Below are 54,863 nucleotides of genomic sequence, written 5' to 3'. Positions count from 1 at the left end.
GCAGGCCATGCACAAGGCCGCCGGGCTGTGCCGCCATGTGGCGGCCACGCCGCTGGTCGGCGAACACACCATCAGCGTCAGTTGTGGGGTCGTGCGGGTGCGAGCCGGCGACACCGCCGAAACCCTGCTGCAGCGCGCCGATGTAGCGCTGTATGCGGCCAAGCACGGCGGGCGCAACCGGGCCGAAGGGATGGATGACGGGCCGCCTGCGGCCTGAGCGCGCACTCAGCGGTCGACGCAGACGATGGAGGCCTGAATGCCACCATCCACCGCACCGGTGCCGAACCGGCGCGCGATCGCCTCGGCCGCGGCTGCGGTGGCATCGGCCAGGCCGGGATGTCCGCGCGCTTCGATTTCGCCGCGTAGCGGCGTCCCCTGGCAGTAGGCCAAGGCCGGCACCTCGGGACTGTCCGCACGGCTGCGCGCGGCCAGCGTGGCGAATGCGGGGCTGCCGGTAAAGCCTCCGGCGGCGAGATCCTGGGCGATGACGGGCCACGCGAAATAGCCGTGCGGCACGCGCACGGGAAAGCGCGGCGGATCGTCCGGAAAGACGCCGGCCAGCGCGGTGGTCACGGTGTCGGCGAATTCGTTGTCTTCGATGCGGTCCCAGACGTTGAAGAGCAATGTGCCCCCCGGGCGCAGCACGCGCCTGGCCTCGGCGAAGGCTTGCGCCTTGTCGGGAAAGAACATCACGCCGAATTGGCACACGACCACATCGAACGCAGCGTCGGGAAACGGCAGCTGCATGGCGTCGGCCTGGCGCCAGGTGATGGGCCGGCCGGTGACCGCCAATGCCGCCTGCTCGAGCATGGCCGGGCTCAGATCGGTGGCCACGATCGTGGCCTCGGGCGGCAGCAGCCGCGCCAGCTTGCGCGTGACGACACCCGTCCCGGCCGCGACCTCGAGCACCTGCGAAGGCCGGCGCTCTGCGACCCGCGCGGCCATGTCGACCGCGTAAGGCTCGAAGATCAGCGGCACCATGTACTTTTCATAGAGCTGCGGAACGGAACCCGCGAACACGGGCGCGTTGTCGGGAACGGACATGATCGTCTCCTTGCCTGACCCGGGAGCGATGTCCCGGCCCAGACCCCATTGTGGTCACGTTCCGGCGTGGCTACAAGCTGCGATTCAGTTCAATGCACCGGCTCGCAGCGGACGTCGGCAAGCACCGAATTCGCGATGAAACATTCCTCGTGCGCCAGTCGGTGCATGGCTGCAATATCGTCATCGCTCGGCAGCCTGTCACCGCAGAAACGCACCGCGGGCCGCAGCGTCACGAGGGAGAAGGCGAGCTTGCCTTTCGCGTTCGGGCGCATCACCCCCTCGGCCTGATCGACATAACTGTCGACACAGAACTTGCGCTCGGCCGCAATGCCGAGGAACCACAACATGTGGCAACTCGACAGCGAGGCGACGAAGGCCTCCTCCGGGTCCATGGCCGCCGGGTCGGAGAAAGGCACGCGTACCACCAGGGGCGACGACGAGGCCGGCACCTCGAGGCCGCCGTCGAGCCGGATCACATGCCGCCGGCTGTAGCGGTTGTCGATGAAGGCCTGGCCGGCGCGTTCCCAGGCGACCTGTGCCGTGTAGACATGGCGCATCGGTGCCCCTTCAAGCCGCCTTGCTGCGCAGCCTCAGCAGGCCCAGGCCGAGCAGCACGAAGGCGCCACCCGAGATGCGGTTGAACAGCCGCACGCGCCGCGCGTCGGCGAAACTGCGCTTGAGTCCGCGCGCCAGCAGCACGTAGAAGATGTGCGACAGCACCGTGCAGCCGGCGAAAGTGGCGGTGAGCACCAGGAACTGTTCGGTCGCTGGCGCATCGGCAACGAGGAACTGCGGGAACAGCGCGGTGAAGAACAGGATCGCCTTGGGATTGGTGACGGCCACGGTCACGCCGTTGAGGAACAGCTTCAGCGAACCGCGTACGCCCGCCGCTTGCGCCTGGTCGGCATCGGCGAAGCCGTTGGCGCCATTGCGCCATTGCTTGATGCCGAGATAGATCAGGTAAGCCGCACCCGCGAGCTTCAACGCCAGGAAGGCCGTGGCCGATGTGCTGAGCAACACCCCCAACCCGGCCATGGCGACGGCAGAGACAAGGAAAATGCCCAGTGCATTGCCCAGCGAGCCGAGCATGGCCCGGCCCGGGCCGACCGACACCGAATTCGATACGGCCAGCAGCACGGCCGGACCGGGCGTGAAGGCCATGAAGATCGAAACGCTTGCAAAGACGAGCCAGTTGGACCAGGTCATGGTGCGGTTCCTTGTTGAGTTCCGGATTGTAGTTTTGCCGCCGGGAACGGGCCGGCGCGGTGCCGTGGCCTCACAAGGTCAGGCAAAACCCGTCCACGATCGCCCCCGGCGCGGTCACGCTGCCGAGTTGCCGCGCGCCGTAGGTGGCCGCATCGGGCACGAGCTCCGCGGCGTCCGTCAGCGCCACCAGCCCCTCGCCGAACATGCGCAGCAGCGAGTCGTCGAAACGCATCACCTGGATGGGCGCGACGAGTCGGCCGTCCTCCACCCACCAGCAGGCGAAACGGGTCATGCCCGTGATGCGGCAAGCCTGGCGATCGCTGTAGTTGAGGTAGTGCAGGTTGCTGATCCATACGCCGGTGCCCAGGCGCTGCAGCACCTCGGTTGCGGGCAGATCGCCCGGGCCGAGCGCCAGGGCTTCGGGCGATTCGCCGCCGCCGCTGCCGTTCGTGGGCTGGCCATATTCCTGCGCCGAGCGCGGGGAGACCAGGGAGTCGGCCACCACGCCGGCGCGGACTAGCGGCACGGCGTCGGGCTTGACGAAGCCATCTCCCTGGAAACGCGGCGCGGTGCCCGTCGAGGTGGCTTCGAGCAGGTTCACGCCTGCATTCAGGCGCATGCCGTCGCGGTGCATCAGGATCAGGCTGGACACGCCGGTCTTGACCGCCTTCAGGCCGAAGCCGCCCCAACTCAGCGTGCCCAGCATCTCGGCGACCGCCACAGGCGAGAAATACACGCGGTAGGCGCCGGGCGACAGGACCCGCGCGGGCTGGGCCAGCAGCGCACTGCGGGCCGCCGAGTCGCGAATGCGCGCCGCCAGCTCATCACCCTGCCAGTCGGTGCCGGCATAGGCGGCCTTCACGGCCTTGTCGGCCGCCTGGTAGATGCACCATTCGAAGTTGAAGCTGCGCACACTGTGCCAGTTGCGCTGGCCGCGGCTGTCGGCAAACGCGCGCTGCACGCCGCCGCCCGCATAGAAGCCGACGAAGTCCACCCCGGCCGCATGCCGGGCCACGGCTTCGATCACCGAAACGGCGTTGGGGACATTGCCCTCCTCGGTGCGTTCGGTGTTGGTCACCACGCCGGGCAACAGCAGATAAGGGTCTTCGGGAATAAAAGGCAGTTGTTCGATGAGCGTGGCACGTTCGGCCAGCAGGCGCTGGATGTCGCGCTGCGGATCGCCGCAGAGGCTCAGGCTGCCGTCGGCGCGGCGCAGGCCGGCCACCACCGAAACCGTGGCATAGCGCTGATCGACCTGCGTGGCCTGGCGCACCTGGGCGTGGTTGAAACGGATGAAGTCGGACTGCTCGGCCGAGAAGTTCAACAGCACGCGGTCGATGCCACCCGGCAACGTGCACACGGCGTCCGCCAATTGCTGGAAATAGATCTGCATCAGTTCGCTCCGCCGAACACCGACACGCGGCTGAACTTGCAGGCCGGCGCCGCATGGCCCACGCGCACGACCTGGTTCGGCTCGCCCTTGCCGCAGAACGGCGTGCCCATGACCTCGAAGGTGGACGCATCGCCGACCATGGCCAGCGAACGCCAGAAGGTGGACGAGATGCCGCGGTAGCTGGGCTTCTTCACCACCTCGGCGAGTTGCCCCTCGCGGATGCGCTGGCCGTATTCGCAGCCGAACTGGAACTTGTTGCGCGAGTCGTCGATGCTCCACGAAGCATTGGTCTTCATCAGGATGCCGTCTTCCACGCTGGCGATCATGTCGGCCAGTGAAGAAGTGCCGGGCTCGATGTTGAGGTTGCTCATGCGGTCGATCGGCGCGCGGTTCCAGCTGCAGGCACGCGTCGTGGCGACGGCTTCGAAGTCCACCCCGAGCGCGTGCGCGCGCTGCTGCGACAGGCTGCCGCCGAGCGGGCGTTGGAGCAGGCCTTTCTCGATGATGAACTCGCGCCGGGCCGGCGTGCCTTCGTCGTCGAAGCCGAAACTGGCGAACTGCTCGCCGCGCGTCGGATCGAAGGTCACGTTCAGCAGGTCGCTGCCGTAGGCGTAGCTGCCGAACATGTCGAGCGTGACGAAACTGGTGCCGGCGAAGTTGCGCTCGTCGCCGAGGATGCGGTCGAGCTCCAGCGGATGGCCGATGCTCTCGTGGATCTGCAGCATCATCTGGTCGGGCATCAGCACCAGGTCCATCTCGCCCGTCGGACAGTTCGGCGCGCGTGCGAGTTCGATGGCTTCGCGGGCCACGCGCGGGCCGTCGTTCGCGAAGCCCGCGCGGTCCAGCACTTCCAGGCTGCCTTGCTGGCAGAAGCCGTTGTACTGCCCGGCGGCACTGCGCGTCTGCGTCTCGCCGCCCACGCTGGCCACGGCAAGGATGTTGGGCACGACGAAATCCCACGCCTGCGCAACATGGTCGCCGCGCGAAGTCACGAGCCGTTGTTCGGTGTGGGTCGTCCACAGCGATGCGCTCCAGTCGACGATCTCGCTGCCGAGCTTGAGGCTGTGGCTCACGCCCATGAGCAGATCGAAGCGCTCCTTCAGCGAAGACTGGCCGACCGGGCGCCGGTTCGGCGAACGGTAATGCGCGGCGGCCGGCGCGACATCTTCTGCAAGCGCTTTGCGATAGTCGAACACGCTGTGGCCCGCGGCGGCCTGGGCCATCATCATGGCCTGGCTGAACGCCTGCCGGATGCCGGGGCCGGAGACATCGCCGGTGGCCCCATAACCCATGGCGCCGCCGCTGACCACGCACACCATCACCCCTTCGTCGTGCGTGCGCACCGGCGACTCGGCGAGGTTCTGCCGCACGTTCAATTGCTCCGCACTTTCCACCACATGGCGCACCGACCAGAAGTCGGCCTCCGGCGCGGCCAGCCGGGCGGCCTCCTGGGCCCAGATTTCGAGTTTGTCCATATGTTGAAAGCCTTTTCGGTACGCGCCGAGTGAACGTCTTGCTGTGCCGTTTTAGCACACCCCACCCCTCCCCGCGGCCATCGGGGGCGCTGCCCGATCCGCCTAGAATGCACGCTGACGGAACGCTCCCGCGCTCCGAGCCGAGCCCAAGGCCCATTCGCGATGACTTCCTCCCCCTCCAGACCGACCCGCTCCCAGTACGAAGATTTCATGCGCCACGTCGACACCCATGGCGTGGCCAAGGGCGACCGCACCGGCACCGGCACGAAGAGCGTGTTCGGCTACCAGATGCGCTTCGACCTGAACGAAGGTTTTCCCCTGGTCACGACGAAGAAGGTGCACCTGCGTTCCATCATCCAGGAACTGCTGTGGTTCCTCACCGGATCGAGCAGCAACAACTGGCTGAAAGAGCGCGGCGTGACGATCTGGGACGAATGGGCGCGCGCCGATGGGGACCTGGGCCCGGTCTACGGCGTGCAGTGGCGCAGCTGGCCCACGCCCGACGGCGGCCACATCGACCAGATCGCCGAAGTCATCAAGACGCTGAAGGCCAATCCCGATTCGCGCCGCATCATCGTCAGCGCCTGGAACGTGGCCGATCTCGACAAGATGGCCCTCATGCCCTGCCATGCCTTCTTTCAATTCTACGTGGCGCCGGCACAGGCCCCCGGCGAACGCGGCAAGCTGAGCTGCCAGCTGTACCAGCGCAGTGCGGACATCTTCCTCGGCGTACCCTTCAACATCGCCAGCTATGCGCTGCTGACGCACATGGTGGCGCAGCAATGCGACCTGGACGTGGGCGACTTCATCTGGACCGGCGGCGACTGCCACATCTACAGCAACCATGCCGAGCAGGTGGCGCTGCAACTGAGCCGCGCGCCCTATCCTTACCCGACGCTGCACATCAAGCGCAAGCCGGATTCGATCTTCGACTACCAATTCGAGGATTTCGAGGTGCTCGACTACCAATGCCACGCCGCCATCAAGGCGCCGGTGGCGGTCTAGCCCAATGCCGATCCACTTGATCTTCGCGCGCGCGCGCAACGGCGTCATCGGCGCCAACAACACCCTGCCCTGGCACCTGCCCGAGGACCTGGCGCATTTCAAGCGCACCACCATGGGCGCGCCGGTCATCATGGGCCGCAAGACCTGGGACTCGCTGCCGCCACGGTTCCGCCCGCTGCCCGGACGCCAGAACGTGGTGCTCACGCGCCAGGCCGGCTGGCAGGCCGACGGCGCGGTGCGCGCCGGCTCGGTGGAAGAGGCGCGCGCGATGTTCCCCGCGGGCGTCGACGCCTGGGTGATCGGCGGTGCCGACATCTACGCGCAGGCGCTGCCGCTGGCGGACTCGGCGGTGGTGACGGAGATCGACGCCGACTTCGAAGGCGATGCCTTCGCGCCACTGTTGGCCCCGCCCTGGCGCGAGGTTTCGCGCGAGACGCACCGCGCCGCGAGCGGCCTGGGCTACAGCTTCGTGGTGTTCCGGCGCGAGCGGGCCGACGCCGGCCGCACCGGCGACACGTAGTCGGGGTGGAACGCCCTCTGCGGCCCCTCCTCGAAGGCCACAGTCACGGTTGACGCATCGGCTGCCACCACGCGGCCCCGGCCATAGCGCTTCACCTTCACCGCGTCATCCGGCTTGAACACCGGCCCGGTCGCCAGCGTCTGCACCGTCTCGACCGCACGCTCGGCGAGTTGGGCCTGCAGGCCGGCCCGGGCCTCGGCGATGCGGCGGCAGTTGTCGCAGCCTCCGCAATCCTCCGCGTCTTCCCGGCCCTGCAGGTGCGCCAGCAGCACCCGCCAGCGGCACTGGCCGGTCTGGGCATAGAAGACCATGCCTTCGAGCGCGTCCTGGTCGAGCTCGCGCTTGCCCCGGTAGGCCGTCATCAAGGCCAGCAGGCCAGCGTCGTCCAGGTGTTTCTTCAACAGATAGACGTGGCCACCCGTGTCGACGGCAGCGATGCGCTGGCGGCGCAGCAGGCTTGTGGCCACCCGCAGCTTGTTCAGCGGCCGGCGCAGCTTGTGCTGCAGTTGGGCCAGAGACCAGCCGTCCTGCGCATCCGGCGGCGTGCCCTGCAGCGCGCCATAGAGAGCCCGAACGTCGTCTTCGCCGGGATAACGTCCACCCATGAAAAATTGCTGTACGGCCTTGTCGCTGCGCAGGAACAGCAGCGTGCAGTCCGCGTCCAGCCCGTCGCGGCCCGCACGGCCCGATTCCTGGTAATACGCGTCGAGCCCGGCCGGCATCTGGTAGTGCAGCACGAACCGGATGTCGGGCTTGTCGATGCCCAAGCCGAAAGCGTTCGTCGCCACCATCACGCGCACGCGCCCGTCCATGAACGCTTCCTGCGCCGCGTGGCGGTCGGCCGCGGGCAACTTGCCGTGGTAGATCAGCGCCGAGGCACCGGCGGCCACCAGCGCGGCGTGCACGGCCTCGGCGGCCTTCACCGTGGCCGTGTAGACCAGCCCGCTGCCTTCGGCGCCTGCCACCAGGGCCAGCACCCGCGCGAGCTTGTCTTCCTCGCGCGCGACCTGTTCGACGCGATAGTGCAGGTTCGCGCGGTAGGCGCCAGTGTTGATCACGCCGCTCGCTGCAATGCCGAGTTGCGTGCGGATGTCTGCGGTGACGGCGTCGGTCGCGGTGGCGGTGAGCGCCAGCACTGTGGGTTTGCCGAGCTTTCGGAAGGCGGGCGCAATGTCAAGGAACGCGGGACGGAAGTCATGGCCCCACTGCGAGATGCAATGGGCCTCGTCCACGGCCAGCAGGCTCGTGGGCTGGCGCTGCAGCAAGGCCATGAACGCCGCATCGGCGAGCCGCTCGGGGGTGGTCAGCACAATGCGCGCGGTACCGTCGGCAATGGCCCGTTCAGCCGCGTGCAGGGTTTCGGCATCGATGGCGCTGTTGACCTGCACGGCCTGGATGCCGCGCTCGCACAGCGTTTCGCATTGGTCCTTCATCAGCGCGATCAGCGGCGAGACCACGACGGTCTTGCCGGGCAACAGCAGCGCGGGCAACTGGTAACACAGCGATTTGCCCGCACCGGTCGGCATCACCGCCAGCGTGTGGCGGCCATCGAGTACGCGCTCGATCACCTCGCGTTGGCCAGTGCGCATCCGCTGCAGGCCGAAGCCCCGCCGCAGGGCATCGCGGATGCGCCTGTCTCGCTGAGCAGGCGTCGCAGAGGCCTTGCGTTCAAGAGTGGATGGCTTGCCGCCGATGGCGGCTTCGGCCTGGACCGCGGTATCGGTATCGATCAGTCGCACGGAACACCTGCTCAGCCACGGTCCGGGCTGTCGGACTCGGCACCGCCTTCATCCTCGTCCTCTTCGTCGCCTTCCTCGTCGAGGGCGAGGTCGTCGACGGCGGCCTCGCTGTCGATGTCGATGGGTTCATCGGATGTCGCGTCACTTTCGCGTTCAACGTGATCGGGCAGGATGTCGCGGTCGGAGAGGTCCATGCCCTCGATGCTCGCGCGCTCGCCCGTACCCGCGGCATCGCTGTCGTTGGCCAGTTCGCCGTCCCCATAGGCGCCCTGCGCGTCGCTGCCGCTGTCGGAGTTGTCGCTGGGGCCCAGTGCGTCCGTGTCTTTGCCGGGGATGGGTTCGGGCATGTGTTCGCCGCCCAAAATGCTGCTGGTTGCCATGATGTTCCTTCGGTTCGTCTCGTTGGGAAAGGTTGTTCCATTGTGCGAAGCGAAGACCTGCCGGGCTGTGGGACGGACCGCGGCCCTGCTGTCAGCGAGCGCCCACGCCAAGGTCGATGCGATCGGCCGACCACGAAAAAACGGCCACACCCCTCACAGGATGCGGCCGTCGCCCAGGCGTCAAGCGCCAGGAATGGACTCAAGGATCAGGCGGGATAGCTGTCGGCCACACGTGCGGAGTAGTTGCCTTGCGATTGCGCGTCGCGCAATTCGGCCTTGACCTGCTCACGGGTCTTGCCACCGACGGTCTGGGCCGCCTGGTCGGCCGGGTAGTTGTCGTCCGCCTGGATCAGCGTACCGTCGCGACGCGCTTGCATCAGTTCCGCGCGGACCTGGGCGCGGGTCGTGTTGCTCACGGTGCTGGTCTGGACACCGGGATAGTCGTTGTCGCCCGCGAATGCGCTGGCGGCAGACAAGGAAGCAATGGCGATCAGGGCCGACGAAAGAATCTTGGTCGAAGTGTTCATGATGTAGTTTCCTCTGACAGTAAAAAATGGCCACTACATGAAAGGAGCCTCTTGCCGCGTGGCCACCGGGTTCGGTGGCCCTTGAAAAGAGGTTCTTTGCATGTACAGGGTTTGCAAGCTTGCGCCCTCTGTGATTGGCAGTTGGGTCCTGGCGTTCCGCTTCTGAAGAGCCCTAAATCGAATCACACTGTTTCCAAACCAGAGACTCTGCCTCAGAGTGGGGCACGCGTCTTACTTGGTGGCGGCGGGGTAGTTGTTGTTATTGATTTCGGGCGTCTGGCCTGCCGCCTCGGCCTTCTTCAATTCCGCCTTGACCTGGGCGCGGGTCTTGCCGGGACCGGTGGATTTCTGGGCCTTGGGATAGCTGTCGTCGTTCTTGAGAACGCCACCGCTCTTTTCGGCCTTCGCGGCGTCGGCCTCGACCTGCGCACGCGTGAGGGTGCTCTGGGTCTTGGGCTGCACGGGGTAGGCGTCGTTCGATTCCGCAAAGGCGCTGACAGCGGTCAGGGCCGCTACGGCGATCAAGGCGGAAGACAGGCGTTTCTTCGAGCTGTTCATGGTGTGGATTCCTCTCGGGTGAATGGTCCGTCCGGGATGGACGGTTTGCATGGTCTGCCCGGTCTGTGAATACCAAAATTCGCGATAAGTTCGCTCATAAACAGGTGACAGAAGTCACTTTATCAATGCCACATGTATACGTTCGTCACTCCGACGGCTCGGCCACGGTACCGAACTCATACGAAGCCATCGCCACGTTCATGGCCTGGTCGACGAAGAGACGGCGGCCCACATCGTCTCCCGCCGCGCCGGCCACCACCATCAACGGAATCAGATGGTCTTCCTGCGGATGGGCGAGCCGCGCGCCGGGCGCTGCCTCCCAATGCACCAGCCGCTCGTTGCGCACGGCAGCCGTCGGCGCGGTGATCGCGTCGTTGAGATAGGCCTCGAAGGCGCTGGCCACGGGCGTCGACGTGGGACGGCCGAAACCCCGCATGTTGTGGTAGGTGAGCCCGCTGCCGATGATCAACACGCCTTCGTCGCGCAGCGGCACGAGGGCCTGGCCGAGCCGGATGTGCTCGGCCGGGTCGTAGCTGGACTTCATCGACAGCATGACCACCGGGATGTCGGCCTCGGGGTACATCAGCGCCATCGGCACGAAGGTGCCGTGGTCGAAGCCGCGGCGTGGGTCTTCTGCGCTCTCCATGCCGGCCGCGCCGAGCAGTTCACGCACACGGGCGGCGAGTGCGGGAGCGCCTGGGGCACGGTACTGGATCCGGTAGGTGTGTTCTGGAAAGCCGTAGTAGTCGTATTCCATCGACGGGTGTTCGGCGGTAGACACGGTGAAGGCCTCCGCCTCCCAGTGCCCCGTGATCACCAGCACGGCCTTCGGCTTGGCCGGGAAGCGCTGTGGCATCTGGCGGAACGCCTGCTCCGTCCTGGCGAACTGCTCGCGCATGCCGTCGACCCAGGGCCAGGGGCCTCCGCCGTGCGAAACGAAATAGACCGGGAATCGGGTGGCTGAGTCGGCGTAGGAGTCGGTGGATGGGCGGGTCATGGCTTGCATGGTGTTTCTTTCTCAAATGATGTGGCGCGCCATGGCGCCATGCCATGAATGTACAGACGCCGTGTCGGCACCACTAGATGGCAAAGCCGGGAAACACTGTGCCGGATTTCAGGACGCACCGAGACACCACCCGTTTCTGGCGGCTTGGTGCTAGCATGGTCCGCATGAGCAAACACTGCACCCATACCGACAGCATTGCCCACGTGGTGCCGGGCACGCTGGGCTGTGCCGAATGCCTGAAGCTGGGCAGCATCTGGGTCCACCTGCGCCTGTGCCGCACCTGTGGCCACGTCGGCTGCTGCGACGATTCTCCGCACCGCCACGCCCGCGCGCATTTTCACGAGACCGGGCATCCGATCATCGAGGGCTACGATCCGCCCGAAGGCTGGGGCTGGTGTTTCGTCGACAAGGTCGAGGTCGATCTCGGCGACACCACGCCGCAGAACGGCCCGATCCCCCGCTACGTCTGAAGGCCAGGTTCGGGCGGATAAGGCCGCGCCCCTGGCAACGCCGCGCGCGGCAGCATCGCGTGGATGCCCTTGTTGCCGTCGACGAGTTGCGTCACGCGCAGGTCACAGGCCAGGCTGCACAGCGTGTAGGCGTCGGGCGCGGGCAGGCCGGTGAGTTCGCCGATCCAGCGGATCATCTCGCGCAGCGCCTGCCGGGCGGCGTCGTCCAGGTCGGCATCCAGGCCCATGGCGATGTAGTGCGTGGGCGTGAGCGCACGCGGGAAACGCAGGCCGGCGTGCTTGTGGAGCACGAACTCGAAGGTGCCCGACAGGCTGGTCTCCAGCGCCGTGAGGCACACCTCGCCATCCCCCTGCATGCCGTGACCATCGCCCGCGGAAAACAGCGCGCCTTCGGCCCACACGGGCAGCAGCAGCGTGGTGCCCGGCACCATTTCCTTGAGGTCGATGTTGCCGCCGTATTCGCGCGGCTCGATCGAACTCTGCGCGCCATAGTGGGCCGGCGGCGCCACGCCCATGATGCCGAAGAACGGCGCCAGCGGTAGCTCGGTGCCCCAGGGCATGGTGGCGATGCGGCGCTGCCGGTCGATCGGGATGTGCATGCGGCGCAGTTGCGGGAAGTCTTCCGGCAGGGTGCCCAGCAGCGGGCGCTGGACGTTGTAGCCCCAGTCCTGGCGCAGGGCGACGTCGATCACCCGCACTTCGAGCATGTCGCCCGGCATGGCGCCCTGCACCGCCACCGGCCCGGTGAGGATGTGGCCGCGCATGCGCGGCTTGATGCGGTCGTGGATGGCGCGTAATTCGGGCAGCACCTCGAACGGTGGACCCGGCATGTCTTCCGGAGCGCCGGAGACGCAGTGCAACGTGACCCTGTCGCCGGAGGCGACCGTGAGCACGGGTGGCAATGCCGCATCGAAGAATCCCCAATGCACGGTATCGGGGGAGGAATGAAGTTCGTGATGGGTGGCCATGCGCGCCAGTGTAGGGGCCGCGGCGCCTCCTGAAACATCAAAGGGCTGCCGCCGATGCATTCGGCAACAGCCCCAAGCGCAGGTGGCGTCGCTTAGACGGAGCGTTTGCGGCGGCGCGTCAGACCGATGGCCGCGATGCCCAGGCCCAGCAAGGCCAGCGAGCCAGGCTCGGGCACCTGGCTCGGCGGCGCCACGTTGAAGCCGACAGACACGTTGTCCATCTCGAAGGCGATGCCGGTGGTGCGGAACGAGAAACTGGTGAACTGCTCGCCCGGTTCGAAGAACAGGTTCACATAGATGTTGGACGAGTCGGCCTGCTGGTTGCCCGAGGTGCCCTTGAACTGATCGATCAGGCTGGCGCCGGTAACGGTCGCGATCAGCCCGCCTTGCGCGTTGTAAAACAGCAGGTCGTTGTAGGTGTCGATGGAGCCGTAATAGAGACCGAGGTAGTTCAGGCTCGCCCCGGCGCCCAATTGGCTCAACAGCCCGCTGTAATTGACGTTCACGACATCGGGCAAGCTGCCGCCCTGCGAAGGGCCATAGGCATAACAGGTTGAGTCCCCCGCCGGCGCCGCGGCCACGCCTGCGACCGTGCCCGACCTGAAGGCGTAGCTGCCGCCGCTCAGGCTCACCAGCCCGGCCGGCGTATCCAGCCCGCAGCCTTGCGCATTGCCGCCGCCGTTGCGCGCGCCGAACGTCTCGATGAAGATGCCTGAGCCCGGAACCGCCACGTTGGCGGCGGTCAGGAACGGGCTGGTCTTGCCGGACTGGTCGCCACCGGGCACATTGGTGTTGGTGTAGTTGTAACTCACCTGGTAGGCCTGCGCCCCTCCGGCAAGCCCCGCCCCGACGGCAAAAATGGCGCTGAACAGAAGTTTCCTCATGGCGTGTGTCCCTGTTGTTTCAGTTGTGACAGAGAGGTAAAAAAATCTCTCCTTTCTGAATGGTCTTACGGTACCGACACGCCGCCGCGTAGGACGAAACCGACAGCCCACGTAGTCCTTGCCGCAGCAACCTGGCCGTCATCCGCCCCCATGGCAACGCGTTTCGGACGGCTCTGAAGCGCCAGGCTGGCCGTGAAACAGGGTGCTACAAGCATGGCTATAGTGAACTTAAATCCAGTTGCGGTGGCCGGCGCCTCTCGTCCGGACGAATCTGGGTGCCAACCAACACGCTCATGCCGACAATGTCACGCCCTCAGCGCCGTATCACAGGCTATACGCAATCCGTCCGAAGTGGCCGGCCATCCCGCCAACCTCGGGCCAAAACCACGCTTTGGACCCTGCTGCGTTCGGCGTTGACGCCGCGGATTTTCGGTCGAAGGGAGTACTCAAGCGAGGTCTGCCCGCACTGCTTCCAGAGCACCAGCCAGCGTTACCGGCGCTGCGAGCATTGTGGCGGGTGGATCGTTCCGCAGTCGCGCTGGGACAAGCTGTGATGGCCCGCCAGTGCCTGCGCACGCGCGCAACAGGACGGTTCACCCGACCTCCGCAAGCGGCTTGGCGCTAGCCTTCCAAATTTGGACCATAAAAAAAGGGTTTGCTGCCATTTTCATAGGAGCAAACCCTTATGTCTGGCGGAGTGGACTGACCTGCCCCTCCCAGCCGTACCAACCTGAAGTTCGCGAAGTCCGTCAATGACCCTGACCCAATTTCCCTACCGATCAGAAGTTAGTATTTCCGGCTCTTTTGTTGCCCGGCGTGCGGGGTTTAAACCCCGCACGCCGGGCGAACTCCTGGGGCGTTGTCCAGTCTAGCGCACTGTGGGGTCTAACCTCGTTATGCTGAAGTCCAGTTCGACGCCGTGCTCATAGGCCCACCTGTCCATGACCTTGCTGATGAACTCACTGCCGTTATCCGTCTTGATGGTCTGCGGCAGGCCGCGCTCGCACACGATCAAGTTCAAAACCCGCACCACGTCTTCGCCTTTCAGGCTTTGTCCGGCATGAATGGCCAGGCTCTCGCGCGAGCAGCAGTCCACGACCGTGACCATGCGCAGCTAGCGGCCGTCAAACAGGTTGTCAGCCACGAAATCCATGCTCCATATCTGATTAACTCGCTGCGCCGCGGTCTTGGGTTGGCGCAGTCGTGCCGCCTTGCTGCGCCTGGGCCGCTTGAGGCGCAGTGACAGGCCTTCCTCCCGGTACAGGCGGTACACCCGCTTGTGATTGTCTTTGAAGCCCTCGCGCTTGAGCATCACGTGCACTCGCCTGTAACCGAAGTGCACGCGGGCCTGCATGATCTTCATCCGCATCGTCAACGCACTATCGTCGCGTGCCATTGATCGGTACAAGTACACCACGCGACTGAGCTGGATGACGACCTCGAGCGCCATTGTGAGCACGGCATTGTTCGCGGTGCCGACCAAGTTGCTGTGGAACAGCGAGTTAATCGAGATCCAGCGAGTCGCATCGATGCCTTGCCCACAAGCTGCCGCGTCGTGCAAGATGACCTGATCGTGCACTCCGACCAAGGCTGGCACTACAAGATGCAGCCCTACCGTGCGATGCTCACGCGACGCGGAGTCAAGCAAAGCATGAGCCGCAAATGCAACTGCTTCGACAACTCGGCAATTGAGAGCTTTCTTGGCGCCCTGAAGGTCGAGTATTTTCATCTCGAAAGGCCCGCCAGCATTGATGCGCTTGAAGCGGGCGTGCATGATCACGTCCACTACTACAACCACGAGCGCATCAAGCTCGGGCTGCAAGGGCTCAGCCCGGTGGAGTACCGGTTGAGAAGCACCGCCTGAACGGCGGCATCGTGACCGTTCAACTTCTGGAGGTCAGTTCAACACCGGGGGCGATTCAGAATGCGTCGGACCGTCTAAAGGGATTTACGTGGATTTACGCGACCTTCACTATTTCGAGGTAATTGCCGAGCTTGAACATATTGGCCGTGCTACTGAGCGTTTGCATCGCTCGCAGCCCGCGCTCACCGGCGCAGTTCGTCGCTTGGAAGAGACGTACGGCGCCAACCTCATTGAGCGCACTGGCCGCGGCATCAGGCTGACGGCCGCTGGTAAGACTTTGCTCAAGTGGGCACAGCGCGCGAGGTTGGACCTCGAAAACGCCCACCGCGAGATTCGCGATCTTAGTCAGGGCATGACCGGCGAGGTCAAGCTGGGCATCGTGCCAACAGCGGCCCAATTTCTACTCCCACCAGCAGCCCGGACTCTGCTCAGAGAAGCACCTGGCGTGAAGCTGAAGACAACAGTGGCGCTTGGAGACGTGCTACGGCCAAAGTTGACGAGTGGGGACATCGACCTGATGGTGGGCACCGAAAGCTTCGACGATCAGGAACTGAGCTCCCAATTGCTTGCAGAAGACCAGATCGTTGTTGCCGCTGCGGCGTCCCACCCTCTTTTCGAGCGGCCGGCGCTCACGCTACGCGACTTGGTCGGCTACCCCTGGGTGTTGCAGCCACCGGGTGCCCCCATCCGGGACTGGCTGGACCAGACATTCGACCGTCATCACCTGCCGCGTCCCGAAGTCCAGGTGGAAAGCACCATGCTGCTGATGCTTCCCACCTTGATCGAGGAAACCGGCTTGCTGAGCTTCATCTCCCGCCTCCATCTGCGGGCGGGCAGCAGCGGCGCCCAGTTGCGCGAAGTGGTGGTGCGCGGAGCGACCATGCGACGGCGGATGGTGGTCAGCTCGAGAAGAGACGGCTATCTTTCTCCTGCTGCTGATCGTCTTGTGGCATTGCTCGCAACCCAAGCGAGGCGCCACCCTTCCTGATCAAAAGTTTTTCCAATGGGTTGAAACGAATAATCGATTGGATGTTTTCGGCGCGGGCGTGAATACTTTCCCCTGAGTCCAGCGAGAGCGATCTAGCTGCCGTAGATGGACTGAGGAGACAACAAATGAGATTGCCCACCGTGCGTGGCGCTGCGACCATGGCAGCCCTGCTTGTTGTCGGCGCAGCCGCAGCCTGTTCGGCCAGCGCACAAGGCGCCTATCCATCCCGCGCGATCCGACTCGTGGTGCCGTTTCCGGCAGGCGGCGCACCGGACATGATCGCGCGCGAGGTTGCCAACAAGGTGACCACGCAGCAGGGCTGGACCATCATCATCGACAACAAGCCGGGCTCCGGTGGCAACCTGGGTGTCGATGCTGCTGCGAAGGCTAAGGCGGACGGCTACACCCTGGTTCTAGGGCAAACAAGCAACCTGGCCATCAACCCGAGCCTTTACGCCAAGATGCCATACGACGTGGAAAAGGATCTCACACCGGTCGGCTTGGTGGCCAGTGCGCCGCTGGTGCTCGCCGTGTCGAACACCTCGCCCTACAAGACGCTCGCCGACATCGTGGCCGCGGCCAAGGCGAAGCCCGAGTTCCTCAACTTCGCCAGCTCCGGCAACGGCACGGTCGCGCACCTTGCCATGGAACAACTGCAGAAGATCGCCAGTGTGCGTTTTACGCATGTGCCCTACAAAGGCGCCGCACAGGGGATCACGGATCTGATCGGCGGACAAGTCCAGATGTACATCTCGTCCGTGCCGACCCTCATCGGCCACATCAAGAACGGAAAGATGCGCGGCGTCGTGGTTACCTCGGTCAAGCGTTCGCCGGACATGCCCGAAGTCCCCACCGTGGCCGAGTCGGGCTTCAAAGGTTTCGAGGCCGTCACGTGGTTCGGCATCGCCGGCCCGGCCGGTCTGCCGAAGGACATCGTTGGCACCCTGAACGCCGCCTTCAACAAGGCGCTGCAGGCACCCGATGTCCGCCAGAAACTAGCCGAGCAGGGCAGCGAGGTGTTGGGCGGCACACCCGAGCACTTCGCGACCCTTATTCGCACCGAGACCACACGCTGGGCGGCGGTCGTCAAGGAATCCGGCGCCAAGATCGACTGAGCGCGGCTCACCATCACCAAATCCAGCTTCACAGGCCCGGCATTGCGCCAGGCCGGCCGCCCCACATCCCTCCTCCTTCGAAAGGTACCCCCATGTCCACACTGCCCGACATCATCCGTGACTTCGAACGCGTTCCCGCACACATCGTGCAGCAGGCCGCCGAGTTCCAGCCGGCCATCCTGGCCGACGTGGCCGGCCGTCGCGGAGGCCTGGACGGCCGCATCCGGGCCCTGCGGCCGCGCATGAAGCTGGCCGGCACGGCGCTGACTGTGGAAGTGCGCCCTGGCGACAACCTCATGATCCACGCCGCCATCTCGCTGGCCAAGCCCGGCGACGTGCTGGTCATCGATGGCAAGGGCGATCTCAGCGCCGCACTGATGGGCACCATCATGATGACTGCTTGCAAGCAGTTGGGCATTGCAGGGGTGGTAATCGACGGGGCCGCGCGAGATAGTCTGGAGATCCACGAAATGGACTACCCGGTATTCTGCGCCGGCACGAATCCCAACGGCCCCACGAAGCTGGTGCCCGGCCGCATCGGTCATCCGGTGTCGGTCGGTGGCGTTACCGTGCACTCAGGCGATTTCGTCATCGGCGATGCCGACGGCGTCGTCGTCGTCGAACGCGACAAGATCGAAGGCCTGTTGCCCATGGCGAAAAAGAAGGTGCGCGACGAGGCGGCTCGCATCGCTGCCATCAAGACCGGCGACACCGCCGCCAAATGGCTGGACTCGGCTTTGCGCGCTGCGGGCGCTCTCAAGGAAGGGGAAACACTGTGAGCACCATCCTCGTGAGCAGCGACGCGCTGGCGCCCCAGGCGCTGGAATTGCTCAAGGAGTATGCACTGGTCTTCACCGGCAAGAACCCGCAGGAAGAACACATCGTCGCGCTCTGCCGTGAACACAACCCTGTGGCCATGATCGTGCGCTACGGCAAGATCGGCGCAGCAGCGATGGACGCGGCGCCGGCCATGAAGGTGCTGTCCAAACACGGCAGCGGCACCGACAACATCGACAAGGCCGCGGCCAAAGAGCGCGGGATCGATGTCGTCGCCGCCGCTGGCGCTAATGCAGCGGCCGTGGCCGAGCAAGCCCTGGCCTTGCTCATGGCCTGCGCTAAGTCGGTCAGCCGCGTCGACGCGCGCATGCACGCGGGCCATTGGGACAAGGCCGGCCACATGAGCGTGGAGTTGGACGGACTGACGGTGGGGGTGGTCGGCCTGGGGGCCATCGGCCAGCGCTTCGCGCGCATGGCCCATGGCCTGGGCATGCGGGTGCTGGGTTTCGACCCCTACGCCCAGAGCCTGCCCGACTACATCACCACCACGGACATGCCGAACCTGTTGCGCGAGGCCGATGTCATTTCTCTGCATTGCCCGCTCACCGACGAGAACCGGCACATGCTCAACGACGCCACGCTGGCCACCTGCAAACCCGGCGTCATCGTGGTCAATACGGCGCGTGGTGGCTTGATCGATGAAGCGGCCCTCCTGGCTGCGGTGCAGTCGGGCCAGGTCATGGGCGCCGGCTTGGACAGCTTCGCAGTGGAGCCGATGCAACCCGGACACCCTTTCCAGGGTCAGCCCGGCATCGTGCTGAGCCCCCACATCGGCGCGGTGACCAACGGGGCGTACGTCAACATGGGTGTCTTCGCGGCACGCAACGCACTGGCGAGCCTGGCGCGCCGAGCGGTCACTGCGTGAGGTCACCATGTCACAACGCTGGAAAAACGCGCCGCCGGGCAGCCACTGGGGGGAGTTCGGCATCGACGACCAACGCGGTCGCATGAACCTGGTCGACGCAGACAAGGTGCTGCAGGGCATCGCCGAAGTGCGCGAGGGAAAGACATTCTGCCTTTCGCTACCGCTGGACGTGCCGGGCGGCATGACGATGAACCCACGCCGCATGCCGGCGCAAATGTTCGCCACGCTGCGGGACGGCAATAGCGCCGGCGTGCAGGGCTACTGCTGGTCCTACGCCACGGAAGACCCCGAGCAGACCGATGTGGTGTGCGACGAGGTGCTGCTGATGAACACCCAGTATTCGACCCAGTGGGACAGCCTGGCGCACATGGGCTCGCGTTTCGATGCCGATGGCGACGGCGAAGCCGAGGCGGTGTTCTATAACGGTTACCGCGCCGGGCGTGACATCCATGCAGCCTCGGCCGACCCACAGGCCGTGGCCGACTGGGCCCGCTTTCCGGGGCCACGCGCCGACGCTTTGGGCATCCAGAATCTGGCGGAACATGGTGCCCAAGGCCGGGGGGTGATGGTCGATCTGGAACACCACGTCGGTCGCCGCCGGCATGCTGTGGGCTATGACGAGCTCATGCGCATCCTCGACACGGACGGCGTTGAGATCGAGGCGGGGGACATGGTCTGCTTGCACACCGGTTTCGCGGACACGCTGCTGGCCATGAACCGCCAACCCGACCTGCAGCAGCTGCACGCCACCGGCAGCGGACTGGACGGCCACGACGCGAAACTGCTGAACTGGATCGTCGACGTGCGGCTGGCCTGCCTGCTGGCCGACAACCCCGCGGTGGAGCTGGTGGTGCCCAAGCTCATGACGCCGACGCCCATGCGTCGGCCCCGCCTGCCGCTGCACGAACACTGCCTGTTCAAGAACGGCATCCACCTCGGCGAGCTGTGGCTGCTCACGCCGTTGGCGCGCTGGCTGCGCGCCAACGGGCGCCACCGCTTCCTGCTCACCGCACCACCGCTGCGCCTGCCGGGTGCGGTCGGTTCACCCGCGACCCCCATTGCGACCGTTTGATCTCAATAACACAGGAGACTTTTCAATGAAAAATACACGCCCGGCCAAGATGGCCGCCCTCGTCGGCCCCGTCCTCGCAGCAGCGCTGCTTTCCTTGACCGGCGCTGCCATGGCCGACTGGCCCGACAAGCCGATCCGGCTCGTCGTGCCGTACCCGGCCGGTGGCGCGGCCGACAACACGGCACGCATCCTGGCTCAGGAACTCGGCGGCCGGCTCAAGCAACAGATCCTCGTCGACAACCGGCCCGGTGCCAGCGGCACCATCGGCGCAGCCTTTGTCGCCAAGGCGCCCGCCGATGGCTACACGCTGCTGCTGGACGCGACTTCCTACACCGTCAACCCGACGCTGTACCCCAAGCTCTCTTACAACCCGGAAAAAGAACTGGCGCCGGTGTCCCAAATCATGCAGGTCCCGCTGCTGATGGTCGTGCCGGCCAACTCGCGCTTTTCGAGCGTGGCCGACGTAGTCAAGGCGGCGGCGGCCCAGCCCGGCAAGCTGGCCTTCGCCTCCGCAGGCAACGGCGGCGCCCAGCACCTGGCGGCCGAACTGTTCGCCCAAAGCCAGAAGCTGCAAATGACCCATGTGCCTTACAAGGGCGGCGCGCCCGCACTGACGGACCTCATCGGCGGCCAGCTGGACCTGATGTTCAGCGCCACGACCGCCAGCGGCACCTTCGTCAAGGGTGGCAAGCTCAAGGCCTTGGCCATCACCTCGGCGAAGCGGCAGGATGCCTGGGCCCAGGTGCCCACGATGTCGGAGTCGGGCATGAAGGGCTTCGAGGTGTACGAATGGAACGGCCTGTTCGCCCCCGCCGGCACGCCCCGTGCCGTGCTGGATCGCCTGGAGGCGGAGACCCGCGCCGTGGTGGCCAGTCCGGCCGTGGCCAAACGCTTCGAAGAGATGGGCGTACAGCCTGTCGGCTCCAGCGCCAAGGACTTCGGCGCGTTCGTGAAGACAGAAACCGCCAAATGGGCCGAAGTCATCAAGGCCGGCAACATCCACGCCGACTGACCCGCAGGACATTCTCATGGCGCATAACCTCATCAAGTTCGGCCACCGCCTTCTGGCCCTTGGATCCATGGCCGCAGCGATGGCAATCGCAGCGCCTGCAGCGCATGCGCAGGCGGACTACCCATCCAAGCCAGTGCGCGTGGTGGTTCCCTATGCCCCCGGCGGCGCGGTCGACCTCGTGACGCGCCGCATCGCACAGCAGTTGACGGAACAGACCGGCACCAGCTTCTTCGTGGACAACAAGCCCGGCGGCACAGGCACCATCGGCATTCTGCAGGTTGCGCGCTCCACGCCCGATGGCGCGACCTTGCTCACCAATGACATGACGTATGCGATCCTTCCGCACGTCTTCCACAAGCTGGCCTGGGACTACGACAAGGATTTGGTGCCGGTCGCGGCTTTCAACTTTGCGCCGGCAGCCATCGTCGTGGCCGCAGACTCCAAGTTCAAAACACTCGGGGAGCTCATCGCCTATGCCAAGGCCAATCCCGGAAAGTTGAACTATGGCACGGGAGGGGCAGGTACCATGCCACACTTCTCCACCGAAGCCTTGAAAATGGCTGGCCAATTCGACGCGGTCCATGTGCCATTCAAGGGCAATGGAGAAGCAACGATGGCACTGTTGACCAACACTATCGATTTCCAGATTGCATCTACTGCTGGTGTCATGGGCCAGCTTAACGGCGGCAAGGTCAAGTTGCTGGCAATCAGCGGAAAGGAGCGGCTCAAGGCATTTCCAAATGTGCCGACTTTCGCAGAGGCTGGCCTTCCGAACTACAGCGTGGTTAACTTTACCGGCCTGTGGATTCCCAAGGGAACGCCCGCCACCGTGGTCCAGCGTCTGGAGCGCGAGATCAGCGTCGTCATGAAGGGCAACAGCATGAAGGAATATGCAGACAGCATCGGCGCGGTGCCAACCGTGGTTTTCGGCCAAGACTTCGCTCAACTGCTCAAAAACCAGACCCAGTACTGGAGCGCCGTAGCTACAAGCGCGAAAGTCGAGAAACAGTAATTCGATCGGACCCGCCCATGTTCATTCTCGATCAACCGCAGGTACGCCAGTTGGAGCTGTTCACCAGCATGCCTGACGTTCACCGGCGTACCGGGCGTCGCAATGCATGGGCCGACGCCAATCGAGGAGGACAAAGCGTAGATTCCTTTCTGGAAGGGCCCGTCACCTTGACGCTCTCCTCTCAACGCGGCTTTATGCTGTCATCGGAGGCAGCGTACGGAATGTTAGCCGCGGCCGACGAACGGCATTTTCGTGGCCATGATGGTCATGAACTGCACGTTCACGTCCAGCGGCAGCTTGGCCATGTGCAGCACGGCGTCGCCGGCGTGTGTCACGTCCATCATCGGTTCGGTCGTCGACATGCCCGCGGCGAGCTCGGTGAGCGCATTGCCGATGTCGATCTGGCTGCCGACGATGTCGTCCTTGCGGCCGTCGAGCGAGATGGATTTGGTCAGGCCGGTGACCGCGTGTTTGGTCGCGGTGTAGGCGACCGACATCGGCCGCGGCGCGTGCGCCGAAAGCGAACCGTTGTTGATGATGCGGCCGCCCTTCGGCTCCTGTGCCTTCATGATGCGGATGGCGTGTTGGGTACACAGGAACATGGCCACCAGGTTGATGTTCACCACCTCGCGGAATTTCTCGATCGGCAGGTCTTCCATCGGCACGGCGGGCGCGCCCATGCCGGCATTGTTGAACAACACGTCGAGCCGGCCGAATGTGCGCTTCACTTCGGAAAACACTTTCTCGACATCGGCATCCCGGGTGATGTCGGCAACCAGCACCAGCGCGCGGTCCTGGGCTGCGGATTCCGCCGCGGTTTTCTCCAGCATGTCCTGGCGGCGGCCCACCAGGCCGACGTAGTAGCCGTCCTTCAGCAGCGCGAGCGCCGCAGACTTGCCGATCCCGCTGCCTGCGCCGGTGACGATCGCAACTCTTTTCTCTGTCATGACTGCGCCTCCAGCCGGATCAGGGCTTGAACACGAAACCGGGTTTGATCGCCACATCCGCGGGAATGGGCTGCAGGTCGGAAAACAGCGCTGGGTAGGTCTGCATCACGTTGAGAATGAACTTGGGCTCGATGTGTTTGTTCACGTCGAACACGGTCTTGATCACGCCCAGCCGCTGCAGTGTGTCCTGCGCCTTCCACAGCGCACGGTAGTTGTGCGCGGAAATGCGGCGGTCCACCTGCTGGATGTTGTTCTGCATCGCGGCTTCCGCAACGTCCATCTTCAGCCCGGGAATCCAGCGCGTACCGATGGCGGCGGCCTGCTTGGGATTCTTGCGCATCCACTGGTCGGCCTCGGACACGCCCGCCAGGAATTTCTCGATCGTCGCGCCGTTCTTCTCCACCCAGGGCCGCAGCGCGATGTTGAAGCCGAGGTAGGAGATCACATCGCCGCCGCGGATCACCTCGATCGCGCCCGGCACGTCCTTCATGGCCATGACCGGCGCCGGGTCCCAGGCCACGAACGCATCCACGCCCTTGGCCAGCAAGGCCACGGTCATCTCCGGCGGTGGGGTGTTGACCAGCGTCACATCGGCCGGCGTCAGGCCGCCTTTCTCGAGCAGGCCGAGAATGTAGAGGTGGTTGATCGTGCCGAACGAGGTCGCGATCTTCTTGCCCTTGAGGCTCTTCAGGTCACCCTTGACGATGCCGGTACCGCTGTTTGCGATCAGCGCGAGCGTGGCATCGGACCCAGCCTTGGTGGCGTTGCCGCTGAAGTTGCCCAGGAACACCAGGTCCATGCCGCGCAGGATGGCGCCGATGGCCGGAACGCCGGCCTGGACCATGTCGGTCTCGCCCGCCTGCAGCGCGTTGAGGGCATCGACGCCGGTGGCGTAGGGGCGCGCGATCGTCACGTCGAGCCCGTATTTCTCAAAGAAGCCGCGCTCGACAGCAATCGGCAAGGCCAGCATGTCGACGGCGGCCACCATGCCGACCTTGACCTTGACGAGATTCGTGGACTGCGCCAGTGCCAGCAACGGCAGGAACAGCAGGGAACAGAACAACAGCGCGATTCGTTTCATCATGGTCTCCTCATGGTTGTAATGGTTCAACACGCTTCACCCAGTAAGGTCGGGCAACGGCCGTCAGGTCCGCGCGTTTCACGCCGCGAACTTCAAGGGCGTTCTGTTCCGTACCGGATACCCTGCCGTAGGCCTGAAAGCGCTGAAAGTGAAAGCGTTCCGGCGCAAAGGCCAGCGTGACCAGTACGTTCACCTTTTCCGACTCGCCCGCAAGGCCCGTGATCTTGCTCGGCGCGGCGATCGTCAGCCAAAGCTGCCAGGCGACATAGAAGACCGCCATCGCCAGCAGGATGTGGAACTTCCGCGACCGGAGCACGTCACGCAGCATGGCTCAGGCCGACCGCACGAGTTGAAGGACGCGCCCGCACAGGGCCTTGAACCGGCCGTCCTCGTTCAGCTCGTCCCAAACCCGGGGCCGTGGCAGGTCGACGGCGATCTCCTCCAGCACCCGCCCCTTGGACAGGGCCACGACCCGGTTGCCCAGGAACACGGCTTCCGCGACGTCGTGGGTGATGAAGATGACCGTGGGCCGCTTCTGCTCCCAGATCCGGGTCAGCTCCTCCTGCAAGGTCATGCGCGTCTGCGCATCCACGCTGGCGAAGGGTTCGTCCATCAGCAGCACGTCCGGCTCGTTGGCCAGCGCACGCACCACGCCGACGCGCTGCTGCATGCCGCCCGACAGCTCGTTGGGATAACGCCCTGCCGCGTGGGACAGCTTGGCGAGCGCCAGGTAGTCGTGCGCGATCTTCTCGCGTTCGGCCCGGCCGACGCCGCGCATCTTGGGGCCGAAGGCGACGTTGTCGAGAACGGTGCGCCAGGGAAACAGCGCCCATGACTGGAACACCACGCCGCGGTCGGGTCCAGGCCCTTTCACCGGCTGGCCGCCGACGGTGATTTCCCCTTCAGTGTGGGGAATGAAGCCCGCGATCATGTTGAGCAGCGTGGTCTTGCCGCACCCGGACGGGCCGACGATGGACACGAACTCGCCGGCCGGCACCTCCAGCGACATGTCGCGCACCGCGGTCACGTTCGCGCCCGCGTGGACGTCGAAATAGGTCTTCGAAAGATTACGGATAGTCAGGCTTTTCACTTCGTCACCAATCCCCAGCGCTGTCCAGTCGCCCGCTCGATAGGAGCGAGGATCCAACTGTCTACGATGTACCAAAGAGTCCCGAGGATGATCATGCCCAGCAGGATCTCGACGACCGAGCCGGCGCGGCGCGCATCGAACATCAGGAAACCGATGCCGCTGGTGCCGACGATGATCTCGGTCGCGATCAGGGCACGCCATCCATAACCCAGGCCATTGCGCAGGCCGGTCATGATGTTGGGCAACGCCCCCGGCAGCACTACCTCCCAGAGCATGCGGGTGCGCGACGCACCCAGGCTCAGCGCGGCGCGATGCATGTTGATCGGGATGGAACGCACGCCCAGCACCGTGTTCAGGATGACCGGGAAGATGACCGTGTAGACGATGACAACGGTCATGGTCGTCAGGCCGTAGCCGAACCAGATCACCAGGATGGGCAACCAGGCGATGTCTCCGATGGCCTGGAAGAACATCAGCAACGGCCACAGCACCTTGTGCGCCCGCTGGCTCAGGCCCACCAGCAATCCGAGAGGGATGCCCAGCATGATGCCCCAGAAGGAACCGACGACGAGCCGCACGATGCTGTCCTGCAGGTAATCCGGCAAGACGCCCGTGTAGACGAGTGTGCCGAACGAACGCACGACATCCGCCGGCCCCGGCAGGAACGCAGGCGGAAATACATGCAGCGCGGTGATGATCCACCAGGCGGCGATCAAGGGAAGAAACGGCACGATGGTGCCGACCGACGGCCATCGTGTCGTCAGGCGCAGGTAGCGGCTCCAGGCCCTGAGGAGAAACGTTTTCATGCGCGCTGCACCATGCCCCAGCGCTCGCTGGTCGCGCGTTCGATCGGCGCCAGCAGCAAACGGTCCAGCAGCAGCCACAACACGCCGATGACGATCATGCCCAGCACGATGACCTCTGTCTTGTAGAAATCGCGCGCCACGAACAGCATGTAGCCCAGGCCCACGTTGGTGGCGATCATCTCGGCGGCGATCAGCCCGCGCCAGGCGAAGCCCAGTCCTGTGCGAATGCCGGTGACGATATTGGGAAGCGCACCCGGCAGCAGGACTTCGGTCAGCATGGCCCATCGCCCCGCACCCAGCGATGCAGCTGCGTGGCGCACCTGCAGGGGAATGGTCGAGACGCCGAGCAGTGTGTTGTAGGTCACGATGAAGAACACGGCATTGAAGATCACGAAGGTGATGGCGCCGAAGCCGTAGCCGAACCACAGCGATGCGACCGGTATCCATGCGATGCCCGCCAGCACCGAAAAGAACCTGAACGGGGGTGTGAGAAAGCCGGAAACCGCCGGGCTCACGCCCATGGCGATGCCCAGGGGAATGGCGAACACAAGGGCGAGCAGCGTGCCGACCGTGACGCGCAGAAGGCTTGCACCGATGTGCTGGATGAGGGTGCCATCCTTGATGCCATCGAGACCCGCCTGTACCACCGCGTCGAGATGCGGAAACAAGCGGGGGTTGACGTCGAAGTACGGGACCAGGACCGCCCACAGGACCAGCAGGACGGCGAAAGGAGCGCAGAACCACAACGACGACGAGACCCAGTGCCGCATTACCGCTGCCCCACTGCGAAAAGCGCCCGGCCGGCCGGCCCCGCGATCGGTGAAGACCAGCATATTGCCGCCGGCGTCGCTTGCATGCGCTGCAGGTCTTTCACGCTTGCGCTGGCCGCCAGAGGGCGCCAGTTGTGCCGGCTTCGGCCAATGAACAGGCGTCTGCGCAATAGCTTGCGTCACGCCCGGCATGCTGATCGCTGCCGTACCCAGGATGGCCAGTCAATGTTTCCACGGATGTCTCCCCCTTTTGTACCGGCCTTTGTCTCCACCGGACTTTATGAATCGACGCAGAACCGCCCCTTGGTCCACCGCTTGGTTTTTGCGGGGCCGCGCATGGGCAGTTGCCGGTCGACTGGTGACAGTGTTGCATTATTTGCCGCCCCGACAACTGAAAAGATGTGATTCCGGTATAACATTCCCTCAATCCAAGCCATGACCCCACCGCTCCACTCCATCATCTCGAGGCTCCACCTCAAGCAGCTACGACTCGTCGTTGCGCTGGGCGAGCACGGCTCGCTGCTGAAGGCCTCGCAACAGGTCGCCCTGACGCAGCCGGGCGCGAGCAAGTCGCTGCAGGAGATCGAGACAACCTTCGGCACGCCACTGTTCATTCGCACCAACCGAGGCCTCGAGCCCAATGCCGTCGGCCATTGCGTGATCCGCTATGCGCGGCTCATCCAGACGGACCTGGCGCACCTGCGCGACGAACTCGTCGGCATCTTGCGTGGCCAGGGCGGGCGGGTGAGCGCCGGGGTCATCATGGGCGCGGTGCCGCTGCTCACGGATGCCATCTCCGCGCTCGTTGCGCGGCAGCCGGAGTTGTCCGTGGAGATCGTCGAGGACACCAGCGCCACCCTGCTGGCCCAACTCGACGCCGGCCGGCTCGACCTGGCGATCTGCCGCACATCCATCCCGCAGGCGCCGCAGGTCTACGAGAGCGTGAAACTCCAGGATGAGACGCTCGCGGTGATCGCCAACATCGGCCACCCCCTTCGGCGCGCGAAGAAGCTCACCCTGCAACAGCTGGCGCCGTACCGATGGGTGGTGTACCGCGCGAACATGCCGATGCGGCTCCTGCTCGAAGCCGAGTTCCGCGACTGCGGGATCCGCTTTCCGCAGCACCTGCTCGAGACGACCTCCGCCTTTGCGACGCTGGCGCTGCTGCAGGCCAATCCGTCCTTCGTGGCCTTGGTGTCGATCGAGGTCGCGCAGTTCTTCGCGCACCAGCAGATGTCGTGCATCCTGCCGCTGGCGCTGTCGTCGCGCAGCGAGCCCTATGAGCTCGTCACGCGCAAGGGAGCGCAGGTTTCGCCCGCCGCCAAACTGCTGTTCGACGAACTGATGCATCGCCGGTCCTGAGCCTCGGATCGAACGTTCGTTGCCTCGCCAGGCCTTGGCGAAAGGGACTTGAAGCCACCAGAGACGTTGATCGCGGTTCGCTTGTGCTATAACATTTGCTCATTTCGGAGCTCATCGCCATGGCCCTCATCAACTACGTCACCCAGATCCAGTTCGAGTTCGGCGCCATCGGCCTGCTCGGAGCAACGTGCGAACGCGTCGGCATCCGCCGCCCGCTCATCGTGACGGACCGCGGCGTCAAGGCGGCCGGCATCGTCGACACCGTGCTGGATGCGCTTGGGGCGGCAGGCACCGTGGCGCTCTACGACGGCACACCGCCAAACCCGAACGAGGCCGCCGTGCGCGAGGCGGTGGGCGCGTACCTCAAGGGCGATTGCGATGGCATCATCGCCGTGGGCGGCGGCTCGTCCATCGACCTCGCCAAAGGCGTGGCCGTCTGCGCAACACACGAAGGCCCGCTGCAAAGCTTTGCCGTGATCGAAGGCGGGGCCGATCGCATCACCTCCCGCACCGCCCCCGTCATCGCTGTCCCGACCACCGCCGGCACCGGCAGCGAGGTCGGCCGGGGTGCGATCCTCATCCTCGACGACGGCCGCAAGGTCGGCGTGATCTCGCCCTTCGTCGTGCCCCGGGTCGCGATCTGCGACCCGGCACTGACCATGGGCCTGCCGCCGGCGCTGACGGCGGCCACGGGCATGGATGCCATCGCCCATTGCATCGAAACCTTCCTGTCGCCCGCCTTCAATCCGCCCGCGGACGGCATCGCGCTCGACGGGCTGTGGCGCGGCTGGCGCCACATCGAGCGCGCCACGCGCCAGGGCGATGACCGCGGTGCGCGGCTGAACATGATGAGTGCGTCGATGCAAGGCGCTCTGGCATTCCAGAAAGGACTCGGGTGCGTGCACAGCCTGAGCCACTCGCTCGGCGGCATCAATCCACGCTTGCACCACGGCACGCTGAACGCGATCTTCCTGCCGGCCGTGATCGCGTTCAACCAATCGGCCCCTTCGGTGCGCGAGGAGCACAAGCTCGACCGCCTGGCCCAGGCCATGGGCCTTGGCAACGGGACCGAGGTGGGGACGGCCGTGCGCGCCATGACCGAGCGGCTCGGGTTGCCGACCGGCCTGGACCAACTCGGCGTGACACGCGCGATGTTCCCCGACATCATCCGCGGCGCCCTGAAGGACCACAGCCACCGGACCAATCCGCGCGTCGCATCCGACACCGATTACGAAGCGATGCTCGAAGCCAGCATGTAAGGAAGCCGCTGGAGCATCTTCGAAAAGCAGCGGCAGGATAGCCCCGCAGTGGGGATGCTTGGCGCAACAACACAACTTTGACCGGAGAGACAAATATGTCGAAAGCCTATTGGGTCACTACTTACCGCGCAGTCAAGGACAGCGAGAAGGTGGCGGCATATGCCAAGCTCGCGGGCCCCGCTCTCACAGCAGCCGGAGGCCGCTTCATCGCACGTGGCGCCCCGTCAACGGTGTACGAACTCGGAATGATGGAGCGCACTGTGGTGCTTGAATTCGAAACCGTGGAACAGGCTGTGGCTGCTCATGACAGCCCTGCCTACCAAGCTGCACTGGCCGCGCTCGGCGACGGCGCAGATCGCGACATTCGAATCGTTGCCGGTACCTAGAGGTGTTGTTGACCTAAACACTTGCTGGGTTACCCCAACTGCCGAAACGTGGCTCTGGGCTGCTGCCGGTTTCATGGACAGCTTGTTAAGGTGGGAAGTGAAACCGGAGAGTGGATATGGGAACGAGAAGGCAATTTAGACGGGAGTTCAAGCTTGAGGCCGTGAGGCTGGTCAAGGAACGACGGGTATCAGTCGCACAGGCTGCGCGAGATCTGGACGTGCACGAGAACGTGCTGCATAAGTGGATCGCTACACCAAGGGAGGATGGAAATCGGTGCTCAAGGTATTGATGGACGCATGCGCTGCCGAAGCCGAAAAACGTGAGGTGGCTTTCAAACGATTTTCGCTGCAAGACTTGCGACCTAAAGGGGTCAGCGACAAGTTGGAGGACGGGGCCGAGGACGTTCTGGACGCGACCCTGCACACGAGCGAACGGATAGTACGGCAGGTGTATGACCGCCGACGGACCCGCACGGCCAAGCCGGTGCGGTAGGCAAATCGCCCCTCGGGGCATGATGCGCCTGGCTTCGCCGGAGAGCAGCCTGACCGCCAGCGCACCGATCCCGCCGGTGTCGCGAGCGCTATGCAGGCCGGTGCGCAACTGGGCACGGCAGGCGAGCCGCTGACCCTGGACCGCGCGTTTCGCTCGCGCTGTGCACCAGCCCCCCCCGCGCCCGCACGTGGGGCCGGGCTGGTGGAGCAGCTCGCGCTGCTGGGCCGGCCTCGGCCTGTCCTATGGCAACTACTGCAACGGCCCGGCCCAACACCGCGCTGACCGGCTCGCAAAGCCCCGAGCAATTGGTGGCCTTGATACTGTCGATCCCGCTGTTCGATGGTTTCGGCCGCAGCTACCGCATCCACGAGCAGTTGGCCGGCCTGCAGGCGCGTGAGGCCGATGCCGCGGCGGCCGAGTCGCGGATCGCGTTCGAGGTCTGGCGCGCCTACAAAACGGTCGAAGCCGAAACCAACGCCGTGGCAGCCCGCGCCGAGCTGGTAAAGGGCCATTGCCGCCGCCCGGACGCGGTACCTGGCCGGCGCCATCGACATCCCTAATTGGCAAGCTGCCCAGCGCGAGGCGACCATGGCACGCCAATAGCAAATGACGGCACTGGCTGCGTGGCGCAATGCACGTCTGTAGCTGCTGGTTATCCTGGGCACCATAGGGTTCTGGACGGCGACGTAGCTGCGGCAGAGGTAGCTGATTGAGCTTATTGCAGGCGACGGGAGTTATTTAACATGGCCAGAAAACCCTGCCCGGCTGTCCTCGCACCATGCCTCTTCGCGGGCAGTATTCCAAATTTGGAATATAAAAAAAGGGCTTGCTACTATTTTCATAGCAGCAAACCCTTACTGGCTGGCGGAGTGGACGGGACTCGAACCCGCGACCCCCGGCGTGACAGGCCGGTATTCTAACCAACTGAACTACCACTCCTGGTAGATAGCTTTCGATACGAAACACTGCTGTGCTTCACATCCAAGCGCTACAACTTGGCGACCCTACGGGGATTCGAACCCCGGTACCTACCGTGAAAGGGTAGTGTCCTAGGCCTCTAGACGATAGGGTCATGACCTTGGAACTCCGTGGCAACTTGCGTTGCCAAATTCGTTACCGTTCAGTTTCGTGGTGGAGGTAAGCGGGATCGAACCGCTGACCTCTTGCATGCCATGCAAGCGCTCTCCCAGCTGAGCTATACCCCCCACGGTCTTCAACATCTTCTGCGCTTAACTCATCGTTTTGCGCTGTCTTCATGTCGTCAACTGCTGAGCCTCGAATTATAGACAGGTTTTCAGCGATTTCGCAATCTCGCCAAAACTTTTTCTCTTCCGATCAATTCGAGCACCGCATCGACCGAAGGCGTGTGCGCCGTACCGACGGTCAACACCCGCACCGGCATGGCCAACTGAGGCATCTTCAGGCCGTGTGCGGCCAGCGTTTCCTTGATGGCGGCGGCGATCGCCGGCTTGCTCCATTCGATGGCGGCGAACTTCCCGGCCAGTGTATCCAGGGCGGGCAACACGGCCGGCACGAGATGCTGGGCACGCTCTTCCACTGGCGCTTCCACCGCGGTGTAGAACCGCGCGGCCCAATCGGCGAGCACCACCGTGGTATCGCAACGGTCTTTCAGCAGGCCGCAGATGGCCGGCAGGCGAGCGTCGCTTTCAATGCCGCGTTTGTCGAGCTGCGCCGCCACCAGCGGCTCGAGCGCATCGTCGTCCATGGCCTTCAGGTGCTGGGCATTGACCCAGCGCAGCTTGGCCTCGTCGAACTGCGCCGCGCTGCGGCCCAGGTGGTCGAGATTGAACCATTGCAGGAATTGCGCGCGGCTGAAGATCTCGTCGTCGCCGTGGCTCCAGCCCAGGCGCGCGAGGTAATTCACCATGGCCTCGGGCAGATAGCCCTCTTCGCGGTACTGCGTGACGGGCTTGGCGCCGTTGCGCTTGCTCATCTTCTCGCCCTGCTCGTTGAGCACGGTCGGCAGATGCGCATAGACCGGCGGCTCCTTGCCGAGCGCCTTGAAGATGTTGATCTGGCGCGGCGTGTTGTTCACGTGGTCGTCGCCGCGGATCACGTGGGTGATGGCCATGTCGACATCGTCCACCACCACGCAGAAGTTGTACGTCGGCGTGCCGTCGGGCCGCGCAATCACTAGGTCGTCGAGTTCGTCGTTGGCGATCTCGATGCGGCCCTTGACCTTGTCGTCCCAGGCCACCACGCCGCCCTGCGGGTTCATGAATCGCAGCACCGGCTGCACACCCTCGGGCACCGGCGGCAGGGTCTTGCCGGGCGCGGGGCGCCAGGTGCCGTCGTAGCGCGGCTTTTCCTTGGCGGCCATCTGCTTCTCGCGCAATGCGTCGAGCTCGGTCATCGACATGTAGCAGGGATAGACCTGGCCCGCGGCCTGCAGCTCGGCCAGCACGGTCTTGTAGCGGTCCATGCGCTGCATCTGGTAGAACGGGCCCTCGTCGTGGTCCAGGCCCAGCCAGGCCATGCCTTCGAGGATCACGTCCACGGCGGCCTGGCTCGAGCGTTCGACGTCGGTGTCTTCGATGCGCAGGATGAAGTCGCCGCCGGTGGAGCGTGCGAACGCCCACGGATACAGCGCCGAGCGGATGTTGCCCAGGTGAATGAAGCCGGTGGGCGACGGGGCGAAACGGGTGCGGGTCTTGACGGTCATGGCTATCGGGGGCAGCAAACTTCAGGCGGTCTGGGCGTTGGGCAAAGCGAGGCGCGAGGTGTCTTCCTCCGGCTCGCCCGCGCTGGAGCGGCCTTCGTTCAGGCGCTGGATGTCGTCGAAGGTGATGTCGCCGGTGACGTAGACGCCGTCGAAACACGAGGCATCGAAACCCGTGATGGCCACGCCGGAAGAACCGATGTCGGTGACCGCGGCGGAGATGGCGCGCTTCATGCCTTCGACATCCTGGTAGATCAACGCGTCGCAGCCGATGAGTTCGCGGATCTCCTCGACGCTGCGCCCATGGGCCACGAGTTCGTCCTTGGTGGGCATGTCGATGCCGTACACGTTGGGGTAGCGCACCGGTGGCGCGGCGCTGGCGAGATACACCTTGCGCGCGCCGGCGTCGCGCGCCATCTGCACGATTTCCCTGGAGGTGGTGCCACGCACGATGGAGTCATCCACCAGCAGCACGTTGCGGCCCTTGAATTCGCTGCCGATCACATTGAGCTTCTGGCGCACGGACTTCTTGCGCACTTCGTGGCCCGGCATGATGAAAGTGCGGCCCACGTAGCGATTCTTCACGAAGCCCTCGCGGTACGGCAGGCCCAGCAATTGCGCGAGCTGCATGGCGCTCGGCCGGCTGGACTCGGGGATCGGGATCACCACGTCGATGTCCTTCGGCGGCACGGTGGAGATCACGCGTTTGGCCAGGGTTTCGCCGAGATTCAGCCGGGCCTGGTAGACCGAGATGCCATCCATCACCGAGTCGGGCCGGGCCAGGTAGACGTATTCGAAGATGCAGGGGTTCAGCGTCGGCGTGTCGGCGCACTGTTGCGTGTGGACCTTGCCTTCGAGGTCGACGAACACCGCTTCGCCTGGCGCGAGATTGCGGTCCAGCGTGTGGGCCGTGCCTTCGAGCACCACCGATTCGCTGGCCAGCATCACCGTGCCCTTGCCGTCATTGGCGCGGCCGATGCACAGCGGGCGGATGCCGAACGGGTCGCGGAAGGCCAACAGGCCGTGGCCGGCGATGGAGGCGATCACGGCATACGAACCCTTCACGCGGCGGTGCACGTTGCGCACGGCGGCGAACACGTCCATCGGCGTGAGCGGCAGGCCGCGCGTGGATTTCTCCATCTCGTGCGCGAGCACGTTGAGCAGCACTTCGGAATCGCTCTCGGTGTTGATGTGGCGGTGGTCGGTGGTGAAGAGTTCACTCTTCAGTGCATGGGCATTGGTGAGGTTGCCGTTGTGCACCAGCACGATGCCGAAGGGCGCATTCACATAGAACGGCTGCGCCTCTTCCTCGCTGTAGGCATTGCCCGCCGTGGGGTAGCGCACCTGGCCCAGGCCGCAGTGGCCGGGCAGCGCACGCATGTTGCGCGTGCGGAACACGTCGCGCACCATGCCCTTGGCCTTGTGCATGAAGAACTTGCGTTCCTGCTGCGTGACGATGCCGGCCGCATCCTGGCCGCGGTGCTGCAACAGCAGCAGGGCGTCGTAAATGAGCTGGTTCACAGGGGCATTGCTGACAACACCGACGATTCCACACATAGTCTGATCCTGGTTTACAAAAACTTGGCAAATTCTTCGGGCAACATCGGCCGCACCGTGTGCAGCGTCTCGGCCAGCAGCGCGGCGACCCTGGACTCCTGCCACCAGGCGCTGCCGTCGAGCGACATCAGCCGCACCACCGCCGCAGCCACCAGCAGCAGGATCACGCCGCGCAAGGCACCGAACACCATGCCCAGCACCCGGTCCACCGGTCGCAGGCCCACGGCCTGCACCAGCCTTTTGATCAATGAGGCCACCAGTCCGCCGGCAAAAGCCGCGACCACGAACACCAGCACGAAACCGGCGGCAAAACGCATCGTCTCCGACGCCTGCCCCATCGGCAGGCGGGCCGCCACTTCGGGCGCGAACCACTGGGCCAGCACAAAGGCCGCAAGCCAGCCCAGCACCGACAACACTTCGAAAACCAGGCCGCGCCAGGCACCGAGCAAGGTCGACGCGCACAGCACCGCGAGCAAGATCCAGTCCAACGCCGCCATGGCCAGCTCTCTCAGACCTTGGTCACAAGGTGAGGATGGATGCCGACAATTCCAGTCCCTTGATCTTGGAGGCCGCCTTGTCGGCCTCCGCCTTGTTGGCGAACGGCCCCACGCGCACCCGGGTGCGCGGGCCATCCTTGGTGTCGACCACCTGGGTGTAGGTCTTGAGGCCGGCGCGCTCGACCTTCTGCCGCGCCTCACGGGCCTTGGCGGCATCGGAAAACGCGCCGACCTGGACCACGAAGCGCGCGTCGGCGGAGGCGGACGGCGCATCCTTGCCTTCGAGCAGGGCCTTGGCGCGCGCGCCACTCTCGTCGGCCTTGGCCACGGGTTTCGGCTCGGGCTTGGGTTCGGGATGCGGCTCGGGCTTCACCGGCGCGGGCTTCTCGGGCTTCGGCACCGTCGGCGTCGCTGGCTCGGCCTTGGAGGCGACCACTTCCTCCTTGGAATCGAGGCTGGCCGCTGCGGGCACCTTGTTGTTGGCGGAGGCCGTGGAAGATGCGGCCGGCGCGGCGGCAACCGGTGCCGGATCGGTGGTTTCCGCGGGCTTGTCCAGCTTGACGACCGGGCCGGCCGCGCCGATGCCGATCGGCTTGGCCTTGCCCTTGTCGGGAATGTCGATGGCGATATTGACCGGGATCGGCCGGGGCTGGCTGTCGAACAGCAGCGGGAAACCGATCACCCCCAGCAACACCAGGATGGCCGCACCGATGAGACGATGCTTGGCACGACGGCGCATGCCCTCGATGGTCTCCGTGGGGCCGGACGAAGCGTCTTCGCCCTTCTGGCCACGAGAACGAAACTTGAAAAAAGCCATGCGGTAAAGACTCAGGGGCCGAGGTGTTTGGCGTAAAGCCGGGGGATGCCGTCCTGGAGGACGCCGCCGACTGTGAAGAACGAGCCAAAGACCACGATTCTATCAGCGGGGTCGGCCACGGCCACCGCCGCCTGCAGAGCCTGAGCCGGGCCCGGGGCCACCGTGCTCGAGGCATCCTTGCGCTTGTTCTGCGCCTCCCAACGCTCCTGCAGCCGCTCGGCCGTCTCCGCACGCGGCGTGGGCAGGTCGGTGAAGTACCAGCGGTCGATCAGCGGGCCGATGCGCTCGAACATCGGCGCGAGGTCCTTGTCGGCCATGGCGCCGAAGACCGCGTGCGTGGTCGGGAAGAAGCCCATCGCATCGAGGTTGACGGTCAGCGCGGCCACGGCATGCGCGTTGTGCGCCACGTCGAGCACCAGCGTGGGCTGGCCCGGCACGATCTGGAAACGGCCGGGCAGCTCGACCATGGCCATGCCGTTGCGCACGGCCTGGGCCGTGACCGGCAGCCTGTCGCGCAGCGCGGTCAGCGCAGCCAGCACGCCGGCGGCATTGACCAGCTGGTTCGCGCCGCGCAGGCCGGGATAGGCCAGGCCGCTGTAACGCCGCCCTCTTCCCGCCCAGCTCCACTGCTGCTGGTCGCCCGAGAAATTGAAATCCTCGCCCAGCCGCCACAAATCCGCACCTAGCTTTTTCGCGTGTTCGATCACGCTTTTCGGCGGCACCGGATCGCTGACCACCACCGGGCGGCCCCGGCGCATGATGCCGGCCTTCTCGAAGCCGATGGTCTCGCGGTCGGGGCCGAGCAGTTCCATGTGGTCCAGATCGATGCTGGTGATGACGGCGCAGTCGGCATCGATGATGTTGACCGCGTCCAGCCGCCCGCCCAGGCCGATCTCCAGAATGGCCACGTCCAGGTTCGAAGCCGCCATCAGGCCCAGAATGGCGAGTGTGGTGAATTCGAAATACGTGAGAGAAATATCACCCCTGGCGCGCTCCACTTCTGCGAAGTGCGCTATCAAATCTGAAGCACCAACGATTTCACCGTGGATGCGGCAGCGCTCCTCAAAATGCACCAGGTGCGGCGAGGTGTAGACGCCGGTGCGGTAACCGGCCTGCAGCGCCACGGCTTCCAGCATCGCGCAGGTCGAACCCTTGCCATTGGTGCCGGCCACGGTGATCACGGGGCATTGGAAGGCCAGGCCCATGCGGTCGGCCACGGCCTTGACCCGGTCCAGGCCCATGTCGATGTTCTTCGAATGCAGTTGCTCGCAGTGGGCCAGCCAGTCGTTCAAGGTTTCCATGCGGCGATTGTCGCGGAATGGCTGCCCCTGCCGGCCGGCTTGCGATAATTCCCGCATGACCATCCTCTACGGCATCCCCAACTGCGACACGGTGAAAAAGGCGCGTACCTGGCTCGACACCCAACACATTGCCTACCAGTTCCACGACTTCAAGAAATCCGGCGTGCCGGCCGAGGCGCTGGACGCCTGGATCGCGGCCGTGGGCTGGGAAAAGCTCGTGAACCGCAAGGGCACGACCTGGCGCAAGCTCGATGCCGCAACGCAGGCGGCCGTGGTCGATGCGGCCAGCGCCAAGGCCTTGATGCTGGCCCAGCCGAGTGTGGTGAAGCGCCCGGTGGTGGACTGGGCCGCGCACGCCGGTCAGGACACGACCGTGGGTTTCGACACCGAAGCCTGGCAACCTCGGGCCTAGCGGCAACTCAATGCGGCACTAAAATCCCGCGTTGCATCTTCTGTTCATGCGACGCCGGCACCGGCCCGCGCGCGCATCCGGCTACCAGCTTTTAGGCCTTCGTTCTTTCAGGAAATTCCATGTCCGCCACCATCCTCCAGCACGTTCCCGCCGGCCAAAAAGTCGGCATCGCCTTCTCCGGCGGCCTCGACACCAGCGCGGCCCTGCACTGGATGAAACAGAAGGGCGCCCTGCCCTACGCGTACACCGCCAACCTCGGCCAGCCCGACGAGCCCGACTACGAGGAAATCCCGCGCAAGGCCATGCAATACGGCGCCGAACAGGCGCGCCTGATCGACTGCCGCTCGCAACTCGCCACCGAGGGCATCGCCGCGCTGCAGGCCGGTGCTTTCCACATCTCCACCGGCGGCATCACCTACTTCAACACCACGCCGCTGGGCCGCGCCGTGACCGGCACCATGCTGGTGGCGGCGATGAAGGAAGACGACGTCAACATCTGGGGCGACGGCAGCACCTACAAGGGCAACGACATCGAGCGCTTCTACCGCTACGGCCTGCTGACCAACCCGAGCCTGAAGATCTACAAGCCCTGGCTCGACCAATTGTTCATCGACGAACTCGGCGGCCGCGCGGAAATGTCGGCCTTCATGACCAAGGCCGGTTTCGGCTACAAGATGTCGGCCGAGAAGGCCTATTCCACCGACTCCAACATGCTCGGCGCCACGCACGAGGCCAAGGACCTGGAGCACCTGAACAGCGGCATCAAGATCGTGAACCCGATCATGGGCGTGGCGTTCTGGAAGGAAGAAGTCGCGGTCAAGGCCGAAGAGGTCAGTGTGCGTTTCGAGGAAGGCCAGCCCGTGGCGTTGAACGGCGTGAGCTTCAACGACCCGGTGGCATTGATCCTGGAAGCCAACCGCATCGGCGGCCGCCACGGCCTGGGCATGAGCGACCAGATCGAGAACCGCATCATCGAAGCCAAGAGCCGCGGCATCTACGAAGCCCCGGGCCTGGCGCTGCTGCACATTGCCTACGAACGGCTGGTGACCGGCATCCACAACGAAGACACCATCGAGCAGTACCGCATGAACGGCCTGAAGCTCGGCCGCCTGCTCTACCAGGGCCGCTGGTTCGACCCGCAGGCCATCATGCTGCGCGAGACCGCCCAGCGCTGGGTGGCGCGCGCCGTGACCGGCGAAGTGACGCTGGAACTGCGCCGCGGCAACGACTATTCGCTGCTCAACACCGAAAGCCCGAATCTCACCTACCAGCCCGAACGCCTGAGCATGGAAAAGGTCGAAGGCGCGTTCACACCGCTGGACCGCATCGGCCAGCTGACGATGCGCAACCTGGACATCGTGGACACGCGCGAGAAGCTGGCGATCTACAGCCGCAGCGGCTTGCTGTCGCTCGGTGGCGGCTCCGCGCTGGCCAAGATTGGTGGCAAGAAGGACGAGGCGTAAGCTAGACCACCACCGGTTCCGGCTCCAGCCGGATGCCGAACCGCTCGTAGACGCTGGTCTGGATCGCCCTGGCCAGCGTCATCACCTCGCCGCCGGTGACCGGGTTCGCGTCGCCGCCGCGGTTCACCAGCACCAGCGCCTGTTTCTCGAACACGCCGGCATTGCCCACCGACTTGCCCTTCCAGCCGCAGGCGTCGATGAGCCAGCCGGCCGCCAGCTTCACCGTGCCGTCGGCCAGCAGGTAGTGCACCACCTTCGGGTCGCGCGCGATGATGTCGGCGCACTGCTCGCGGCTGACCGTGGGGTTCTTGAAGAAACTGCCGGCGTTGCCGATGACCCGCGGATCGGGCAGCTTGGCGCGGCGGATGTCGCAGATCCAGTCGAAGATCTGCTGCGCCGAAGGATGCTGCTCGCCGGTGGCGGCCATCTTCTTCTCCAGATCGAGATAGCCCAGGACGGGCTTCCAGGCTTTCGGCAGGCGAAAGCGCACGCGCAGGATCAACACTTTGCCCGCGAGGCCGAACCCACCCGGCTCGGCGGCCACGTGCTTGAACACCGAATCGCGGTAACCGAAAGCACACTGTGCCGCGTCGAGCGTGAACACGCGGCCGGTGGCCAGGTCCACCGCGTCGAGCGAGTCGAAGCGGTCCTGCAGCTCGACGCCGTAGGCGCCGATGTTCTGCACCGGCGAGGCGCCCACGGTGCCGGGAATCAGGGCCAGGTTCTCCAGCCCCGGGTAGCCTTGCGCCAGCGTCCAGCGCACGATCTCGTGCCAGTTCTCGCCGCCGCCGGCCTCGACGATCCAGGCCTTGTCGTCCTGCGACACCAGGCGCCGGCCCATCACTTCGACCTTCAGCACCACCGGCTTGACGTCGCCGGTGAGCACGATGTTGCTGCCGCCGCCGAGCACGAACTTGGGTGCGGCGGCGAGCTGCCTGTCCTCGGCGAGCTGCCGCAGATCGGCCTCGCCGGTCACGCGCAGCAGGGTCTGCGCACGCGCCACGATGCCAAAGCTGTTGTACGGCCGCAGCGGGACATTTTTCTCGATTAACATGGCTGGATTGTCGCACCGGGCTCCTTTTGCCAAGTCAGACCGGGCCGGGCCACGCCTGTTGCCGGCCCCGCAATCCCCAAGGCGCAGCCTGCACAGGCCGGGCTGCCGATTTAGAGAAAACTTTCACCATGCCAACTTTTGACACCGTCTGCGAAGCCAACCTTGTCGAGGTCAAGAATGCCGTCGAGAACACGCAGAAAGAAATCGCCACCCGCTTCGACTTCAAGGGCACTTCGGCGGCCGTCGAGCTGAAGGACAAGGAAATCACGCTGATCGGCGACGCCGACTTCCAGCTCTCGCAGATCGAGGACGTGCTGCACAACAAGCTCACCAAGCGCAATGTCGACGTGAAGTTCCTCGACAAGGGCGACGTGCAGAAGATGGGCGGCGACAAGGTCAAGCAGGTCTTCAAGGTGCGCAACGGCATCGAGACCGAAGCCGCGAAGAAGATCCAGAAGATCATCAAGGAAAGCAAGCTCAAGGTGCAGGCCGCGATCCAGGGCGATGCGGTGCGCGTCACCGGCGCCAAGCGCGACGACCTGCAGGCCGCCATGGCGCTGATCCGCAAGGAAATGACCGAACTGCCGCTGAGCTTCGACAACTTCCGCGACTGAACGAGGCGCCATGCCCTCGACGCGCCATCGTCTGCTCGCCGTCGCCCTGGCAGCACTGTGCGGCGTCGCGCAGGCGCAAAGCGTGGTACTGACCGGCATCCTGGGCAGCAAGGCCTTGCTGCTGGTCGACGGCAAGCCGCCGCGCAGCGTCGCCGCTGGCGAGAGCTACCTGGGCGTGAAGGTGCTGTCGGTGGCCGGAGAATCTGCGGTGGTGGATGTCGGCGGCCAGCGTGTCACGCTCAGGATGGGCGACTCGCCCACGCAGGTCGGCGCCAAGGGCGCGGCCGGCGGCAACCGCATCGTGCTCACCGCCGACAGCCGCGGCCATTTCTTCACCGCCGGCCGCATCAACAACCAGGCGATGCAGTTCATGGTGGACACCGGCGCGAGCTACATCAGCCTGAGCGCGGCCGAGGCCGAGCGCCTGGGCATCGACTACCGCAAGGGCCTGCCGATGACCATGTCCACGGCCAACGGCAGCACGCCGGGCTGGCGCGTGCGGCTGGCGGCCGTGCGCGTCGGGGACGTCCAGCTCACCGAACTCGAAGCGGTGGTCACGCCGGCGTCAATGCCATTCGTGCTGCTGGGCAACAACTTTCTCACACAATTCCAGATGACACGGCTCAACGACCAGATGGTGCTCGAGCGACGGTACTGAAAGAGCGCAGAATGGCGCCGCGCCGAATTTGATTCTTTTTGTTACACCGTCCGGATTGCGACGGTCCATTCCGCCACCCTCAGCCCACCGACCCGTTGAAACCGAAGACAGCCGATTCCGCCATGCAGCCCACGACATTGCCTCACCCGCAGGACGCCGATTACGAAGACTTGCTGAGCCTGTGGGCCGACCTTGAATCCGGGCTGGCCATGGTCCTCGGCAATCCGTTGATCATTCCCGACTTCGAACGCAAGCTGCGCCAGTACGACCGCTGGATGCAGGACCTGCTGCGCCAGGATACCGACACCGGCCTGTACCTGCTGTTCCAGCTCGCCACCAACGCCTCGGTGGGCTACAGCGCCTTGCACGCGCTGGTCAGTGCCGTGATCTGCCACCTCACGGCCGCCGAACTGCAACTGCCGCGCGAGGAGCGCGACAGCCTCGTCCTCGCCGCCATGACCATGAACATCGCCATGACGCGGCTGCAGGACGAGCTCGCCGCGCAGGCCGAAAAGCCGAATCCGCAACAGCAGGCCAGCATCCAGGCGCATGCCTTCTCCGGCCGGCTGATGCTGATCGACGTGGGCGTCGAGGACAGCCTGTGGGTGAACGTCGTGGCGGCCCACCACGATGTGCTGCCACTGGCCGAGGGCGAACTCATGCAGTGGGCGCCGGTGGACCGGCTGGCCCACATCCTGCGCACCGTGGACCGTTATGCCGCGATGATCAGCCCGCGCAAGACCCGCGCCGGCCGCACCGCCACCGAATCCGTGCGCTCCATCATGGCGGCCGCCAATGGCCCATCGGGCACGCGCGACCCGGTCGGCTTCGCGCTGGTGCGGGCCACCGGGCTCTGCCCGCCCGGCACCTACGTGCGAATGGACAACGGCGACGTGGCGGTGGTGCTGCGCCGCAGCGCAACGCCCAACCATCCGCTGGTGGCGACCGTCCTCAACCGCGCCGGCGATACCCTGAGCCCGCCGCGACTGCATCGCACGGCCACCAGCAGCCCGCTGATCCAGGCCGCCCTCACGCAGGACGCGATCAAGATCCGCATCAACCACCAGAGCCTGCTGCGCCAGGGCATCCAGGCCGACAAGACGGCCTGAGGCGCAACGTCACACCGCGATGTGACGATTTGAAGATGTGAAAGTGTTTGTGCACCAGCCAATGTCGCGTTGATTGATCGTTAGACTGTATGCAGATGACTGCACGCATATCCAGCGGACTACGAACGATGCTTGGCCACGCCAATGGACCTTGAACTGCTCGGCGAATTGGGCAGCGTCTTCGATTGGCAGCCTGATCCCGCCCAATACTTACCCACACCGGCCAGCGAGCTCGTGCGCCACGGCCTGCGCCGCAGCCTCGAAGCGGGCCGTGGCGTGGTGGTTCTCACCGGCGCCGCGGGTGCCGGCAAGACCTTGTTGCTGCAACGTGTCCTGCTGGACATGCCCGGCCGCTGGCCGCACCTCGCGCAACTGGCCTACACCTCGATGGATGGCGCGGAAATCCTGCGCTCGATGGCCTACGCGTTCGGCATGCCGGCCGACACGCCGACGCACGGCAGCGCGGCCGTGGCCTGGACCGAAAGCCGGCTGCGGCACTGGGCCGCCGCCGGCGAAGCGAGCCTGCTGGTCGTGGACGAAGCACAGCATCTCCCGCTGGACGCCCTTGGGCCATTGCTCGCGCTGAGCCGCTTGCAACAGGACGGCCGTCCGCTGCTGCGGATGCTGCTCGCAGGCCGACCGCCGCTGCTCGAACGTCTGGCCGCGCTCGCATCGCCAGGCGCCGCCGCCGACATCGGCCCGCAGTTTGCGCTGTCCGCATTCCAGCCCCAGGAATCCGCCGCCTTCATCGCCCAACGCCTGGCCGCCTTGCCGTCGCCCGGCAGGCTGACCTTGTCCGCGCCGGTCGTGGCCGCAATCCACGCCCGCGCCCAGGGCCGGCCGGGCCAGATCAAGCTGTTGTGCAAACAATTGCTGCAGACTTCGATCCTGCTCGACGAGGACCGGCCGATCGACGTGCAGGCGGTGGCGGAACAGGCCGACGAACTCGGCTTCCACGCCGAGGTCCTCGAGCCGACGGCCCCGGCCGACCTGCCACCGCCGGTCCCCCCGTCGCCACCCGTGCAGCCAACACAGCCGGCGCAGGCGCCGGTCACTGCGCGAACCTCCCGCACCCTGCCGCTCTCCATCGTGCTGATGCTGCTGACACTTGCCGCAGGCGCGGCCTTGTGGCTACGGCACGAGGCTGTGCCGCTGGCCATCCGCGCGCCGTTGCCAGTGCCTGCGGCCGTTTCGGCGAGTGCACTGCCCGCCGCGGCGCCGCCCGCTGGAACGGGAGCCCAGGCAGGAGCAGAGGCCGCCACGGAAGCCACCACCCCGCCACCCCCCAGGACAAGCCAGCCACCCGAGTCCGCACCGCCGACGCCACCGGCGCAACGGCAACCGGCGCGGCCGGTGCCGCCCCCGACCCGTCTCGCCGCCAACCGCCACCCGGCGGCACCGGAGCCACCAACCAAAACCGAAAGCCCGAACTGCGGCCATCTGCTCACCCAGCTGTCGTTGGGCGAACCGCTGACGGCGCGCCAACAACGCACCCTGGAATCCACATGCCGATGAATACCAAGCTTTCCCGCAACTGGCTGACGACGCTCGGGCTGCTGCTGCTCCTGATGCTGGCCGCCTGCACCAGCCCACCGCCCCGCCCGCCCGCCAGTCCCTTCGAGCAGGACGTGTTCGAGGCCACCGACGCCTTGGCGGGCCAGTGGCGCGGCAAGGCCCCTTTCCGACCGCGCTGGCCGGCGCAACGGCTGGCGTTGGGTCCTTTCGTCGACTTGAGCACGGCCAGCACGGCCCAGGGTGCCGCCTTCGGCTGGCGACAGACGGTGGCGGCCGTCAGGGTCCGGCAGGTGGTGGCACAGCACATCGAGCAGATCCTGCCCGGGATCAGGCTGGTGCCGGCCACGCTCGGCAGCGCGGACGACCAGGCCGACCTGCTGCTCAGCGCCAGCCTGATCCCTTTCGTCTCACGCGACCAGTCCGCGTCGCCCGCCGGCCGGCCCAACGCGGCCGGAGGCAACCCGAATCCACCGCTGATGCTGACCCTGGTCCTGCTCGACCTCAAGACGCGCAACGTCGTCGCGCGCTGGCAAAGCCCCTTGCGCACCCAGGCGGCCGACGCCAACCCGAGCCCGTTCGACGCCGAAAGCCCGGTGCTGATCAACCAGTCCGCCGCCGAAGGCCGGTCGACCCTCTTCAGCGCGCCCATGCATACCGCCATCGATGGGCCTTCGGTGCAGGACGCGCTTGGCCTGGCCAGGCTGGAGCAGGCGCAACAGGCTTATGCCTCGGGCCATTATCCGAAGGCGCTGAACCTGTTCCAGGAAGTGGCCGCCAAGTCGCCCGAGCAAGCCCTGCGCGCGGCCAACGGGGAATACCTGAGCTACCTCAAGCTCGGCCAGCCCGAGGCGGCGAAGCAGGCCTTCAAGCGCGTGGTCGCCATGGGCCTGGCCAGCCGCCGGCTCGCGGTCAAGCTGCTGTTCACACCCGGTCAGACCGAGTTCTGGGCCGATCCGGCGGTGAGCGGTGCCTACGGCTTCTGGCTGCAGGAGATTTCGACCCAGGCGGCCGCAGCGCCCACCTGCCTGGAGATTGCCGGCCACACCAGCCGCAGTGGCACGGAAGCCTTCAACCTGGGCCTGTCGCTGGCCCGCAGCGAACGCGTACGTCAGACCCTGCTGGCCCAGCAGCCGCGATTGGCGGGCCGCCTTCGGGCCAGCGGCAAGGGCTGGTCGGAAAACATCGTCGGCAGCGGCAGCGACGACGCGCGCGATGCGATCGACCGCCGCGTCGAATTCAAGGTCGCCGACTGCGCGGCACTGTGACGCTCGGGGCGCTCTACCTCAAGCGCTCTTCTTGCCCCCGCCCAACCGCGACTCCTTGCCCGCCAGCAGGCGCGCGATGTTCTCGCGGTGGCGGTAGAACAGCAGCAGGCTCATCACGCAGATCGCCAACGTGATGCGCGTGTCGCTGTACCAGGCCACACCGCTGACCAGCAGGTAGAACACCGGCGCGAACACGGCCGACACCAGCGAAGCCAGCGACGAATAGCGGAAGAACACCGCGATGATGAGCCAGGTCAGCACCGTGGCCAGCCCCAGCAGCCAGTGCACGCCGAACAGCACGCCCAGCGCCGTGGCCACGCCCTTGCCGCCCTGGAAGCGGAAGAACACCGGGTACAGGTGGCCCAGGAAAGCCGCCAGCCCGACCAGCGCCTGCGTGCCCTCCTCCAGGCCGTAACGCTTGCCATACCAGCCGACCAACGCCACCGGCAGCCAGCCCTTGAGGCCGTCGAGCAGCAGCGTGATGACGGCAGCCTTCTTGCTGCCGGAGCGCAGCACGTTGGTGGCACCGGGGTTCTTGCTGCCGAAGGTGCGCGGATCGCTCAGCCCCATGACGCGGCTCACGATCACGGCGAACGACAACGAGCCGAGCAGGTAGGCGGCCAGCGTGGCCAGGATGGGGTAGATGATGTCCAAGAAAGTCTCCAAACGGTGGCGCATTTTGCCAGCCGCGCAGACCTGTTCCGGCATCTACAGCGGTAAAGCGCAGTCGACGGGCTTCGCGTCCAGCAAGCTTGTCAACACCTGCGGATCGAGCCCGACCAGGTAGCCGCGCCGCCCGCCGTTGATGGCGATGCGCGGCAGCGCGAGGATCGCCGCCTCCACGTAGACCGGCATGGCTTTGCGCGTGGCGAACGGCGAGGTGCCGCCCACCAGGTAGCCGCTGTGCCGGTTCGCCACCTCGGGCCTGCACGGCACGACCGACTTGCAGCCGATCTGCCGTGCCAGGTTCTTCAGCGACACGGCGCGGTTGCCATGCATCAGCACGATCAGCGGCCTGGCGCGCTCGTCTTCCATCACCAGCGTCTTGACCACGGTGAACGGGTCCAGCCCCAGCACTTCGGCGCTGTGCTGGGCGCCACCGTGTTCCACGTAGGCGTAGGGGTGCTCGGTGAAAGCCACGCCGTTCGCACGCAGGAACTGCGTGGCCGGCGTTTCGGAGATGTGCCCTGACTTTGCCATTGATGAACCAAATCAACCTCTCGCGCAAGCTAAGTCAGCGCGAGTAGCTATCAAATCAATAGTAATGTTCGCTTAAAGTGCCGGGTCGCGGATTTCCCAGCGGATCGCGTCGACCGCCGCCAGCACCTCGGGCGACAGCGTCGTACCCCAGGCGTCGAGGTCTTCGTCGAGCTGGGCGACCGTGGTCACGCCGATGATGGTGCTCGCCACCTGCCACTTGGTGTAGCAGAAGGCCAGCGCGAGCTGCGTCGGCGTGAGGCCGTGCTCGCGCGCCAGCGCGTTGTAGCGGCGCGCGGCGACCAGCGCTTCGTGGCGGCCCCAGCGCTGCTTGCGCACGGACTCGTAGCGGCCGATGCGGGCGTTGGCGGGTGCGTCGGGGCCGGTCGTGCCCGAGGCATCGTACTTGCCGGTCAACAGGCCGAAGCCCAGCGGCGAATAGGCCAGCAGCGAAACGCCCAGGCGGTACATGGTTTCGTCCAGGCCGTTTTCCACCGTGCGGTTGATCAGGCAATAGGGGTTCTGCACCGTGGCCACGCGCGGCAGGCCGTGCTGTTCGGCCAGGCGAACGAACTCGTGCACGCCGTAGGGCGTCTCGTTGGACAGACCGATCGCGCGGATCTTGCCGGCCTTGACCAGCGTGGCCATGGCGTCGAGCTGCTCGTGGATCGGCGCCACGGGCAGGTCTTTCTCGGGGTCGAAATACACGTTGCCGAAGGCCGGCACATGGCGGGCGGGCCAGTGGATCTGATAGAGGTCGATGACATCCGTCTGCAGTCGCTTCAGGCTGTCGTTGCAGGCGCCGATGATCTCCGCGCCAGTGAGGTCGGTGCTGCCATTGCGCACCCAGTTCATGCCGCGCGCCGGGCCGGCGACCTTGCTGGCCAGCACGATCTTTTCGCGCGCACCCGGGCGTTTGGCGAACCAGTTGCCGAGGATGGTCTCGGTGTGGCCGTAGGTTTCGGCACGGGCCGGCACCGAATACATCTCGGCGGTGTCGAGGAAATTCACGCCGCGCTCGAGCGAGCGGTCGAGGATGGCGTGCGCGGTGGCCTCGTCGACCTGTTCGCCGAAGGTCATGGTGCCCAGGCAGATCGGGGTCACGCGCAACTCGCTTTGGCCCAGCTGGATTTGGTTCATCACAAAAACTCTCCCATGGGAAACGGGCGAGTTTACGGTTTACTTCGTGAACGCGCCGGGCTCCGTATGATCGCCCGCATGTACACGACCCGCCGAAACTTCCGCAGCGAATATGTGCCCGTGCGCCAGCACACCTACCATGCCTACGTGTGGGGCGAACCGCGGCCCGGCGTGCCGCCGCTGGTGATGGTGCACGGCTGGATGGACGTGGGCGCGAGTTACCAGTTCGTGGTCGATGCGCTGGCCGCCGACCGCCATGTGATCGCGCCCGACTGGCGCGGCTTCGGCCTGACCACCGGCCCGGCGGTGGACAACTACTGGTTTCCCGACTACCTGGCGGATCTCGACTTCCTGCTCGACCACTATGCGGGCGACACCCCGGTCGACCTCGTCGGCCACAGCATGGGCGGCAACGTGGTGATGCAATACGCGGGCGTGCGGCCCGAGCGCATCCGCCGGCTGGTCAACCTGGAAGGCTTCGGCGGCCCGCAGAACCGCGCGGCCCAGGCGCCGGGCCGCTACGCGCGCTGGATCGACGAGCTCAAGGCCTTCCACCGGGGTGACAAGGCCTTGAAGGGTTATCCGGACGCCGACGGCGTGGCGCGCCGACTCATGAAGACCAATCCGCGGCTGGCGCCCGACCGCGCGGCCTGGCTGGCCCGGCACTGGGCGCGGCCCGACGCTCAGGGTAACTGGCAGATCCTGGGCGACCCGGCGCACAAGATCGTGTTCGCCCAGCTCACCCGACTCGACGAGGTGCTGGCGATGTACCAGCGCATCCAGGCGCCGACACTGGCCGTCGACGCGGCCGACGACACCTTCGCGCGCTACTGGCCGGGCCAGTACAGCCTGCCCGAGTTCCACGAACGGCTCAAGCTGGTGCCCAACGTGCGCACCGTCACCCTGCCCGACACCGGCCACATGCTGCACCACGACCAGCCCGAAGCGCTGGCCCGGCTGATCGAGGATTTCCTGCAGGCGTAAACGCACTTGAAGGGCGTGAGAAAATAGCGGATTCGCCTGGACCATCGGTGGTCCGGCTCCCCCCTTCAGAAAGCACATCATGGAAGCAGAACGCGTCAACACCATCGGCAATCAACTCGTCTCGCTGAGCGCGCGCACGGAAGATTTACGGAGGTATCTTTGACTACGATGCCAAAGCCGAACGCCTGAGGACCGTCAACGCCTCGCTGGAAGACCCGAGCGTCTGGAACGATCCGAAGAAAGCCCAGGAACTGGGCAAGGAAAAGAAGTCGCTCGACGCCGTGGTGCTGTCGCTGTCCAAGCTGCAGAGCGAGCTGGCCGACAACACCGAGCTCTTCGAAATGTCGAAGGAAGAAGGCGACGATGACGGCCTGGCCACCATCGAGGCCGAGACCGCCAAGCTCGCCACGGAAGTGGAAGCGCTGGAATTCCGCCGCATGTTCAACAACCCGGCCGACCCGCTGCCCTGCTTCCTGGACATCCAGGCCGGCGCCGGTGGCACGGAAGCCTGCGACTGGGCCAGCATGCTGCTGCGCCAGTACCTTCGCTACGCCGAACGCAAGGGCTTCACGGCCACGGTGGAAGACATTTCCGACGGCGACACCGCTGGCATCAAGGGCGCCACGATCAAGGTCGAGGGCGAATACGCCTTCGGCCTGCTGCGCACCGAAACAGGCGTGCACCGCCTCGTGCGCAAGAGCCCCTTCGACAGCTCGGGCGGCCGCCACACCAGCTTCGCGAGTGTGTTCGTGTACCCGGAAATCGACGACTCGATCGAGATTGAGATCAACCCCGCCGACGTGCGCACCGACACCTTCCGCGCCAGCGGCGCCGGCGGCCAGCACATCAACAAGACCGATTCGGCCGTGCGCCTGACGCACATTCCGACCGGCATCGTGGTGCAGTGCCAGGACGGCCGCAGCCAGCACAGCAACCGCGACGTGGCCTGGAAACGCCTGCGCAGCCGGCTGTACGACTTCGAACTGCGCAAGCAGCAGGAAGCGCAGCAGAAGCTCGAAGACACCAAGACCGACGTGGGCTGGGGCCACCAGATCCGCAGCTACGTGCTGGACAACAGCCGCATCAAGGACCTGCGCACCAACGTCGAAGTCTCGGCCACGCAGAAGGTGCTCGATGGTGACCTGGACATCTTCATCGAAGCCTCTTTGAAGCAGGGCGTTTAATGGCTCCGGCGCAGGAAATACGGGCGGTGGACGCTATCATTTTCGACATGGACGGCACCATGATCGACTCGATGCCGCACCACAGCTCCACCTGGCTCGACTTCGCGCGCAAGCATGAGGTGGCCATGGACATCGCCGAGCTGATGCGCCGCACCACGGGCCGCACCGGCCTCGAATGCGTGCGGCTGATCCTCGACCAGCCCGACATGGACGAGGCCACCGCCTGGGCGCTGGTGCACGAGAAGGAACAGCTGTACCGCGACATCTTCGGCCCGATCTTCCAGGAGGTGGCCGGCTTCAGTGCGTTTTATGCCGCCACCCGCGCACGCGGGCTGAAGGTCGGCGTCGGCACGGCGGGCGACATCCACAATGTCGAATTCGCCATGGGCCATCTGCGCATGAACCCGGCGCCCGACGCCATCGCGCGCGGCGACGAAGGCCTGTCGGGCAAGCCCACGCCGGCCATCTTCCTGGCCGTGGCCGAGCGCATGGGCGTGGCGCCCGAACGCTGCATCGTGTTCGAGGACGCGCCGTTCGGCATCGAAGCGGCGCGCCGCGCCGGCATGCGCGCGGTCGGCATCTGCACGACCAACACCGCTTCAGCCCTGGCCGGCACCCACGTGATCACCTGCGTGCGCGACTACAACGAACTCATCCAAACGAATTTTCTGGAGCACCTCAATGACGCGTGAAGGACAACATTCGGCCATCCACCGGGCGGACTACACCGCCCCGGCTTTCTGGATCGACACTGTCGAACTCTGTTTCGACCTCGACCCGGCCAAGACCCGCGTGCTCAACAAGATGCGCCTGCGCCGCAACGCCGACGTGCCGGCCCAGCCGCTGCGCCTGGATGGCGAGGAACTGAACCTGGCCCGCGTGCTGGTCAACGGCCAGGGCGCGTCGTTCAAGATGGACGGCAACCAGCTCGTGCTGGAAAACCTGCCCGCCGCGGAAGACGGCGCCTTCGACCTGGAAATCTTCACCACCTGCTGCCCGGCGAAGAACACCAAGCTCATGGGCCTGTACGTGAGCAACGACTCGTTCTTCACGCAGTGCGAGGCCGAGGGCTTCCGCCGCATCACCTATTTCCTGGACCGGCCCGACGTGATGGCCAGCTACACCGTGACGCTGCGCGCCGACAAGGCCAAGTACCCGGTGCTGCTGTCCAACGGCAACCTGGTCGAGCAAGGCACGCTCGACGACGGCCGCCACTTCGCCAAGTGGGTTGACCCGTTCAAAAAGCCGAGCTACCTGTTCGCGCTGGTGGCGGGCCAACTCGTGGGCCGCGAGCAGCGCATCACGGCACGCAACGGCCGCGAGCATCTATTGCAGGTCTTCGTGCGCCCCGGCGACCTGGACAAGACCGAACACGCGATGAATTCGCTGATGGCCTCGGTCGCCTGGGACGAAGCCCGCTTCGGCCTGCCGCTGGACCTGGAGCGCTTCATGATCGTCGCCACCAGCGACTTCAACATGGGCGCGATGGAGAACAAGGGCCTGAACATCTTCAACACCAAATACGTGTTGGCGAACCAGGCCACCGCCACCGACACCGACTACAGCAACATCGAGTCGGTGGTGGGCCACGAATATTTCCACAACTGGACCGGCAACCGCGTGACCTGCCGCGACTGGTTCCAGCTGAGCCTGAAGGAAGGCCTGACGGTGTTCCGCGATCAGGAATTCAGCCAGGACCTGTGCCGCGAGCCGTCGGCCCGCGCGGTCAAGCGCATCGAGGACGTGCGTGTGCTGCGCACCGCGCAGTTCCCCGAGGACGCCGGCCCGATGGCGCATCCGGTGCGGCCCGACAGCTACATCGAGATCAACAACTTCTACACCGTCACCATCTACGAAAAAGGCGCCGAAGTCGTTCGCATGATGCAGACGCTGGTGGGACGCGAAGGCTTCGCCAAGGGCATGACGCTGTATTTCGAGCGTTTCGACGGCCAGGCCGTGACCTGCGACGACTTCGCGCAGGCCATCGCCGACGCGAACCCCGATTCCGATCTGGCGCGCCTCTTGCCGCAGTTCAAGCGCTGGTACAGCCAGGCCGGCACGCCACGTGTCCATGCCAGCGGCAGCTTCGATGCCGCCGCGCGCACCTACACGCTGACACTGGGCCAGAGCTGCGCGCCCACGCCGGGCCAGGCCGTGAAGGAGCCGTTCGTGATCCCGGTCAGCCTCGGCCTGGTGGGGGCCGATGGCCGCGAACTCGCGCTGCGCACCATGGATGGCAACACCGTGCCCTCGCCCTACACCTTCGTGATGACCCAGGCCAGCGAAACCCTGACCTTCGTGGACATCGATGCCGAGCCCGTGCCGTCGATCCTGCGCGGCTTCAGCGCGCCGGTGGTGCTCGAGTTCGACTACTCCGACGAACAGCTGCTGACGCTGCTGGCCAATGACATCGACCCATTCAACCGTTGGGAAGCCGGCCAGCGGCTGGCCGTGCGTTCGGCGCTCAAGGCGATTGCCGCCGTGGCCGACCCGGCCCCGCTGCAGCCACTGAACACGGCCTACATCGACGCGATGCGCAGCGTGTTGCGGCACCCGACACTCGACGCGGCCTTCAAGGAACTGGTGCTGACGCTGCCGTCGGAGACCTACATCGCCGAACAGCTCGACGTGGTCGATCCGCAGCGCATCCACGCCGTACGCGAGGCCATGCGCGGCCAGCTCGCGGTGGCGCTGACCGACGACTGGGCCTGGGCCTTCGACGCCCATGCCGACAACGGCGCCTACCAGCCCGACCCGCTCTCGAGCGGCCGCCGCGCCCTGGCCGGCATGGCGCTCACGCACCTGTGCCTGGCCGCTCGCACCACGGGCGATGTGGTCTGGCCCGGCAAGGCCTACCAGCGTTTCAAGGACGCGGGCAACATGACGGACCGCTTCAACGCGCTGGCCGCCCTGGTGGCCAGCGACCACGCGCTCGCCGCCCAGGCCCTGCCCCGCTTCCACGCCATGTTCAAGGACGAGGCCCTGGTGCTCGACAAATGGTTCGCGCTGCAGGCCGGCGCGCCCGACCGCGCGGGCAACATCCTGCCGGCCGTGCGCCAGTTGATGAAACACCCGGACTTCAACCTGCGCAATCCCAACCGCGCGCGCAGCGTGATCTTCAGCTACTGCAGCGCCAACCCCGGCGCCTTCCACCGGCCCGATGCCGCGGGTTATGTGTTCTGGAGCGACCGCGTGATCGAGCTCGACGGCATCAACCCGCAGGTCGCCGCCCGCCTGGCCCGCGCGCTGGACCGCTGGAAGAAGCTCACCGAACCCTACCGCAGCGCGGCGCGCGAGGCCCTGGTGCGCGTCGCCGCCAAGGCCGACCTGAGCAACGACGTGCGCGAAGTCGTGACGCGCGCCCTGGCCGATTGATTTCAACTTTGGAACGGACCCACATGTCTCAAAAAATCTCTCTCACACGCTACCTGGTTGAGCAGCAGCGTGCCGACGGACTGATCCCGTCGCAGTTGCGCCTGCTGCTCGAAGTGGTGGCGCGCGCCTGCAAGAGCATCAGCCAGGCCGTCAACAAAGGCGCGCTCGGCGGCGTGCTCGGTGCAGCCGAAAGCGAAAACGTACAGGGCGAAATCCAGAAGAAGCTGGACATCATCGCCAACGAAGTGCTGATCGAAGCCAACGAATGGGGCGGCCATCTGGCGGCCATGGCCTCGGAAGAGATGGACAGCATCTACGTGGTGCCCAACCGCTATCCGCAAGGCGAATACCTGCTGCTGTTCGATCCGCTCGACGGCTCGAGCAACATCGACGTGAACGTCAGCATCGGCACCATCTTCAGCGTGCTGAAGAAGCCGGAGCCGGCCACGGGCGAGCCGCAGCAGGACGTGAGCGAACAGGACTTCCTGCAGGCCGGCAGCCAGCAGGTGGCCGCGGGTTACTGCGTCTACGGTCCGCAGACCACGCTGGTGCTGACGGTGGGCAACGGTGTGGCCATGTTCACCCTGGACCGCGAGCAGGGTTCCTTCGTGCTCACGCAGGAGAACGTGCGCATTCCCGAAGACACCAAGGAATTCGCGATCAACATGAGCAACATGCGCCACTGGGACACGCCGGTGAAACGCTACATCGACGAATGCCTGGAAGGCAAGGACGGCCCGCGCGGCAAGGACTTCAACATGCGCTGGATCGCCAGCATGGTCGCCGACGTGCACCGCATCCTCACCCGCGGCGGCGTGTTTCTCTACCCGTGGGACAAACGCGAGCCTGAAAAGCCAGGCAAGCTGCGCCTGATGTACGAGGCCAACCCCATGAGCTGGCTCGTCGAACAGGCCGGCGGCGCCGCCACGAACGGCAAGGAACGCATCCTCGACATCCCACCGACCAAGCTGCATCAACGCGTCAGCGTGATATTGGGCTCAAAAAATGAGGTCGAGCGCGCCACGGGGTATCACTCCGCGCTATAATTCGAGGCTGTGCCGGTGTAGCTCAGTCGGTAGAGCAGCTCATTCGTAATGAGAAGGTCGGGTGTTCGATTCATCTCTCCGGCACCACAGTTGATCAAAAGCCCCGCTATCTTTCGGTAGCGGGGCTTTTTTGATGCCAATCGCATGACATCAAGCAGGTGATCAGCGCACCTTGAACCTGCGTATCAACGCAAGACCCGCCAAACCGAGGCCAAGCAGCGCGAGGGAATTGGGTTCGGGCACCTGCGTGGTCGATGCGAAGCGGTATCCGGCCACACCCAGTTCATCGAAACCTGGATCAAGATCGCGCAGGTGCATTTCGATGACGATCTTGTAGCTCGGGTCATAAAGGGCGTCGTACAGGTTGAACTGAGGCATCACGACGAAATAGTCCGGCTTGCCTGAACCCGAATTGGCGTTGACCGAATACGTGGTGCCCGACGTGGTGGTCGTACCGCTGAAATCACACGGCGGTGCGTTCGTTCCACTGCCCGGGCCGACGACAAATGAACTGCAGGACGTGACGTACGAAGTCTGGTCGTAGATGCCGTTGGCATTGGTATCGAATGCGTAAGAGACCACCTGGGTGGCGCCGTTGTAGACAGCGACCCGCCCCGAGGCCCGCAAATTGGGCGTGGCGTTGGCGCCTTCACTTTCGTTGTGATCGAAGTACAGCATCATCTGCGCACCGCCGAGGGCCGTACGCATGGCGCCCACCGTGCCGGCATCTGAATTGAGACCCCAGGTGCCATCGAACTGAGTGCAATTGCCGCCGCCGCAAGCTGATAGTGGATTTTCGAAGGGTGTGGTGTTGGTGGCGCCTCCGGCACCCGTGTAGACCAGCACGGGAATGTTGCCGGT

General features: G+C 65.4%; 57 protein-coding genes, 4 tRNA genes and 2 pseudogenes (2 of these 63 only partly in view). 31 read left to right on the top strand and 32 right to left on the bottom strand.

Annotated elements, in window-relative coordinates; all coding sequences use genetic code 11:
* A protein-coding gene (locus RD110_RS09485) for a GGDEF domain-containing protein (protein WP_157900107.1) crosses the window boundary here: on the top strand, positions 1-217 show its final stretch. Its footprint begins 854 nt before the window's first position; the window shows 217 of its 1,071 coding nt (coding positions 855-1,071); its start codon lies beyond the left edge, outside the window; its stop codon occupies positions 215-217.
* Positions 218-225: 8 nt separating this feature from the next.
* On the opposite strand, the gene RD110_RS09480 is transcribed toward RD110_RS09485, so the two are convergent.
* The 5 genes from RD110_RS09480 to RD110_RS09460 all read right to left on the bottom strand — a co-directional run bounded on the left by RD110_RS09480 (position 226) and on the right by RD110_RS09460 (position 5,118).
* The gene (locus tag RD110_RS09480) at positions 226-1,044 is read right to left on the bottom strand and encodes a class I SAM-dependent methyltransferase (RefSeq protein ID WP_076198870.1); all 819 of its coding nucleotides are present in this window, start codon (positions 1,042-1,044) and stop codon (positions 226-228) included.
* Positions 1,045-1,133: 89 nt separating this feature from the next.
* A complete protein-coding gene (locus tag RD110_RS09475) occupies positions 1,134-1,601 on the bottom strand; it encodes an OsmC family protein (protein WP_076198860.1) in 468 nt (155 codons plus the stop codon).
* 10 nt (positions 1,602-1,611) lie between these two features.
* Complete coding sequence (locus tag RD110_RS09470; protein ID WP_076198858.1) at positions 1,612-2,250, bottom strand: LysE family translocator; 639 nt, start codon at positions 2,248-2,250, stop codon at positions 1,612-1,614.
* Positions 2,251-2,320: 70 nt separating this feature from the next.
* Positions 2,321-3,643 (bottom strand): TldD/PmbA family protein, encoded by a 1,323-nt coding sequence (locus RD110_RS09465; protein WP_076198856.1) that lies wholly within the window; start codon positions 3,641-3,643, stop codon positions 2,321-2,323.
* Positions 3,643-5,118: a TldD/PmbA family protein gene (locus RD110_RS09460; RefSeq protein ID WP_076198854.1), complete on the bottom strand. Its 1,476-nt coding sequence runs from the start codon at positions 5,116-5,118 to the stop codon at positions 3,643-3,645. The genes RD110_RS09465 and RD110_RS09460 overlap by 1 nt, the downstream gene beginning before the upstream one ends.
* 162 nt (positions 5,119-5,280) lie before the next feature.
* Between RD110_RS09460 and RD110_RS09455 the strand changes: the two genes are divergently transcribed.
* Both RD110_RS09455 and RD110_RS09450 read left to right on the top strand, forming a co-directional pair.
* Positions 5,281-6,123 carry a thymidylate synthase gene (locus RD110_RS09455; RefSeq protein ID WP_076198852.1) on the top strand — a complete coding sequence of 281 codons (843 nt, stop codon included), beginning with the start codon at positions 5,281-5,283 and terminating at the stop codon, positions 6,121-6,123.
* 4 nt (positions 6,124-6,127) lie between these two features.
* The gene (locus RD110_RS09450; RefSeq protein ID WP_076198850.1) at positions 6,128-6,643 is read left to right on the top strand and encodes a dihydrofolate reductase; all 516 of its coding nucleotides are present in this window, start codon (positions 6,128-6,130) and stop codon (positions 6,641-6,643) included.
* Here the strand turns inward: RD110_RS09450 and RD110_RS09445 are convergent.
* The 5 genes from RD110_RS09445 to RD110_RS09425 all read right to left on the bottom strand — a co-directional run bounded on the left by RD110_RS09445 (position 6,583) and on the right by RD110_RS09425 (position 10,853).
* Complete coding sequence (locus RD110_RS09445; RefSeq protein WP_239467207.1) at positions 6,583-8,382, bottom strand: RecQ family ATP-dependent DNA helicase; 1,800 nt, start codon at positions 8,380-8,382, stop codon at positions 6,583-6,585. The two genes, RD110_RS09450 and RD110_RS09445, sit on opposite strands and share 61 nt — an antisense overlap.
* Positions 8,383-8,393: 11 nt before the next feature.
* Positions 8,394-8,762, bottom strand: coding sequence for a hypothetical protein (locus RD110_RS09440; protein WP_076198848.1), 369 nt, complete (start codon positions 8,760-8,762; stop codon positions 8,394-8,396).
* Between the two features lie 206 nt (positions 8,763-8,968).
* Entirely contained in the window at positions 8,969-9,289 is a 321-nt protein-coding gene (locus tag RD110_RS09435; protein WP_076198846.1) for a DUF4148 domain-containing protein, read from the bottom strand.
* 231 nt (positions 9,290-9,520) lie between these two features.
* Positions 9,521-9,847 carry a DUF4148 domain-containing protein gene (locus tag RD110_RS09430; protein WP_076198844.1) on the bottom strand — a complete coding sequence of 109 codons (327 nt, stop codon included), beginning with the start codon at positions 9,845-9,847 and terminating at the stop codon, positions 9,521-9,523.
* A gap of 145 nt (positions 9,848-9,992) precedes the next feature.
* A complete protein-coding gene (locus RD110_RS09425) occupies positions 9,993-10,853 on the bottom strand; it encodes a DODA-type extradiol aromatic ring-opening family dioxygenase (protein WP_239467206.1) in 861 nt (286 codons plus the stop codon).
* A 164-nt stretch (positions 10,854-11,017) separates the two neighbouring features.
* Here RD110_RS09425 and RD110_RS09420 point away from each other — a divergent pair, with 164 nt between their 5' ends.
* On the top strand, positions 11,018-11,323 hold the full coding sequence (locus RD110_RS09420) for a UBP-type zinc finger domain-containing protein (protein ID WP_076204714.1): 306 nt from the start codon (positions 11,018-11,020) through the stop codon (positions 11,321-11,323).
* On the opposite strand, the gene RD110_RS09415 is transcribed toward RD110_RS09420, so the two are convergent.
* The 3 genes and pseudogenes from RD110_RS09415 to RD110_RS28535 form a co-directional block, all read right to left on the bottom strand.
* The gene (locus tag RD110_RS09415) at positions 11,314-12,291 is read right to left on the bottom strand and encodes an acetamidase/formamidase family protein (RefSeq protein ID WP_076198842.1); all 978 of its coding nucleotides are present in this window, start codon (positions 12,289-12,291) and stop codon (positions 11,314-11,316) included. The two genes, RD110_RS09420 and RD110_RS09415, sit on opposite strands and share 10 nt — an antisense overlap.
* 92 nt (positions 12,292-12,383) lie before the next feature.
* On the bottom strand, positions 12,384-13,175 hold the full coding sequence (locus RD110_RS27835; RefSeq protein ID WP_076198840.1) for an Npun_F0296 family exosortase-dependent surface protein: 792 nt from the start codon (positions 13,173-13,175) through the stop codon (positions 12,384-12,386).
* 779 nt (positions 13,176-13,954) lie between these two features.
* Positions 13,955-14,610: pseudogene (locus RD110_RS28535) on the bottom strand (DDE-type integrase/transposase/recombinase); the annotation flags it as partial.
* A 168-nt stretch (positions 14,611-14,778) separates the two neighbouring features.
* Between RD110_RS28535 and RD110_RS09400 the strand changes: the two are divergent.
* The 8 genes from RD110_RS09400 to RD110_RS09365 all read left to right on the top strand — a co-directional run bounded on the left by RD110_RS09400 (position 14,779) and on the right by RD110_RS09365 (position 21,940).
* The gene (locus RD110_RS09400; protein ID WP_338053091.1) at positions 14,779-15,039 is read left to right on the top strand and encodes an IS3 family transposase; all 261 of its coding nucleotides are present in this window, start codon (positions 14,779-14,781) and stop codon (positions 15,037-15,039) included.
* An 88-nt stretch (positions 15,040-15,127) separates the two neighbouring features.
* On the top strand, positions 15,128-16,027 hold the full coding sequence (locus RD110_RS09395; RefSeq protein ID WP_076198838.1) for a LysR substrate-binding domain-containing protein: 900 nt from the start codon (positions 15,128-15,130) through the stop codon (positions 16,025-16,027).
* Positions 16,028-16,152: 125 nt separating this feature from the next.
* Positions 16,153-17,142: a tripartite tricarboxylate transporter substrate binding protein gene (locus RD110_RS09390; protein WP_076198836.1), complete on the top strand. Its 990-nt coding sequence runs from the start codon at positions 16,153-16,155 to the stop codon at positions 17,140-17,142.
* Positions 17,143-17,234: 92 nt separating this feature from the next.
* Positions 17,235-17,921, top strand: coding sequence for an RraA family protein (locus tag RD110_RS09385; protein ID WP_076198834.1), 687 nt, complete (start codon positions 17,235-17,237; stop codon positions 17,919-17,921).
* Positions 17,918-18,844, top strand: coding sequence for an NAD(P)-dependent oxidoreductase (locus RD110_RS09380; RefSeq protein WP_076198832.1), 927 nt, complete (start codon positions 17,918-17,920; stop codon positions 18,842-18,844). Before RD110_RS09385 ends, RD110_RS09380 begins: the two co-directional genes overlap by 4 nt.
* Positions 18,845-18,851: 7 nt before the next feature.
* Positions 18,852-19,916, top strand: a complete 1,065-nt coding sequence (locus RD110_RS09375; protein ID WP_076198830.1) for a cyclase family protein — start codon at positions 18,852-18,854, stop codon at positions 19,914-19,916.
* A 25-nt stretch (positions 19,917-19,941) separates the two neighbouring features.
* Positions 19,942-20,928 carry a tripartite tricarboxylate transporter substrate binding protein gene (locus RD110_RS09370; RefSeq protein ID WP_083686177.1) on the top strand — a complete coding sequence of 329 codons (987 nt, stop codon included), beginning with the start codon at positions 19,942-19,944 and terminating at the stop codon, positions 20,926-20,928.
* Positions 20,929-20,944: 16 nt separating this feature from the next.
* The gene (locus RD110_RS09365) at positions 20,945-21,940 is read left to right on the top strand and encodes a Bug family tripartite tricarboxylate transporter substrate binding protein (protein WP_076198828.1); all 996 of its coding nucleotides are present in this window, start codon (positions 20,945-20,947) and stop codon (positions 21,938-21,940) included.
* Between the two features lie 224 nt (positions 21,941-22,164).
* On the opposite strand, the gene RD110_RS09360 is transcribed toward RD110_RS09365, so the two are convergent.
* From RD110_RS09360 to RD110_RS09335, 6 genes are read right to left on the bottom strand one after another with little or no spacing between them, the layout of a single operon-like run.
* Complete coding sequence (locus tag RD110_RS09360) at positions 22,165-22,887, bottom strand: SDR family oxidoreductase (protein ID WP_076198826.1); 723 nt, start codon at positions 22,885-22,887, stop codon at positions 22,165-22,167.
* A gap of 19 nt (positions 22,888-22,906) precedes the next feature.
* A complete protein-coding gene (locus tag RD110_RS09355) occupies positions 22,907-23,968 on the bottom strand; it encodes an ABC transporter substrate-binding protein (protein WP_076204708.1) in 1,062 nt (353 codons plus the stop codon).
* A gap of 10 nt (positions 23,969-23,978) precedes the next feature.
* Positions 23,979-24,296 carry a hypothetical protein gene (locus RD110_RS09350; protein WP_076198824.1) on the bottom strand — a complete coding sequence of 106 codons (318 nt, stop codon included), beginning with the start codon at positions 24,294-24,296 and terminating at the stop codon, positions 23,979-23,981.
* Positions 24,297-24,299: 3 nt separating this feature from the next.
* On the bottom strand, positions 24,300-25,058 hold the full coding sequence (locus RD110_RS09345; protein WP_076198822.1) for an ABC transporter ATP-binding protein: 759 nt from the start codon (positions 25,056-25,058) through the stop codon (positions 24,300-24,302).
* On the bottom strand, positions 25,055-25,864 hold the full coding sequence (locus RD110_RS09340) for an ABC transporter permease (RefSeq protein ID WP_076198820.1): 810 nt from the start codon (positions 25,862-25,864) through the stop codon (positions 25,055-25,057). Before RD110_RS09340 ends, RD110_RS09345 begins: the two co-directional genes overlap by 4 nt.
* Entirely contained in the window at positions 25,861-26,826 is a 966-nt protein-coding gene (locus tag RD110_RS09335; RefSeq protein ID WP_204250045.1) for an ABC transporter permease, read from the bottom strand. The genes RD110_RS09340 and RD110_RS09335 overlap by 4 nt, the downstream gene beginning before the upstream one ends.
* Before the next feature lie 243 nt (positions 26,827-27,069).
* On the opposite strand from RD110_RS09335, the gene RD110_RS09330 reads away from it, so the two are divergent.
* From RD110_RS09330 to RD110_RS09305, 6 genes and pseudogenes are all read left to right on the top strand, one after another.
* On the top strand, positions 27,070-27,996 hold the full coding sequence (locus tag RD110_RS09330; RefSeq protein WP_076198816.1) for a LysR family transcriptional regulator: 927 nt from the start codon (positions 27,070-27,072) through the stop codon (positions 27,994-27,996).
* 119 nt (positions 27,997-28,115) lie between these two features.
* Positions 28,116-29,255, top strand: coding sequence for an iron-containing alcohol dehydrogenase (locus tag RD110_RS09325; protein ID WP_076204706.1), 1,140 nt, complete (start codon positions 28,116-28,118; stop codon positions 29,253-29,255).
* 95 nt (positions 29,256-29,350) lie between these two features.
* Positions 29,351-29,641, top strand: coding sequence for a DUF1330 domain-containing protein (locus tag RD110_RS09320; protein ID WP_076198814.1), 291 nt, complete (start codon positions 29,351-29,353; stop codon positions 29,639-29,641).
* Positions 29,642-29,757: 116 nt separating this feature from the next.
* Positions 29,758-29,907, top strand: a pseudogene (locus tag RD110_RS09315) (transposase); the annotation flags it as partial.
* Positions 29,883-30,134 carry a hypothetical protein gene (locus tag RD110_RS28240; protein ID WP_162277354.1) on the top strand — a complete coding sequence of 84 codons (252 nt, stop codon included), beginning with the start codon at positions 29,883-29,885 and terminating at the stop codon, positions 30,132-30,134. The pseudogene RD110_RS09315 and the gene RD110_RS28240, both read left to right, overlap by 25 nt.
* Before the next feature lie 242 nt (positions 30,135-30,376).
* Complete coding sequence (locus tag RD110_RS09305) at positions 30,377-30,694, top strand: TolC family protein (RefSeq protein ID WP_076198808.1); 318 nt, start codon at positions 30,377-30,379, stop codon at positions 30,692-30,694.
* 302 nt (positions 30,695-30,996) lie between these two features.
* Here the strand turns inward: RD110_RS09305 and RD110_RS09300 are convergent.
* The 8 genes from RD110_RS09300 to folC form a co-directional block, all read right to left on the bottom strand.
* Positions 30,997-31,073 (bottom strand) — tRNA-Asp (locus RD110_RS09300).
* A 57-nt stretch (positions 31,074-31,130) separates the two neighbouring features.
* Positions 31,131-31,206 (bottom strand) — tRNA-Glu (locus RD110_RS09295).
* 57 nt (positions 31,207-31,263) lie between these two features.
* Positions 31,264-31,339, bottom strand: a tRNA-Ala gene (locus tag RD110_RS09290).
* Between the two features lie 89 nt (positions 31,340-31,428).
* A complete protein-coding gene (gene gltX, locus RD110_RS09285) occupies positions 31,429-32,817 on the bottom strand; it encodes a glutamate--tRNA ligase (RefSeq protein ID WP_076198806.1) in 1,389 nt (462 codons plus the stop codon).
* Positions 32,818-32,838: 21 nt separating this feature from the next.
* Positions 32,839-34,371, bottom strand: a complete 1,533-nt coding sequence (purF, locus tag RD110_RS09280) for an amidophosphoribosyltransferase (RefSeq protein WP_076198804.1) — start codon at positions 34,369-34,371, stop codon at positions 32,839-32,841.
* Between the two features lie 14 nt (positions 34,372-34,385).
* On the bottom strand, positions 34,386-34,868 hold the full coding sequence (locus tag RD110_RS09275; protein ID WP_076198802.1) for a CvpA family protein: 483 nt from the start codon (positions 34,866-34,868) through the stop codon (positions 34,386-34,388).
* 22 nt (positions 34,869-34,890) lie between these two features.
* Entirely contained in the window at positions 34,891-35,685 is a 795-nt protein-coding gene (locus RD110_RS09270; RefSeq protein ID WP_076198800.1) for an SPOR domain-containing protein, read from the bottom strand.
* Between the two features lie 11 nt (positions 35,686-35,696).
* The gene (gene folC / locus RD110_RS09265; protein ID WP_076198798.1) at positions 35,697-36,986 is read right to left on the bottom strand and encodes a bifunctional tetrahydrofolate synthase/dihydrofolate synthase; all 1,290 of its coding nucleotides are present in this window, start codon (positions 36,984-36,986) and stop codon (positions 35,697-35,699) included.
* Positions 36,987-37,041: 55 nt separating this feature from the next.
* On the opposite strand from folC, the gene RD110_RS09260 reads away from it, so the two are divergent.
* Positions 37,042-37,398, top strand: coding sequence for an ArsC family reductase (locus RD110_RS09260; RefSeq protein WP_076198796.1), 357 nt, complete (start codon positions 37,042-37,044; stop codon positions 37,396-37,398).
* Positions 37,399-37,517: 119 nt separating this feature from the next.
* A complete protein-coding gene (gene argG, locus RD110_RS09255) occupies positions 37,518-38,861 on the top strand; it encodes an argininosuccinate synthase (RefSeq protein ID WP_076198794.1) in 1,344 nt (447 codons plus the stop codon).
* 1 nt (position 38,862) lies between these two features.
* Here argG and murB read toward each other — a convergent pair whose 3' ends face one another.
* A complete protein-coding gene (gene murB, locus RD110_RS09250; protein ID WP_076198792.1) occupies positions 38,863-39,915 on the bottom strand; it encodes a UDP-N-acetylmuramate dehydrogenase in 1,053 nt (350 codons plus the stop codon).
* 128 nt (positions 39,916-40,043) lie between these two features.
* Between murB and RD110_RS09245 the strand changes: the two genes are divergently transcribed.
* From RD110_RS09245 to RD110_RS09225, 5 genes are all read left to right on the top strand, one after another.
* On the top strand, positions 40,044-40,529 hold the full coding sequence (locus RD110_RS09245) for a YajQ family cyclic di-GMP-binding protein (RefSeq protein ID WP_076198790.1): 486 nt from the start codon (positions 40,044-40,046) through the stop codon (positions 40,527-40,529).
* Positions 40,530-40,539: 10 nt separating this feature from the next.
* Entirely contained in the window at positions 40,540-41,187 is a 648-nt protein-coding gene (locus tag RD110_RS09240; protein WP_076198788.1) for a retropepsin-like aspartic protease family protein, read from the top strand.
* Positions 41,188-41,282: 95 nt separating this feature from the next.
* Positions 41,283-42,296, top strand: coding sequence for an HD-GYP domain-containing protein (locus tag RD110_RS09235; protein WP_338053088.1), 1,014 nt, complete (start codon positions 41,283-41,285; stop codon positions 42,294-42,296).
* Positions 42,297-42,440: 144 nt separating this feature from the next.
* Positions 42,441-43,811 carry an ExeA family protein gene (locus RD110_RS09230; RefSeq protein ID WP_076198786.1) on the top strand — a complete coding sequence of 457 codons (1,371 nt, stop codon included), beginning with the start codon at positions 42,441-42,443 and terminating at the stop codon, positions 43,809-43,811.
* Entirely contained in the window at positions 43,808-45,076 is a 1,269-nt protein-coding gene (locus RD110_RS09225; protein ID WP_204250044.1) for an OmpA family protein, read from the top strand. Before RD110_RS09230 ends, RD110_RS09225 begins: the two co-directional genes overlap by 4 nt.
* An 18-nt stretch (positions 45,077-45,094) precedes the next feature.
* Here RD110_RS09225 and plsY read toward each other — a convergent pair whose 3' ends face one another.
* The 3 genes from plsY to RD110_RS09210 form a co-directional block, all read right to left on the bottom strand.
* Positions 45,095-45,730, bottom strand: a complete 636-nt coding sequence (gene plsY / locus RD110_RS09220) for a glycerol-3-phosphate 1-O-acyltransferase PlsY (protein WP_076204700.1) — start codon at positions 45,728-45,730, stop codon at positions 45,095-45,097.
* 54 nt (positions 45,731-45,784) lie between these two features.
* Positions 45,785-46,276, bottom strand: a complete 492-nt coding sequence (locus RD110_RS09215) for an aminoacyl-tRNA deacylase (protein WP_076198782.1) — start codon at positions 46,274-46,276, stop codon at positions 45,785-45,787.
* A 72-nt stretch (positions 46,277-46,348) separates the two neighbouring features.
* Positions 46,349-47,413: an aldo/keto reductase gene (locus tag RD110_RS09210; RefSeq protein WP_076198780.1), complete on the bottom strand. Its 1,065-nt coding sequence runs from the start codon at positions 47,411-47,413 to the stop codon at positions 46,349-46,351.
* 78 nt (positions 47,414-47,491) lie between these two features.
* Between RD110_RS09210 and RD110_RS09205 the strand changes: the two genes are divergently transcribed.
* The 6 genes from RD110_RS09205 (at position 47,492) to RD110_RS09180 (ending at position 54,089) form a co-directional block, all read left to right on the top strand.
* A complete protein-coding gene (locus tag RD110_RS09205) occupies positions 47,492-48,397 on the top strand; it encodes an alpha/beta fold hydrolase (protein ID WP_076204697.1) in 906 nt (301 codons plus the stop codon).
* Between the two features lie 79 nt (positions 48,398-48,476).
* Positions 48,477-49,581 (top strand): peptide chain release factor 2 gene (gene prfB, locus RD110_RS09200; protein WP_157900104.1). Its coding sequence is split into 2 segments (ribosomal slippage): positions 48,477-48,557 and positions 48,559-49,581, totalling 1,104 coding nucleotides; the frame shifts between segments, so codons are not numbered across the junction.
* Positions 49,581-50,273 (top strand): HAD family hydrolase, encoded by a 693-nt coding sequence (locus RD110_RS09195; RefSeq protein ID WP_076198778.1) that lies wholly within the window; start codon positions 49,581-49,583, stop codon positions 50,271-50,273. Before prfB ends, RD110_RS09195 begins: the two co-directional genes overlap by 1 nt.
* The gene (pepN, locus tag RD110_RS09190) at positions 50,263-52,956 is read left to right on the top strand and encodes an aminopeptidase N (protein WP_076198776.1); all 2,694 of its coding nucleotides are present in this window, start codon (positions 50,263-50,265) and stop codon (positions 52,954-52,956) included. Before RD110_RS09195 ends, pepN begins: the two co-directional genes overlap by 11 nt.
* A 23-nt stretch (positions 52,957-52,979) precedes the next feature.
* Complete coding sequence (locus RD110_RS09185) at positions 52,980-54,002, top strand: class 1 fructose-bisphosphatase (RefSeq protein ID WP_076198774.1); 1,023 nt, start codon at positions 52,980-52,982, stop codon at positions 54,000-54,002.
* 11 nt (positions 54,003-54,013) lie between these two features.
* Positions 54,014-54,089, top strand: a tRNA-Thr gene (locus RD110_RS09180).
* Between the two features lie 75 nt (positions 54,090-54,164).
* Here the strand turns inward: RD110_RS09180 and RD110_RS28530 are convergent.
* On the bottom strand, positions 54,165-54,863 hold the 3' portion of the coding sequence (locus RD110_RS28530; protein ID WP_239467205.1) for a PEP-CTERM sorting domain-containing protein. It continues 180 nt past the right edge of the window; 699 of the gene's 879 nt are visible here — the last part of the coding sequence; its start codon lies off the right edge, out of view — the gene reads right to left on this strand; its stop codon occupies positions 54,165-54,167.

The sequence above is a fragment of the Rhodoferax koreense genome (assembly GCF_001955695.1).
Classification (GTDB): domain Bacteria; phylum Pseudomonadota; class Gammaproteobacteria; order Burkholderiales; family Burkholderiaceae_C; genus Rhodoferax_B; species Rhodoferax_B koreensis.
The sequence above is the reverse complement of the archived record's forward strand: the minus strand, read 5'-3'. Positions and strand labels throughout refer to the sequence as shown.

Bases quoted from the DNA above. Each gene is read 5' to 3' on its own strand.
- RD110_RS09480 (WP_076198870.1), bottom strand. From the start codon at position 1,044: ATGTCCGTTCCCGACAACGCGCCCGTGTTCGCGGGTTCCGTTCCGCAG.
- RD110_RS09475 (WP_076198860.1), bottom strand. From the start codon at position 1,601: ATGCGCCATGTCTACACGGCACAGGTCGCCTGGGAACGCGCCGGCCAG.
- RD110_RS09470 (WP_076198858.1), bottom strand. From the start codon at position 2,250: ATGACCTGGTCCAACTGGCTCGTCTTTGCAAGCGTTTCGATCTTCATG.
- RD110_RS09465 (WP_076198856.1), bottom strand. From the start codon at position 3,643: ATGCAGATCTATTTCCAGCAATTGGCGGACGCCGTGTGCACGTTGCCG.
- RD110_RS09460 (WP_076198854.1), bottom strand. From the start codon at position 5,118: ATGGACAAACTCGAAATCTGGGCCCAGGAGGCCGCCCGGCTGGCCGCG.
- RD110_RS09455 (WP_076198852.1), top strand. From the start codon at position 5,281: ATGACTTCCTCCCCCTCCAGACCGACCCGCTCCCAGTACGAAGATTTC.
- RD110_RS09450 (WP_076198850.1), top strand. From the start codon at position 6,128: ATGCCGATCCACTTGATCTTCGCGCGCGCGCGCAACGGCGTCATCGGC.
- RD110_RS09440 (WP_076198848.1), bottom strand. From the start codon at position 8,762: ATGGCAACCAGCAGCATTTTGGGCGGCGAACACATGCCCGAACCCATC.
- RD110_RS09435 (WP_076198846.1), bottom strand. From the start codon at position 9,289: ATGAACACTTCGACCAAGATTCTTTCGTCGGCCCTGATCGCCATTGCT.
- RD110_RS09430 (WP_076198844.1), bottom strand. From the start codon at position 9,847: ATGAACAGCTCGAAGAAACGCCTGTCTTCCGCCTTGATCGCCGTAGCG.
- RD110_RS09425 (WP_239467206.1), bottom strand. From the start codon at position 10,853: ATGCAAGCCATGACCCGCCCATCCACCGACTCCTACGCCGACTCAGCC.
- RD110_RS09420 (WP_076204714.1), top strand. From the start codon at position 11,018: ATGAGCAAACACTGCACCCATACCGACAGCATTGCCCACGTGGTGCCG.
- RD110_RS09415 (WP_076198842.1), bottom strand. From the start codon at position 12,291: ATGGCCACCCATCACGAACTTCATTCCTCCCCCGATACCGTGCATTGG.
- RD110_RS27835 (WP_076198840.1), bottom strand. From the start codon at position 13,175: ATGAGGAAACTTCTGTTCAGCGCCATTTTTGCCGTCGGGGCGGGGCTT.
- RD110_RS09400 (WP_338053091.1), top strand. From the start codon at position 14,779: ATGCAGCCCTACCGTGCGATGCTCACGCGACGCGGAGTCAAGCAAAGC.
- RD110_RS09390 (WP_076198836.1), top strand. From the start codon at position 16,153: ATGAGATTGCCCACCGTGCGTGGCGCTGCGACCATGGCAGCCCTGCTT.
- RD110_RS09385 (WP_076198834.1), top strand. From the start codon at position 17,235: ATGTCCACACTGCCCGACATCATCCGTGACTTCGAACGCGTTCCCGCA.
- RD110_RS09375 (WP_076198830.1), top strand. From the start codon at position 18,852: ATGTCACAACGCTGGAAAAACGCGCCGCCGGGCAGCCACTGGGGGGAG.
- RD110_RS09370 (WP_083686177.1), top strand. From the start codon at position 19,942: ATGAAAAATACACGCCCGGCCAAGATGGCCGCCCTCGTCGGCCCCGTC.
- RD110_RS09365 (WP_076198828.1), top strand. From the start codon at position 20,945: ATGGCGCATAACCTCATCAAGTTCGGCCACCGCCTTCTGGCCCTTGGA.
- RD110_RS09360 (WP_076198826.1), bottom strand. From the start codon at position 22,887: ATGACAGAGAAAAGAGTTGCGATCGTCACCGGCGCAGGCAGCGGGATC.
- RD110_RS09355 (WP_076204708.1), bottom strand. From the start codon at position 23,968: ATGAAACGAATCGCGCTGTTGTTCTGTTCCCTGCTGTTCCTGCCGTTG.
- RD110_RS09350 (WP_076198824.1), bottom strand. From the start codon at position 24,296: ATGCTGCGTGACGTGCTCCGGTCGCGGAAGTTCCACATCCTGCTGGCG.
- RD110_RS09340 (WP_076198820.1), bottom strand. From the start codon at position 25,864: ATGAAAACGTTTCTCCTCAGGGCCTGGAGCCGCTACCTGCGCCTGACG.
- RD110_RS09335 (WP_204250045.1), bottom strand. From the start codon at position 26,826: ATGCCGGGCGTGACGCAAGCTATTGCGCAGACGCCTGTTCATTGGCCG.
- RD110_RS09330 (WP_076198816.1), top strand. From the start codon at position 27,070: ATGACCCCACCGCTCCACTCCATCATCTCGAGGCTCCACCTCAAGCAG.
- RD110_RS09325 (WP_076204706.1), top strand. From the start codon at position 28,116: ATGGCCCTCATCAACTACGTCACCCAGATCCAGTTCGAGTTCGGCGCC.
- RD110_RS09320 (WP_076198814.1), top strand. From the start codon at position 29,351: ATGTCGAAAGCCTATTGGGTCACTACTTACCGCGCAGTCAAGGACAGC.
- RD110_RS09305 (WP_076198808.1), top strand. From the start codon at position 30,377: ATGGCAACTACTGCAACGGCCCGGCCCAACACCGCGCTGACCGGCTCG.
- gltX (WP_076198806.1), bottom strand. From the start codon at position 32,817: ATGACCGTCAAGACCCGCACCCGTTTCGCCCCGTCGCCCACCGGCTTC.
- purF (WP_076198804.1), bottom strand. From the start codon at position 34,371: ATGTGTGGAATCGTCGGTGTTGTCAGCAATGCCCCTGTGAACCAGCTC.
- RD110_RS09275 (WP_076198802.1), bottom strand. From the start codon at position 34,868: ATGGCGGCGTTGGACTGGATCTTGCTCGCGGTGCTGTGCGCGTCGACC.
- RD110_RS09270 (WP_076198800.1), bottom strand. From the start codon at position 35,685: ATGGCTTTTTTCAAGTTTCGTTCTCGTGGCCAGAAGGGCGAAGACGCT.
- folC (WP_076198798.1), bottom strand. From the start codon at position 36,986: ATGGAAACCTTGAACGACTGGCTGGCCCACTGCGAGCAACTGCATTCG.
- RD110_RS09260 (WP_076198796.1), top strand. From the start codon at position 37,042: ATGACCATCCTCTACGGCATCCCCAACTGCGACACGGTGAAAAAGGCG.
- argG (WP_076198794.1), top strand. From the start codon at position 37,518: ATGTCCGCCACCATCCTCCAGCACGTTCCCGCCGGCCAAAAAGTCGGC.
- murB (WP_076198792.1), bottom strand. From the start codon at position 39,915: ATGTTAATCGAGAAAAATGTCCCGCTGCGGCCGTACAACAGCTTTGGC.
- RD110_RS09245 (WP_076198790.1), top strand. From the start codon at position 40,044: ATGCCAACTTTTGACACCGTCTGCGAAGCCAACCTTGTCGAGGTCAAG.
- RD110_RS09240 (WP_076198788.1), top strand. From the start codon at position 40,540: ATGCCCTCGACGCGCCATCGTCTGCTCGCCGTCGCCCTGGCAGCACTG.
- RD110_RS09230 (WP_076198786.1), top strand. From the start codon at position 42,441: ATGGACCTTGAACTGCTCGGCGAATTGGGCAGCGTCTTCGATTGGCAG.
- RD110_RS09225 (WP_204250044.1), top strand. From the start codon at position 43,808: ATGAATACCAAGCTTTCCCGCAACTGGCTGACGACGCTCGGGCTGCTG.
- RD110_RS09215 (WP_076198782.1), bottom strand. From the start codon at position 46,276: ATGGCAAAGTCAGGGCACATCTCCGAAACGCCGGCCACGCAGTTCCTG.
- RD110_RS09210 (WP_076198780.1), bottom strand. From the start codon at position 47,413: ATGAACCAAATCCAGCTGGGCCAAAGCGAGTTGCGCGTGACCCCGATC.
- RD110_RS09205 (WP_076204697.1), top strand. From the start codon at position 47,492: ATGTACACGACCCGCCGAAACTTCCGCAGCGAATATGTGCCCGTGCGC.
- RD110_RS09195 (WP_076198778.1), top strand. From the start codon at position 49,581: ATGGCTCCGGCGCAGGAAATACGGGCGGTGGACGCTATCATTTTCGAC.
- pepN (WP_076198776.1), top strand. From the start codon at position 50,263: ATGACGCGTGAAGGACAACATTCGGCCATCCACCGGGCGGACTACACC.
- RD110_RS09185 (WP_076198774.1), top strand. From the start codon at position 52,980: ATGTCTCAAAAAATCTCTCTCACACGCTACCTGGTTGAGCAGCAGCGT.